At 75.7% G+C, this 56,760-nt stretch carries 51 protein-coding genes, 1 tRNA gene and 3 pseudogenes (1 of these 55 only partly in view); 33 read left to right on the top strand and 22 right to left on the bottom strand.

All coding sequences use genetic code 11. The features are described from left to right. Positions 1-471, top strand: the 3' portion of a protein-coding gene (locus H7K62_RS14125) for a hypothetical protein (protein WP_186719339.1). 81 nt of this gene lie to the left of the window's left edge; only the last 471 of its 552 coding nucleotides appear in the window; its start codon lies beyond the left edge, outside the window; the stop codon is at positions 469-471. Positions 472-490: 19 nt separating this feature from the next. On the opposite strand, the gene H7K62_RS14120 is transcribed toward H7K62_RS14125, so the two are convergent. Next, positions 491-766, bottom strand: coding sequence for a helix-turn-helix domain-containing protein (locus H7K62_RS14120; protein ID WP_186719338.1), 276 nt, complete (start codon positions 764-766; stop codon positions 491-493). Positions 767-1,023: 257 nt separating this feature from the next. On the opposite strand from H7K62_RS14120, the gene H7K62_RS14115 reads away from it, so the two are divergent. From H7K62_RS14115 to H7K62_RS14105, 3 genes are read left to right on the top strand one after another with little or no spacing between them, the layout of a single operon-like run. Further along, the gene (locus H7K62_RS14115; protein WP_186719335.1) at positions 1,024-1,758 is read left to right on the top strand and encodes an SAF domain-containing protein; all 735 of its coding nucleotides are present in this window, start codon (positions 1,024-1,026) and stop codon (positions 1,756-1,758) included. After that, entirely contained in the window at positions 1,759-3,315 is a 1,557-nt protein-coding gene (locus H7K62_RS24010; protein ID WP_186719333.1) for an AAA family ATPase, read from the top strand. It abuts the gene before it with no gap. After that, positions 3,312-3,896 carry a DUF6912 family protein gene (locus H7K62_RS14105; RefSeq protein WP_222437616.1) on the top strand — a complete coding sequence of 195 codons (585 nt, stop codon included), beginning with the start codon at positions 3,312-3,314 and terminating at the stop codon, positions 3,894-3,896. The genes H7K62_RS24010 and H7K62_RS14105 overlap by 4 nt, the downstream gene beginning before the upstream one ends. A 4-nt stretch (positions 3,897-3,900) precedes the next feature. On the opposite strand, the gene H7K62_RS14100 is transcribed toward H7K62_RS14105, so the two are convergent. After that, positions 3,901-4,416 (bottom strand): DUF2505 domain-containing protein, encoded by a 516-nt coding sequence (locus tag H7K62_RS14100; RefSeq protein WP_186719331.1) that lies wholly within the window; start codon positions 4,414-4,416, stop codon positions 3,901-3,903. Positions 4,417-4,487: 71 nt separating this feature from the next. Between H7K62_RS14100 and H7K62_RS14095 the strand changes: the two genes are divergently transcribed. Continuing rightward, positions 4,488-5,981 (top strand): sensor histidine kinase, encoded by a 1,494-nt coding sequence (locus tag H7K62_RS14095; protein ID WP_186719329.1) that lies wholly within the window; start codon positions 4,488-4,490, stop codon positions 5,979-5,981. 95 nt (positions 5,982-6,076) lie between these two features. Here H7K62_RS14095 and H7K62_RS14090 read toward each other — a convergent pair whose 3' ends face one another. Beyond that, positions 6,077-6,325 carry a WhiB family transcriptional regulator gene (locus H7K62_RS14090; RefSeq protein ID WP_109773353.1) on the bottom strand — a complete coding sequence of 83 codons (249 nt, stop codon included), beginning with the start codon at positions 6,323-6,325 and terminating at the stop codon, positions 6,077-6,079. 332 nt (positions 6,326-6,657) lie between these two features. On the opposite strand from H7K62_RS14090, the gene H7K62_RS14085 reads away from it, so the two are divergent. Then, the gene (locus tag H7K62_RS14085; RefSeq protein ID WP_186719327.1) at positions 6,658-7,092 is read left to right on the top strand and encodes a hypothetical protein; all 435 of its coding nucleotides are present in this window, start codon (positions 6,658-6,660) and stop codon (positions 7,090-7,092) included. A gap of 27 nt (positions 7,093-7,119) precedes the next feature. On the opposite strand, the gene H7K62_RS14080 is transcribed toward H7K62_RS14085, so the two are convergent. The 3 genes from H7K62_RS14080 to H7K62_RS14070 all read right to left on the bottom strand — a co-directional run bounded on the left by H7K62_RS14080 (position 7,120) and on the right by H7K62_RS14070 (position 9,202). Next, a complete protein-coding gene (locus tag H7K62_RS14080) occupies positions 7,120-7,938 on the bottom strand; it encodes a SigB/SigF/SigG family RNA polymerase sigma factor (protein WP_186719325.1) in 819 nt (272 codons plus the stop codon). Positions 7,939-7,950: 12 nt separating this feature from the next. Further along, entirely contained in the window at positions 7,951-8,403 is a 453-nt protein-coding gene (locus H7K62_RS14075) for an ATP-binding protein (RefSeq protein ID WP_370591788.1), read from the bottom strand. 274 nt (positions 8,404-8,677) lie between these two features. Then, positions 8,678-9,202: a GNAT family N-acetyltransferase gene (locus H7K62_RS14070; RefSeq protein ID WP_222437615.1), complete on the bottom strand. Its 525-nt coding sequence runs from the start codon at positions 9,200-9,202 to the stop codon at positions 8,678-8,680. Positions 9,203-9,350: 148 nt separating this feature from the next. Between H7K62_RS14070 and H7K62_RS14065 the strand changes: the two genes are divergently transcribed. Next, positions 9,351-10,496, top strand: a complete 1,146-nt coding sequence (locus H7K62_RS14065; protein ID WP_222437614.1) for an endonuclease/exonuclease/phosphatase family protein — start codon at positions 9,351-9,353, stop codon at positions 10,494-10,496. 15 nt (positions 10,497-10,511) lie between these two features. On the opposite strand, the gene H7K62_RS14060 is transcribed toward H7K62_RS14065, so the two are convergent. After that, positions 10,512-14,867, bottom strand: coding sequence for an FtsK/SpoIIIE domain-containing protein (locus tag H7K62_RS14060; protein WP_186719317.1), 4,356 nt, complete (start codon positions 14,865-14,867; stop codon positions 10,512-10,514). A 368-nt stretch (positions 14,868-15,235) separates the two neighbouring features. On the opposite strand from H7K62_RS14060, the gene H7K62_RS14055 reads away from it, so the two are divergent. From H7K62_RS14055 to H7K62_RS14025, 7 genes are all read left to right on the top strand, one after another. Further along, positions 15,236-16,474 carry a CpaF family protein gene (locus H7K62_RS14055; RefSeq protein WP_370591780.1) on the top strand — a complete coding sequence of 413 codons (1,239 nt, stop codon included), beginning with the start codon at positions 15,236-15,238 and terminating at the stop codon, positions 16,472-16,474. Next, positions 16,475-17,344, top strand: a complete 870-nt coding sequence (locus H7K62_RS14050) for a type II secretion system F family protein (RefSeq protein ID WP_186719307.1) — start codon at positions 16,475-16,477, stop codon at positions 17,342-17,344. Beyond that, positions 17,341-18,336 carry a type II secretion system F family protein gene (locus tag H7K62_RS14045; RefSeq protein WP_186719305.1) on the top strand — a complete coding sequence of 332 codons (996 nt, stop codon included), beginning with the start codon at positions 17,341-17,343 and terminating at the stop codon, positions 18,334-18,336. The genes H7K62_RS14050 and H7K62_RS14045 overlap by 4 nt, the downstream gene beginning before the upstream one ends. Positions 18,337-18,433: 97 nt before the next feature. Next, complete coding sequence (locus tag H7K62_RS14040; RefSeq protein ID WP_222437653.1) at positions 18,434-18,658, top strand: hypothetical protein; 225 nt, start codon at positions 18,434-18,436, stop codon at positions 18,656-18,658. Continuing rightward, positions 18,655-19,071, top strand: coding sequence for a hypothetical protein (locus H7K62_RS14035; protein ID WP_222437613.1), 417 nt, complete (start codon positions 18,655-18,657; stop codon positions 19,069-19,071). Before H7K62_RS14040 ends, H7K62_RS14035 begins: the two co-directional genes overlap by 4 nt. After that, complete coding sequence (locus H7K62_RS14030; RefSeq protein ID WP_370591779.1) at positions 19,068-19,577, top strand: pilus assembly protein; 510 nt, start codon at positions 19,068-19,070, stop codon at positions 19,575-19,577. Before H7K62_RS14035 ends, H7K62_RS14030 begins: the two co-directional genes overlap by 4 nt. 125 nt (positions 19,578-19,702) lie before the next feature. Further along, on the top strand, positions 19,703-20,086 hold the full coding sequence (locus tag H7K62_RS14025; RefSeq protein ID WP_186719303.1) for a hypothetical protein: 384 nt from the start codon (positions 19,703-19,705) through the stop codon (positions 20,084-20,086). A gap of 104 nt (positions 20,087-20,190) precedes the next feature. Here H7K62_RS14025 and H7K62_RS14020 read toward each other — a convergent pair whose 3' ends face one another. The 4 genes from H7K62_RS14020 to H7K62_RS24005 all read right to left on the bottom strand — a co-directional run bounded on the left by H7K62_RS14020 (position 20,191) and on the right by H7K62_RS24005 (position 23,409). Beyond that, on the bottom strand, positions 20,191-20,541 hold the full coding sequence (locus H7K62_RS14020; protein ID WP_186719301.1) for a histone-like nucleoid-structuring protein Lsr2: 351 nt from the start codon (positions 20,539-20,541) through the stop codon (positions 20,191-20,193). 159 nt (positions 20,542-20,700) lie between these two features. After that, positions 20,701-22,134, bottom strand: coding sequence for an ABC1 kinase family protein (locus tag H7K62_RS14015; RefSeq protein WP_222437612.1), 1,434 nt, complete (start codon positions 22,132-22,134; stop codon positions 20,701-20,703). Positions 22,135-22,180: 46 nt separating this feature from the next. Then, positions 22,181-23,155, bottom strand: coding sequence for a thiamine biosynthesis protein ThiF (locus H7K62_RS14010; RefSeq protein ID WP_186719299.1), 975 nt, complete (start codon positions 23,153-23,155; stop codon positions 22,181-22,183). Positions 23,156-23,253: 98 nt separating this feature from the next. After that, positions 23,254-23,409: a DUF5679 domain-containing protein gene (locus tag H7K62_RS24005; protein ID WP_109773365.1), complete on the bottom strand. Its 156-nt coding sequence runs from the start codon at positions 23,407-23,409 to the stop codon at positions 23,254-23,256. Positions 23,410-23,851: 442 nt separating this feature from the next. Between H7K62_RS24005 and H7K62_RS14000 the strand changes: the two genes are divergently transcribed. Beyond that, the gene (locus H7K62_RS14000; RefSeq protein WP_186719297.1) at positions 23,852-24,469 is read left to right on the top strand and encodes a M48 metallopeptidase family protein; all 618 of its coding nucleotides are present in this window, start codon (positions 23,852-23,854) and stop codon (positions 24,467-24,469) included. A 140-nt stretch (positions 24,470-24,609) separates the two neighbouring features. Here H7K62_RS14000 and H7K62_RS13995 read toward each other — a convergent pair whose 3' ends face one another. Next, positions 24,610-25,239 (bottom strand): NUDIX hydrolase, encoded by a 630-nt coding sequence (locus H7K62_RS13995; protein WP_186719295.1) that lies wholly within the window; start codon positions 25,237-25,239, stop codon positions 24,610-24,612. 7 nt (positions 25,240-25,246) lie between these two features. Further along, entirely contained in the window at positions 25,247-26,776 is a 1,530-nt protein-coding gene (locus H7K62_RS13990; protein WP_222437610.1) for a zinc-dependent metalloprotease, read from the bottom strand. 206 nt (positions 26,777-26,982) lie between these two features. Between H7K62_RS13990 and H7K62_RS13985 the strand changes: the two genes are divergently transcribed. The 8 genes and pseudogenes from H7K62_RS13985 to H7K62_RS13955 form a co-directional block, all read left to right on the top strand. After that, a complete protein-coding gene (locus H7K62_RS13985) occupies positions 26,983-28,188 on the top strand; it encodes an NAD-dependent epimerase/dehydratase family protein (RefSeq protein ID WP_186719293.1) in 1,206 nt (401 codons plus the stop codon). Beyond that, positions 28,185-29,369 carry a YlbL family protein gene (locus H7K62_RS13980; RefSeq protein WP_186719291.1) on the top strand — a complete coding sequence of 395 codons (1,185 nt, stop codon included), beginning with the start codon at positions 28,185-28,187 and terminating at the stop codon, positions 29,367-29,369. The genes H7K62_RS13985 and H7K62_RS13980 overlap by 4 nt, the downstream gene beginning before the upstream one ends. A 252-nt stretch (positions 29,370-29,621) precedes the next feature. Then, positions 29,622-32,588, top strand: a complete 2,967-nt coding sequence (locus H7K62_RS13975; RefSeq protein ID WP_370591778.1) for a UPF0182 family membrane protein — start codon at positions 29,622-29,624, stop codon at positions 32,586-32,588. Between the two features lie 93 nt (positions 32,589-32,681). Further along, positions 32,682-32,755 (top strand) — tRNA-Met (locus H7K62_RS13970). Positions 32,756-32,855: 100 nt separating this feature from the next. Then, positions 32,856-33,998 (top strand): MFS transporter, encoded by a 1,143-nt coding sequence (locus H7K62_RS13965; RefSeq protein ID WP_186719287.1) that lies wholly within the window; start codon positions 32,856-32,858, stop codon positions 33,996-33,998. Between the two features lie 62 nt (positions 33,999-34,060). After that, positions 34,061-34,863, top strand: a protein-coding gene (locus H7K62_RS13960) for an IS5 family transposase (RefSeq protein WP_370591777.1) whose coding sequence is annotated in 2 segments (ribosomal slippage) — positions 34,061-34,390 and positions 34,393-34,863 — 801 coding nt in all. Because the reading frame shifts where the segments join, the coding sequence is not laid out codon by codon here. Between the two features lie 1,020 nt (positions 34,864-35,883). Further along, positions 35,884-36,267, top strand: coding sequence for a DUF6444 domain-containing protein (locus tag H7K62_RS24000; protein ID WP_222437637.1), 384 nt, complete (start codon positions 35,884-35,886; stop codon positions 36,265-36,267). A gap of 174 nt (positions 36,268-36,441) precedes the next feature. Continuing rightward, positions 36,442-37,188, top strand: a pseudogene (locus tag H7K62_RS13955) (ISL3 family transposase); the annotation flags it as partial. Between the two features lie 519 nt (positions 37,189-37,707). Here H7K62_RS13955 and H7K62_RS22620 read toward each other — a convergent pair. After that, positions 37,708-38,586: a transposase family protein gene (locus tag H7K62_RS22620; RefSeq protein ID WP_370591787.1), complete on the bottom strand. Its 879-nt coding sequence runs from the start codon at positions 38,584-38,586 to the stop codon at positions 37,708-37,710. Positions 38,587-38,805: 219 nt separating this feature from the next. Continuing rightward, positions 38,806-39,090: a transposase gene (locus tag H7K62_RS13945; protein WP_186719276.1), complete on the bottom strand. Its 285-nt coding sequence runs from the start codon at positions 39,088-39,090 to the stop codon at positions 38,806-38,808. A 305-nt stretch (positions 39,091-39,395) separates the two neighbouring features. Between H7K62_RS13945 and H7K62_RS13940 the strand changes: the two are divergent. Then, positions 39,396-39,707 (top strand): annotated as a pseudogene (locus H7K62_RS13940) (acyl-CoA dehydrogenase family protein); the annotation flags it as partial. 60 nt (positions 39,708-39,767) lie between these two features. On the opposite strand, the gene hisN reads toward H7K62_RS13940, so the two are convergent. Next, positions 39,768-40,556, bottom strand: coding sequence for a histidinol-phosphatase (gene hisN, locus H7K62_RS13935; protein ID WP_186719275.1), 789 nt, complete (start codon positions 40,554-40,556; stop codon positions 39,768-39,770). Between the two features lie 37 nt (positions 40,557-40,593). On the opposite strand from hisN, the gene H7K62_RS13930 reads away from it, so the two are divergent. After that, complete coding sequence (locus H7K62_RS13930) at positions 40,594-40,926, top strand: DUF2087 domain-containing protein (protein ID WP_222437609.1); 333 nt, start codon at positions 40,594-40,596, stop codon at positions 40,924-40,926. An 80-nt stretch (positions 40,927-41,006) separates the two neighbouring features. Further along, positions 41,007-41,657 carry a hypothetical protein gene (locus tag H7K62_RS13925; RefSeq protein ID WP_186719274.1) on the top strand — a complete coding sequence of 217 codons (651 nt, stop codon included), beginning with the start codon at positions 41,007-41,009 and terminating at the stop codon, positions 41,655-41,657. 78 nt (positions 41,658-41,735) lie between these two features. On the opposite strand, the gene rsgA is transcribed toward H7K62_RS13925, so the two are convergent. The 3 genes from rsgA to H7K62_RS13910 form a co-directional block, all read right to left on the bottom strand. After that, positions 41,736-42,824: a ribosome small subunit-dependent GTPase A gene (rsgA, locus tag H7K62_RS13920; protein ID WP_186719273.1), complete on the bottom strand. Its 1,089-nt coding sequence runs from the start codon at positions 42,822-42,824 to the stop codon at positions 41,736-41,738. After that, positions 42,824-44,185 (bottom strand): 3-phosphoshikimate 1-carboxyvinyltransferase, encoded by a 1,362-nt coding sequence (gene aroA / locus H7K62_RS13915; RefSeq protein ID WP_186719270.1) that lies wholly within the window; start codon positions 44,183-44,185, stop codon positions 42,824-42,826. Before aroA ends, rsgA begins: the two co-directional genes overlap by 1 nt. Before the next feature lie 102 nt (positions 44,186-44,287). Further along, complete coding sequence (locus H7K62_RS13910) at positions 44,288-44,854, bottom strand: DoxX family membrane protein (protein WP_186719268.1); 567 nt, start codon at positions 44,852-44,854, stop codon at positions 44,288-44,290. A 251-nt stretch (positions 44,855-45,105) separates the two neighbouring features. Here H7K62_RS13910 and H7K62_RS13905 point away from each other — a divergent pair, with 251 nt between their 5' ends. Continuing rightward, positions 45,106-45,804, top strand: a complete 699-nt coding sequence (locus H7K62_RS13905) for a sigma-70 family RNA polymerase sigma factor (protein WP_186719266.1) — start codon at positions 45,106-45,108, stop codon at positions 45,802-45,804. Next, positions 45,801-46,115 carry a mycothiol system anti-sigma-R factor gene (gene rsrA / locus H7K62_RS13900; RefSeq protein ID WP_186719264.1) on the top strand — a complete coding sequence of 105 codons (315 nt, stop codon included), beginning with the start codon at positions 45,801-45,803 and terminating at the stop codon, positions 46,113-46,115. The genes H7K62_RS13905 and rsrA overlap by 4 nt, the downstream gene beginning before the upstream one ends. A 91-nt stretch (positions 46,116-46,206) precedes the next feature. Here rsrA and H7K62_RS23995 read toward each other — a convergent pair whose 3' ends face one another. Then, positions 46,207-46,281, bottom strand: a complete 75-nt coding sequence (locus tag H7K62_RS23995) for a 50S ribosomal protein bL37 (protein WP_370591786.1) — start codon at positions 46,279-46,281, stop codon at positions 46,207-46,209. Positions 46,282-46,473: 192 nt separating this feature from the next. On the opposite strand from H7K62_RS23995, the gene H7K62_RS13895 reads away from it, so the two are divergent. The 3 genes from H7K62_RS13895 (at position 46,474) to H7K62_RS13885 (ending at position 49,559) form a co-directional block, all read left to right on the top strand. Further along, entirely contained in the window at positions 46,474-47,529 is a 1,056-nt protein-coding gene (locus H7K62_RS13895; RefSeq protein WP_186719566.1) for a type IV pilus twitching motility protein PilT, read from the top strand. Between the two features lie 103 nt (positions 47,530-47,632). Next, the gene (locus H7K62_RS13890; RefSeq protein WP_222437607.1) at positions 47,633-48,556 is read left to right on the top strand and encodes a YhjD/YihY/BrkB family envelope integrity protein; all 924 of its coding nucleotides are present in this window, start codon (positions 47,633-47,635) and stop codon (positions 48,554-48,556) included. A 16-nt stretch (positions 48,557-48,572) separates the two neighbouring features. Further along, positions 48,573-49,559 carry a zinc-binding dehydrogenase gene (locus H7K62_RS13885; RefSeq protein WP_186719262.1) on the top strand — a complete coding sequence of 329 codons (987 nt, stop codon included), beginning with the start codon at positions 48,573-48,575 and terminating at the stop codon, positions 49,557-49,559. Positions 49,560-49,605: 46 nt separating this feature from the next. Here H7K62_RS13885 and H7K62_RS13880 read toward each other — a convergent pair whose 3' ends face one another. Both H7K62_RS13880 and H7K62_RS13875 read right to left on the bottom strand, forming a co-directional pair. Further along, positions 49,606-50,211, bottom strand: a complete 606-nt coding sequence (locus H7K62_RS13880) for a GDSL-type esterase/lipase family protein (protein ID WP_186719260.1) — start codon at positions 50,209-50,211, stop codon at positions 49,606-49,608. A 7-nt stretch (positions 50,212-50,218) separates the two neighbouring features. Continuing rightward, positions 50,219-54,112: a multifunctional oxoglutarate decarboxylase/oxoglutarate dehydrogenase thiamine pyrophosphate-binding subunit/dihydrolipoyllysine-residue succinyltransferase subunit gene (locus H7K62_RS13875; protein WP_186719559.1), complete on the bottom strand. Its 3,894-nt coding sequence runs from the start codon at positions 54,110-54,112 to the stop codon at positions 50,219-50,221. Between the two features lie 186 nt (positions 54,113-54,298). Between H7K62_RS13875 and H7K62_RS13870 the strand changes: the two genes are divergently transcribed. Beyond that, positions 54,299-55,762 carry a GuaB1 family IMP dehydrogenase-related protein gene (locus H7K62_RS13870; RefSeq protein WP_186719258.1) on the top strand — a complete coding sequence of 488 codons (1,464 nt, stop codon included), beginning with the start codon at positions 54,299-54,301 and terminating at the stop codon, positions 55,760-55,762. 277 nt (positions 55,763-56,039) lie between these two features. Then, positions 56,040-56,760 (top strand): annotated as a pseudogene (locus tag H7K62_RS13865) (hypothetical protein); the annotation flags it as partial.

The raw sequence follows: 56,760 nt of genomic DNA, 5'->3' as shown, positions 1-56,760 counted from the left end.
CGCGTGCGCGCTGAGGTCGCGAGCGTGGAGCTGCGCGACCGGCTGCGAGCCGCCCTGGGTCAGCGCGTCGCGCTGCGCCTGGCGGGTGGCGAGGCGGTGGACGGCGTCCTGCGGGGCGCCGGGCCCGACTGGCTGCTCGTGGAGGATCCGGCGGGGGAGGCGCTGGTGCCGACGGCCGCCGTGCTCCTGCTCGACGGTCTGACCCGCTCGCTGGCGGCGCCCCCCGGTGCCGTCGAGCGGCGACTGGGCCTGGCCTCCGTCCTGCGGGGTGTGGCGCGCGACCGCTCAGCGGTGCGCATCTGGCTGCGAGGGGATGCCGGCGGGGTGCTCACGGGAACCGTGGACCGCGTGGGGGCCGACCACCTCGACCTGGCCCGTCACGCGGTCGACGAGGCCCGCCGCCCGGGGTCGGTGCGGGGCGTGGTCACCGTGCCGCTGCCGGCCCTGACGTGCCTGCGCCGCTCGGGCTGACGGTGGCGCGGCTGCGGCGTCAGCCGCGCGGGAGGCTCCCGGTGCCGTCGAGCTCGGCGAGCTCTCCGAGGTCGCCCAGGTCGCCCAGGTCGGAGTGCGTGGCCACCAGGGCGCGGGTCTCGGCGTACTTGCCCTGGATGTAGTCCTCGAGGACCGAGATCTCCACGCGCCACTGCCCGCGGCCGCCGACCTTGATGGCGGGCAGCTCCCCGCTGCGCACCAGCGCGTACGCCTGCGCGGCCGAGACCTGGAGGGTCTCGGCCACGTCGGCGAGGGTCATGAAGCGCGCGGCCACCCCCGGATGCTCCCATGCAGAGGGCGAGGGGTGGGGCTCCTTCCCCAGGCGATCACCCGCAGTGACCAGGTGCTGCGGACAGTGCCGTCTCCCGCCCGGGAGACCCAGGGAAGATCATCCGACCAGGGGCGTCCGCCACCCGGTCGGACGGATCGGGCCTCCACGGACTCGGACCGGGCCCCCTCCGGCTGCCACGCTCCGTGACGCCCCACCCGCCCGCCCCCCCCGCCCGCCCCCCCGCACCGCCAGGAGCCGCCATGGCCGCCGTCCGACCGACAGCGCTGCTCGTCCCGACCCCACCGCCCGCGGCGCGCCTGCGCGCACCGTCGTGGCGGGACCCGCGCCTCGTCGTCGGCCTGGTGCTGGTGCTCGCCTCGGTGCTGGCGGGCGCCAGGGTGGTCTCCGCCGCGGACTCGACGGTCCCGGTGTGGGTCGCGGCGCACACGCTGGTGCCCGGTCAGGCGATCACCGCCGCGGACGTGCGGGCGGTCCGGGTGCACCTGGCGGACGGCGTGGGCGGGTACCTCAGCGCCGACCAGCCGCCGGCCCAGGGCGCGGTGGCCCTGCGCGAGGTGACCTCAGGCGACCTGCTGCCGCGGACCGCGGTCGGCAGCGCGTCGGCCCTGACCACGCGCCCGGTCGGCCTGCCCGTGAGCGGGGCGCTGCCCTCGGGCCTGGTGGCCGGGTCGCTCGTGGACGTGTGGGTGACCCCGGCGCCGACCCGCGGCGCGGTGGTCCCCGTCACGCCCGTCACGACCGGCGCGACGGCCGGTGACGGCACCGGTGGCGCGGCCAGCGGGCCGCGCCAGCTGGCCGCCAGCGCGGTCGTGCAGGAGGTCGTCACCGACAGCGGTTCCTTCGCCACCGGCCGCGGGGGCCAGGTGCAGGTACAGCTGCCGCCGGCGCAGCTGCAGCAGGCGCTGCAGGCCCTCGCCGACGGCGCCACCGTGTCGCTGGTGCTGGTGCCCGGCTCGTCCCCGGCGGGACGCTGAGTGTCCGGGGTCCCGCGCCGCGGCGCGTCGCCGCTCCCGCTGCTCACCGCCGTCCCGGGGCCCGAGGAGGCGCAGCTGGTCGCGGCCCTGGAGCGCACCTCCGCCGTCGCCGTGGTGCGCCGGTGCGCTGACCTCGGCGAGCTCCTGTCGGCCAGCGCCGCCGGTCACGGCCGCGCCGCCCTGGTCTCCGCGGACCTGCACCGCCTCGACCGGGAGGCGCTCGCGCGCCTGGACGCCCAGGCCACCGCGGTGGTCGGGGTGCTGCCCGCCACCGGAGCCACCGCCGCGGCGGCACGGCTCGTGGCGCTCGGGGTGGTGCGGCACGTGGCGGCCGGCGCGTCCGGGGAGGAGGTGGCCGCGGTCGTCACGGCTGCCGTCGCGGGCCTGGCGGACCCGGCGGGCCAGGCGGGCCAGGCGGGCCAGACGGACCAGGCGGGGAGTGGGCCGCGCGTACGAGCAGTGCTGCCGGCCCCCGCGCCCGTCCCTGCCGTGGAGCGGGTGGACGCGACCGGCGTCAGCTCCGGACCCGGCGGTCCCGCCCCCGCGTCCTGGGAGGACGACGACGGGCCCCGCGCAGCGGGGCTGCCGGGCCGGCCGGGCCGGCTCCTCGCCGTGTGGGGCGCCCCGGGGGCACCCGGTCGCACCACGGTCGCGGTGTCGGTGGCCGCGGAGCTGGCGGCGCTCGGCGAGCAGGTGCTGCTGGTGGACGCCGACACGTGGGCCGCCAGCGCCGCGCAGGTGCTCGGCCTGCTCGACGAGACCGCCGGGGTGGCCGCCGCCTGCCGCGCCGCCGCCGCGGGCACGCTCACCCCGGGCAGGCTCCTGCAGCTGGCCCCCGCCGCGCTGCCGCGGATGTCCGTGCTCACCGGCCTGCCCCGCGCTGAGCGCTGGCACGAGCTGGGCGCCGCCGCGCTCGAGGAGCTGTGGGCCACGTGCCGCTCGGCGGCCGCCTGGACGGTCGTCGACTGCGCAGCGCCCCTGGAGCAGGACGAGGAGCTGGTGCTCGACACCGCGGCGCCCCGCCGCAACGCGGCCACCACCACGGCGCTGGCCGCGGCCGACGAGGTGCTCGTGGTGGGCCAGGCGGACCCGGTGGGCCTGCAGCGGCTGGTCCGCTCCCTGGCCGACCTCGCCGAGGCGCAGCCGGACGCCGTGGAGCGGCGCCGCACCGTGGTGACCAAGGTCAGGTCCGCAGCGGTCGGGCACGGGCCCGCCGCTCGCGTGACCGAGGCGCTGGCCCGCTACGCCGGCGTCCGTGACGCGGTGCTGGTCCCCGACGACCGCGCCGCGTGCGACACCGCGCTGCTCACGGGCCGCACCCTGCGCGAGTCGGCTCCCGGCTCGCCCGCGCGAGCGGCGCTGGCGGCCCTCGCCGCCGACCTCGTGGCCTCGGCGCGCCGGGCCCGCGCCGAGGAGGACGGCGAGGACGGCGCGGGAGCCGAGGGGGGCGCAGGCGGTGGCGCGGGACGCCCGCGCGGTGCGCGCCGCGGCCCCCGGGACGACCGCACGGCCCCTGCGCGCAGCCGCCGCCCCGCGTGGGCCAGGATGCGCGGGTGAGTCCCTCCGCCAGCAGCCCGTCCGAGCGCGTGTACGCCGCCCTGCGGCCGGAGCAGCTCGGGGACTGCCTGCGCAGCGGGCAGCTGCCGCAGGGGACCCCGGTGCACGCCGTCACCCCGGCGCTGCGCGAGCACTACACCGAGGGCGACGCCGAGGAGCTGGAGCTCGCGGCGATGCTGGACGCCGCCGACTCCTCCCTGCGCCTCATCGCCGGGCGCACCTCCGCAGCAGCGGCGGGGGCGGACGGCGATGAGGGCGCCCCGGCCCGGCGGCTGGTGCTCGCAGCCGACGTCCCCGGCTCCCAGGTGACCGTCCGCGCGGTGGGGGAGGACGACCCCGCCGAGGCCCTCTCCCGCGTCGAGCTGGCCCGGCCGCTGGCGCTGACCGCCGTGGTCAGCGCCCACGTGGACGAGGCGGAGGCGGCCGCCGACGTGGCCGCCGCGGCGGCGGCCCTGCCGGCCGCGGACGCCGGTGACGAGGACGCCGCGTTCGCCGTGGACGGGGCGCAGGGCCACGACCTGCTCTGGTACGACGCTTCCGAGCTCGAGGCGCTCGCCGCCGAGCTGACCCGACCGGCCTGACCGTTCAGCCGAGCAGCTGGGCGATCTCGCGCTCCTGGTCGCGCAGCGCCCGCACGAGGGGCTCCTCGGCCGCCCTCTCGATCTTCCCGCCCAGCAGCGGCACCGACGCGGTCAGCGTGCCGCTCACGGAGTGCTCGGTGTGCACGCCGCGGCCGGGCACCACGCCCGTCCGCACGGGCCGCAGCGCCGTGGTGGCGCGGGCGCGCACGGGCGCGCCCGGCACCTCCAGCTCCGTGGTCCCGCTCCGGGAGCCGTCCGCCTCCGGCACCTCCCAGGTGTCCACCTGCCGCAGCCGCATCGACGCGCCCACGAACCGGCGCGCGACGTCGGGCAGCTCGTCGGTGGGCAGGACCCGCTCCACCACCACCACGAACCGGCCCTCGGGACCGCCGGTCACGTCCACCTCGTGGGAGAGGGCGTCGCTGGCGGTGAGCAGCCGGTCCAGCACCGCCGGGTCGGAGAGCAGCTGCGCCACGCGCCGCGGGTCGCCGGGGTAGCGGAGCAGGACGTCGAGGCGCACCGTCCCACCGTAGGCCCGGTGTCGCGGACGGCCCCCCCTGAGTCGCCGCGTGCTGCCTCTAGGGTTGGCGCGTGCCGACCCTGAGCTCGCTCGTGCGCAGGCTGGGAGTGCTCGACGCCGCCGACGAGGAGTGGCTGCACCTGCTCGTCGGTGACTGGCAGATGCTCTCCGACCTGTCCTTCGCCGACCTGCTGCTGTGGGTGCCGGACCGCGAGGGCGGCTTCGTCGTCGTCGCCCACTGCCGTCCCAGCACCGGTGTCACCGTCCACGACGAGGACGTCGTGGGCACGCACATCGCCCCCGGCCAGCGCGAGCAGGTGGACAGGGCGTTCGCCGAGGCGCGCATCTGCCGCGACCACGACCCGGAGTGGCTGGACGGCTCCCCGGTGCGCGAGGAGACCGTGCCCGTGGTGCGGCAGGGCCGCGTCATCGCGGTCATGTCGCGCGACACGAGCCTGTCCGTGCCGCGCGCGCCCTCCCGGCTGGAGCGCAACTACCTGCAGTGCGCGGACGCGCTGGCCAGGATGGTGTCCGAGGGGACCTTCCCGCACCAGGGCGCGCCGACGGGCACCCGTCGCGGCGCACCGCGCGTCGGGGACGGGCTGGTCCGCCTCGACGTGGAGGGCGTGGTGGTCTACGCCAGCCCGAACGCCCGCTCCGACTACCGCCGCCTGGGGTTCACCGGGGACCTCGTGGGCCGCTCCCTGGCCGAGGTCACCGCCAGCTGCCTGGACAGCACCCACCAGGTGGACGAGACCCTGCCGCTGGTGGTCACCGGGCGGGCGCCGTGGCGCTGCGACGTCGAGTCGCGCCAGGCGGCGCTGTCGCTGCGCGCGGTGCCGCTGCTGGAGGAGGGCGTCCGCACCGGCGCGCTGGTGCTGTGCCGCGACGTCACCGAGCTGCGCCGCCGCGAGCAGGAGCTGCTCACCAAGGACGCCACCATCCGGGAGATCCACCACCGGGTGAAGAACAACCTGCAGACCGTCTCGGCGCTGCTGCGGCTGCAGACGCGCCGCATCGAGTCCGACGCCGGCCGGGCGGCGCTGGAGGAGGCGATGCGCCGGGTCAGCACCATCGCCCTCGTGCACGAGACCCTGTCGGCGGGGTTCGAGGAGGTCGTCGAGTTCGACGACGTCATGGACCGCGGCCTGCAGCTCATCGGCAGCCTCGCCGCCAGCCACGGCGCCGCCAGCGTCCGGCGCATCGGCACCTTCGGCCAGGTGGGCGCGGAGGACGCGACGGCGCTGGCGCTCGTGCTCACCGAGCTCGTCACCAACGCCGTGGAGCACGGGCTGCGCGGCGGCGACGGCCGCGTGGAGGTGCGCGCCGAGCGCGACGGGACGGCGCTGGTGGCCACCGTCGCCGACGACGGCGCGGGCCTGCCCGCCGACTTCTCCCCGCACGCCGGTGGTCTGGGCTCGCAGATCGTGCAGGCGCTGGTGCAGGGGGAGCTGCGCGGCAGCATCGTGTGGCGCAACCGTCCCGAGGGCGGTGCGGAGGTCGTGGTCAACGCCGAGCTGCACGAGCCCCGCGGGGACCGGGCCCCGGCCGCCGCCACCGCGTGAGCAGCGCCTGCGGTCACCGGGGACGGCGAAGGGCCGCCCCCGGTGGGGACGGCCCTTCGCGCGAGCGGAGCGCTCGAGGTGCTGGTGCGGCTCGTTCAGCCGGCGCGGCGGGCGCGCGCGGTGCGGCGCTTGAGCGCGCGGCGCTCGTCCTCGGAGAGCCCGCCCCAGACGCCGGAGTCCTGTCCGTTCTCCAGCGCCCACTTCAGGCAGGTCTCCACGACGTCGCAGCGCCGGCAGATGGCCTTCGCCTCCTCGATCTGCAGCAGGGCCGGGCCCGTGTTGCCGATCGGGAAGAACAGCTCGGGGTCTTCCTCGAGGCACGCTGAGCGGTGCCGCCAGTCCATCAGTGAGCTCCTCAGTGGATCGGGGTGTCGTCCGGTCGCGCCGCTCTTGTGAAGCGGTTCACGAGTCCGAACACGTATATGGGGCGCTCAGTGGCGCCCCGTCCGCAGGTATCGTCACAGAGTCCGCTGCGTTGCACAAGGGTCATCTGCGGCGAGTCACCCACGGGGTGTCGGGTGCGGTTCTGCGTGGTGCTATGACGCTGCCGGAGCCCCGTCGCGACACCACGTGCTCTGATCAGTCCAACGGTGGAGCACCGCGCAGTGTTCCGCCAACCGGGAACGGATGTCGGCAGTGCGGCGCTAGCAGGCGGTGACCGGATCATCAGCGGAGCGTGGTCGAGGACGTGGAGGGCAGTCGCGTGACGGGCGTGGGGCGGCCGACGGCGCTGCTGGTGGCGGTCGGGGTCGTCGCCGTGGAGGTGCTGGCGCTGGCCGCCGTGGTCGTCTTCTACGGCGTCGAGCTGGGCAGGGGCGCGGCTGCGCTCCCCACCGGCGCCGTGGCCACCGCCGTCGTGGCCACGGCGCTCGCTGTCGGGCTGGCGCTGTGCGCCCGGGCGCTGCTGGCCGGGCGCCGCTGGGGTCGGGCGCCCCTGCTGACCTGGCAGCTGTTCCAGGTGGTGCTCACCGCCCCGCTGGTCACCGGACCGCTGTGGCCGGTGGCGGTGGCGTTCGTGCTGCTGGCGGTCGCCGCGGGCGTGTGCCTCGCCTCGCGCCCGGTGTCGGTGTGGGTCGGCGACGACGAGTCACCGGGACCGCCGGTCCACTGACCGGCTCGCGCAGGACCGTCCAGGCGGTCAGGCCTCGGAGCCGTCGCCGCCCAGCTCGGCGCGCATGGTCGCCAGCGTCCGGGAGAGCAGCCGGGACACGTGCATCTGGGAGATGCCGACCTCCTCGGCGATCTGCGACTGCGACATCCCCCGCACGAAGCGCAGCGCGATGATCCGCCGCTCCCGGGCGGGCAGCCGCGCCAGCAGGGGACGCAGCGCCTCCCGGTCCTCGACCACCTTGAGCGCCTCGTCGTCCGTGGCCAGCCAGGCGCCGGGGGCGTCGACCTCGCCGGTGTCCAGCGGCACCGTGGTGTACGCCCCGGCCGACTCCATGCCCTCCAGCACGGCGTCCTCGTCCACCTGGGCGCGCTCGGCCAGCTCGGCGACGGTGGGCGCGCGGCCCAGCTCCTGCGTGAGGTCCGTACGCGCGTCGGCGAGGGCGCGCGAGAGCTCCTGCAGCCGGCGCGGCACGCGCACCGCCCACCCGCGGTCGCGGAAGTGGCGCCGGATCTCCCCGAGCACGGTCGGCACCGCGAACGCCGAGAAGGGCACGCCGCGCTCGGGGTCGTAGCGGTCCACGGCCTTGAGCAGGCCGATGGTGCCCACCTGCACCAGGTCGTCCATGGGCTCGCCGCGGTCGGCGTAGCGCCGGGCGAGGTGGCGCACCAGCGGCAGGTGGGACTCCACCACCTGGTGGCGCAGCGCGGTGCGCCGCGGGTCGTCCTCGGGCAGGCGCGACAGCTCCAGCAGCGCGGGCGGCAGGTCCGGGTGGGGGCCCGGGTTCTGCTCGGGCACGGTGGCCTGCGCCAGCGAGGAGGGGGAGCCCTCAGGGCCCTGCGCGCTCACAGCGGGTCCGCGCTACCCGCGCCCGGGCCCGTCGTGGCGCAGGCGGATCCAGTGGCGCCCCGCCTCGTCGCGGCCGGTCTCCAGCCCGTGGACCAGCGCCTCCAGCACCGCCCAGGCGAAGCTGTCGCGGGTCGGCAGGGTCTGAGCGGGGCCGCTGACCTCGACCTGCATCCCCGGGGCCACGAGGTCGAAGCGGGCGGTGAGGACGGGGGCACCGGCGTCGCGTGCCGCACCCGGCTCCACGGCGTGCAGGTCGGGGGAGCCGTCCAGCGCCTGCGGGCCCAGCACCAGCGCGCAGGCCTCGTCGACGGCGATGCGGAGGTCCTCGATCTCGTCGATCGTGAGGTCCAGGCGCGCGGCCAGCCCCGCCGTCGCCGTGCGCAGCACGGACAGGTACTCCGGGGCCGCGGGCACCACCAGCTCGACGCGGTCACCCGTCGGTGCCGCGTCCGCTGGCCCGGGCACCGGGCCGCCGCCGGCGGCCGTGCGCCGGTCTGCTGGAGCTGTCACGTCGTCGCCTCCTCGGGTCGGCTCGCGCAGCCCGTGGCGGCACCGCGTCGTGGTCGGTCGTGGTCGTTGCAGGTCGGTCGTGCTCGGTGGTGTCGTCGTCGCGCAGCCGTCAGACGGCCGTCACGTCGTCGAGGCGGTCATCGTCGCACCCGCCCGCGGGCGCGCGCAGGTGGGCCGCACCACCCGGCGCAGCCCCCGCTGCGACGGTCCGGCGCGGCGGTCCGGCGCATCAGCGCGCCGGACCCTCCGGCACGGTGCCGGCCGCGGCGAGCGCCTCCAGCTCCGGGCCCGCCAGGCGCCAGCGCGTCCACTCCTCCAGCGGCTGGGCGCCGATGGCGGTGTAGACGGCCTGCGCGGGGGTGTTCCAGTCCAGCACCGACCACTCCAGGCGCCGGTGGCCGCTGGCCACGGCCTCGGCGGCGAGCGCGGACAGCAGGGCCCGCCCCAGCCCCAGACCGCGGTGCTGCGGCTTGACGAAGAGGTCCTCCAGCCAGGTGCCGTGGCGGCCGGTCCAGGTGGAGTACGTGGTGAAGGAGATGGCGGTGCCCGCGACCACCCACGCCTCGCCCTCGTAGACCTCCGCCACCAGGGCCCGCACCCGCGGGTCGGGGCCGAAGAGGGCGGCGCGCAGGTCCTCCGGGGTGGCCTCCACGGCGTCGGGCTCGCGCTCGTAGAGCGCCAGCTGCCGGATCAGCGCGTCGATGGCCTCGACGTCCGCCGGTCCCGCCCAGCGGACCCTGGTCCTCGGTGCCACGTGCTCGTCCCTCCGTGCTGGTGCTGTCGTGCTGGTCATCTGCCACTGGTCTTCTCGTGCCGCAGCCGTGATCGTCTCGCACCGCGGCGGACGGCCGTGCGGGTGGTCTGCCCCCGGTGAGCCGCCCGTGGGTGGCACCGTAGAGGTCGTGCAGCAGCCGGGTGGCGCCCCCACCGACGCTCCCACCGACGCCCCCGCCGAGAGCCCCGCAGAGCGCCCTGGCGCCGCTGCTCCGCGGCAGACCGGGAGCCGCCCGCGAGCCACCGCCCCGCGCGCGCTGGCGCTGGTGGTGGTAACCGCCCTGGTGGTGACCGCGCTGGCCACCGCGCTGCCGGGGGCCGCGGGCCTGGCGGGGACCGTGCCGCTGGCTCAGCTGCTGCCGTTCCGCGGCGTCCTCGCGGTCGGCCTGCTCGTCTCGGCCGGCCTCGTGCTCGCGCTGCGCGCCCTCGCCCGGCTCGTGCTCCGGCATCGCGGTCCGCGCCGCGGTCGGCGCCGCGGTCCGCGCCGTCGTCCAAGCGCCACCGCGGTGCTGGCCGCCGGGCTGGTGCTGGCCGCCGCTGTCCACGCGGGCGTGCTCGTGGCCCGCGGGGTGCTGCCTGAGGCGCCGCCCGCGGGCGGTGCGGACCTCGTGGTCCTCAGCCTCAACACCGAGCACGGGGGAGCGGACGCCCAGCAGGTGGCGGTGGCGGTGGCGGCTGCGGGGGCGGACGTCGTGGTGCTCCCGGAGACACCCGCCACCACCGCGCAGCAGGTGGTGTCCTTGCTGGGCGAGCAGGGGCGCGGGTACAGCGCCTCCACGGCCACCACCTCGCCGGACCCGACGCACGCGACCAGCCTGCTCGTGGCCGACCGGCTCGGGACGCCGGCTGCCGCGCCGGCCCCCGCCGTGGAGCTCGCCGCCGTGGCCGCGTCCGCGCCGACCCTGCCCGGCCCCGTGGTGGCCGTCCACCCGGTCGCTCCCGTCCCGCAGGACGGGATGGTCCAGCGGTGGCGCTCCGACGTCCCCCGCGCCGTCGCGGCCTGCACAGCGGCACCGGGTGCCGTGGTCGCCGGCGACTTCAACGCCACCCTGGACCACCCCGGTCTGCGCGACCTCGGGCCCTGCGTGGACGCGGCCGCTGCCGCCGGCGCCGGGGGCCTGGGCACGTGGCCCTCCACGGTGCCGCAGCTGCTGGCCGCCCCGATCGACCACGTGCTCGTCGACGGGCGCACCTGGCGGGTGCTGTCCGCGCAGGTGGTCACCGTGGGCGCCACGGACCACCGGGGCCTCGTGGTGCACCTGGCCCGTCGCTGAGCACCTGCTGAGGGCTCACGGCTGCGCGAGCTGGACGACGACGAGCGCGCCCGCCCTCACCAGGCCCGCCCGCCCCGCCGGCCCGCTGCGCACGACCGGCGGCCTAGCGCCGAGCAGCTCCGCGTCCCCCGGGACGAGCGGGTGCAGGAGCAGGCCGGTGCGGTGGCGCCGCAGGGCCGCCGCCACCCCGCGGTGCGACGGCAGCAGGCCGCTGGTCCCCGCCGCCACCAGCGCGCACGCGGGTCCGTCGCCGTCAGCGAGGTCGAGCAGCAGGGCCTCCAGGGGGCTGCCGAGCAGCACCTCGGCGTCGTCGACGAGCACCAGCGGGACCTGCTCGGGACCGGCGTCGTCAGCAGGGGTCGCCGCCGCCAGAGCCGCCAGGAGGGCCCGCCCGGCCGCTGCGTCCGACCCGCGCACCACGACGGAGCCGGGGAGGTCGTGAGCCACCTCCCCGGGCAGCGGCTGCCGGGGCCGCACGAGCACGCACGGGCGCCCGGTGGCGGCGGCCTGCACCGCCAGCAGGTGCAGCGCGCTCGACCGCCCCGACCCCGCGGGCCCGACCACCAGGGCCCCGGCTCCGGAGGGCAGCGGCAGGTGCACCGCGTCCGCGCGCAGACCGCCGACCCCCACGGTGAGCGACGACCGGTCCGCGCCCGACCCCGCGGCACCCGGTGAGGCGCCGCCGGTCTCGCCGGGCAGGGCGCGCAGCGCGGTGAGCGGCAGGTGGTCCGGCAGCGCGGGCACCCGGTCGACGGCACCGGGACCGCGGTCGCGCTCCCCGCTCGGTGCAGGCTGCGCCGTCTCGTCCGGCTGCGACCTCTCGTCCGTCGGTGACGCGTGCGCTGGGAGCGCCAGGTCCAGCAGCGGCAGCTGGCACTCCCGCAGGGGGCCGGGACGCAGCCGCAGCGCTCGCCCCGGCGGCCAGTGGACCGGGGTCGCGGACGAGGGGACACCGGCCAGCACCGCGGCGCTGCGGTCGGCGGGCGCCAGGAGCAGCACCTCGCGGACGGCCGCCAGCGCCCGGGAGGACAGCGCCGCCGCGTCGCACGCCAGCACCACGGGGGCACCCGCGGCGACCAGCCCGGCGAGCAGGTCGGCGGCGGCCTCGGCCTCGTGCCGCTGGCCGCGGGCGGCCCGCCCCGCCAGCACGCGGTCGGCGCCGTCCACCAGGAGCAGCGGCAGCCCGTCCCGGTGCGCGCCGGCCCGGTCGCGGACCACGTCGGTGAGGTGCTGCAGCACCCGGACGAGGTGCTCGCCGTCGTCGGGGTCCACGACGGCTGCCACCTGCGGCAGCGCCGCCAGCCCCGTCAGCCCGGGCAGCTCGGTCCGGTCGCCCACCAGGTGCACCGCGCGGGTGCTCGCGGCCGCCAGCCACCGCAGCAGGGAGGTGCGCCCCGAGCCCGGCCCGCCGCACACCGCCAGCGGAGCGGTCCCGCTCCAGCGCAGCACGCGCTGGGCGGGGAGCTCGGGCTCGTCGAGGAGCCCCAGCGGCAGTCCACCGCCCCCGCCGTCCTCACCGTCCTCACCGTCCTCGCAGCCTGGGACGTCGCGGGGGTGGCCCCAGGGCAGGAGGTCCGGCAGGGCCGGCATCCAGGGGGCACCGCTGCGCGGGACGTCCCGGCCGCGCGCGGCCTCGCGCAGCGCAGCCACCAGCAGCGGCACCTCGTCCACAGCGCCCGCGCCCGCTCCGGCGCCGTCCGCCGGACCACCCGCAGCCCCCACCAGCACCCGGACCGGCCGAGGCGGGTGGCGCACCAGCGAGGCCACCTGCACGCGCTCCAGGTCGCGGCCGCCGCAGCGCACCAGCGCCGCCCCCGGACGGTCCGGAGGCAGGTGGGCCGCGCCCGGGTCGTCCAGGACGTCGACCGAGTCCGGAGCGTCGCGCACCCGCAGCGCGACGCGCAGGTTGGTGTTGGCCCGCGCGTCCGCGCTGACCGCGCCCGCCGGGCGCTGCGTGGCCAGCACGAGGTGCACGCCGAGCGACCGACCGACCGCGGCCAGGCGCACCAGCCCCGGCACCAGGTCGGGCACCTCGTCCACGAGGACCCTCACCTCGTCAACCACCACCAGCAGCCGCGGCAGCAGGCGCGCACCGTTCGGCCGCAAACGCAGCAGCTCGGCGCGGTCCACCGCGCCGTGCTCGGCGAGCACGCGCTCGCGGCGGCGCACCTCCGCGGTGAGGGAGGTCAGCGCCCGCTGGGCCAGGTGCTCGTCGAGGTCGGTCACGGACCCGACGAGGTGGGGGAGCCCCCTCAGCCGACCGGCCGTGGCGCCGCCCTTGTAGTCCACGAGCACCACGGACAGCTCCTCCGGGGGCAGCACCACCGCCAGAGCGAGCAGCCACGCCACGAGCAGCGAGCTCTTGCCCGCGCCCGTCGTGCCCGCCACGAGGGCGTGCGGACCGTCCCGGTCGAGATCGAGCATCCAGGGGACGCCCCCGGGCAGCGCTCCCACCGGCACGGCCGCGGCCGCGCCGCGGCGGGCGTCCCAGTGGCGGGTGAGCGAGCGCGGGTCCAGCGGGTCAGCGCCCGTGGCCGCGGCGAGCAGGGCGGTCAGCGGCGGCGCCGCCACCTCACCGCCCCGGTCGGCGTCGTGGGTGCGCAGCGGGGCGAGGGCGCGGGCGACCCGCTCGGCGCGCTCGGGCGTGAGGAGGTCGACCACGAGGGGCCTGGCGGCGCCCGCGGCCGACCAGACGGCACGTCCGCCCGCGTCCACCCGCAGGACGGCGTCCGCGCCGTCGAGCGCTCGCTCGTCGGCGCCGTCGGTGAGGACGACGACGGTGGTGCCCGCACCGTCGTCGGGAGCGGTCGCCGGCGGGACCGCGCCGGCGTCGCCGAGGCCGTCCACGACGCGCACGTGCACCCGGGACGGCGGGGACGGCGACGGGACCGCGGGCGCAGGGCCGGAGCAGGTCACGTGGGGCAGCCACCGCCCCCACCCCCACGCGCGGGAGACGCCGCCGGTGGTGGCGGTCTCCAGGCGCAGGGCCAGACGGTGGGGCGGGTGCAGCACGGCGAGCTGGCACACGAGGGCCCGCGCGGCGGAGCGCGCCGCCTCCGCGTCTCCGAGGACGACCACGCGCCGCAGCCCCGCGAGGTCCACGACCACCGGTCCGGCGGCGTGCTCGAGCCGTTCCCCGTCGGCGTCCTCCGCCACCGCCGACCCGCTCGCACCGCCCGCACCGCCACCGGACCGGTCGTCGGCGGCGGGCTGGCGCACCACCACCCGGCTCGGGACGGGACCGGTGCCCAGGCGGACCCGGAGACCGGCCTCGGCACCCACCGACTCGGACACCGACTCGGACACCGACGGGGACACCGACGGGGACACCTCCCCGGACGGCCCCGACCAGAGCGGCCAGAGCCGCCCCTCGGCCAGGTCGGGCAGCGCACCGGCGGCGGGGTGCAGGCGCTCCAGGGTGGCCCGCTCCACGGCCAGCGCCCGGTCCGCGCGGGCGGCCGCGCGGTGGAGGCCGTGGCGGTGGTCCTCCAGGGCGCGCCGGTGCTCGCGACGCCGGCGCCGCCGGTCGACGGCCGCGGTGACCAGGGCGACCAGCGGTCCCGTCCCGGCCAGCAGCAGTGCGATCGGTGACCACAGGACCGCCAGGGGCACCGCCACCAGCGCGGGCACCAGCACCGCGGCCCAGGCCACCGGGGTCGCGGGGCGCGGGACCGGCGGCGCCGGGAGCTCGACCTCCACCGGCTCCGGGGGCTGGGGGACCGCCGCGGCCGCGGCGGACGTCCTCACGTCCAGGCCGCCGGTCCCGTCCGGGACGACGGGGGCGGGGCGCCTCCCCTCATCGGCGCGCGGGGGAGCCAGCTCCAGCACGCCGGACCCCACCTGCAGCAGCGCTCCGAATGGCAGGGCGGTCCACGCGTCGGTCAGCGACCGGCCGTCGAGCACTGCTCCGCCGCCCGGTGCGGCGGCTCGCACCCGGGTCCCCGCCGGGGTGCGGTCCAGCTCGACGTGGCGCCGCGAGGTGGCGGGGTCGGTCAGCGGGACCAGCGATCCCGGTCCGCGGCCGAGGAAGGAGCGCCCGAGCGGCACGGGGGCAGCGGCGCCCGCGTCCGGGCCTGAGAGCACCCGCAGCGCGCCCGACGGCGTCGCGCGCACCCCGGGCCGGATCCCGGCCCCCGCGGCGTCCAGCACCAGCTGCGCGCCGCGCAGCAGCGGTGGTGCCCCCAGCGGAGCGTCCTCGTCCACGGGGGTCAGCCCGACCAGGGCGCTGGCCGTGGCTCGGGGCGGCAGCCCCGCCGTGGCCGCGAGGTCGAGGAGCACCCGGCCCAGCCGGGTGCCGGGGGGTGCCTCCACCACGACGTCGGTGCCGGGAGCGGCGCACCCGGCACCGCGGACGGTCATCTCCAGGCGCACCCGATGACCCTGCCGCGCCGGGGCGGGTCCGCGCTGGCGCCGGGTCCCGCCCTGTGGACGACCGGACCGCGGGGCGCTCAGCGGCCGGTCCGCTTCGCGGGGTGCCTCCCGTTTCGCGCCGCCCTGTCCCGGTCGCGACCGGTTCGACCGGGTACGTGGTGATCATGTGACTACTCTCTGTGATCAACAGTCGTCTCTCGGTCGGGGGACGCCCAGACCGGATCATGGTCGTCACCCAGACGCCAGCACCGCCCGCGCGGCCCCGCCTAGCGTCGGCAGCACGCCGTCCTCGAGAGCCGTGGGCTCCCCTGGGCGGCGCCGTGCTGCCGACGGCGGCGACGGGTCGTCGAGCGGGAGGAGGGACGGGCGTGGAGGCCACCGCGATCGTCGAAGACGAGGTCCGCGAGCTGGTGCGCCGGCGCGCGCTGGACCCCACGGCCGACGCCGAGGTGGTGCGCCGCCTCGTGGAGGAGGTCGTCGCCGACTACGACGAGCGCTCCCTGCAGGGCGTGCTGCCCGGCCTGACCGACCGCAGCGGCACCGTGCGCGCCGTCGTCGACGCCGTCGCCGGGTTCGGTCCGCTGCAGGCGCACCTCGACGACCCCGAGGTCGAGGAGATCTGGATCAACGAGCCCGGGAAGGTGTTCGTGGCTCGCGGCGGCCGTTCCGAGCTCACCACGACGATCCTCACCGAGAGCGCAGTCCACGACCTCGTCGAGCGGATGCTGCGCACCACCGGCCGCCGCCTCGACCTCAGCTCCCCGTTCGTCGACGCCGCCCTGCCGTCGGGGGCCCGCCTGCACGTGGCCATCCCCGACGTCACCCGCCGCCACTGGGCGGTGAACATCCGCAAGTTCGTGGTGAAGGCCTCCCGCACCGAGCACCTCGTCCAGCTGGGCACCCTCACCGCCAGCTGCGCCGCCTTCCTGGACGCCGCCGTCGCCTCCGGGCTGAACGTGCTCGTCGCGGGAGGCACCCAGGCCGGCAAGACCACGATGCTCAACTGCCTCTCGGCAGCCATCCCCTCCCGCGAGCGCGTCATCACGGTGGAGGAGGTCTTCGAGCTGGCCTTCGCCGGCCGGGACGTGGTGGGTCTGCAGTGCCGCCAGCCCAGCCTGGAGGGCACCGGGGAGATCACGCTGCGGCGGCTGGTCAAGGAGGCGCTGCGGATGCGCCCCGACCGGCTCGTGGTCGGCGAGGTGCGCCAGGCGGAGAGCCTGGACCTGCTCATCGCGCTCAACTCGGGGCTTCCCGGCATGGCCACCGTGCACGCCAACAGCGCCCGCGAGGCCGTGACCAAGCTCTGCACGCTGCCGCTGCTGGCGGGTCCCAACGTCACCGCGGACTTCGTCGTCCCCACGGTCGCCTCCGCGGTGGACCTCGTGGTGCACGTGGCGCTGGAGGCCGACGGCCGCCGCCGCGTCCGCGAGGTGCTCGCCGTGCCCGGGCGCGTCGAGGGCGGCGTCATCGAGACCGGCACCGTCTTCGGCACCGTGCTCGACGGCGGGAGCCCGCGCCTCGTGCGCGGCACCGGGACCGCCCCGCACGAGGAGCGCTTCGCCCGCGCCGGCTTCGACCTCGCGGCGCTGCTGCGCACGGAGGCCTGAGTGGGCGCCCTGACCGGCCTGCTGCTGGGCGCAGGCCTCTTCTGCGCCTGGTGGGCCTGCTGGGTGGAGGACACCGCCGACGACGACGCGGTCGGCGCCCGTCCCGGGCTGCGCGCCCGCGGCGAGGACCTGCTGGCGGCGGCTGGCCTGGCCGGGCTGCCGCTGGCGTCGCTGGTGGCCGCCTGCGTCGCGACCGCGCTGGCCGTGGCGGTGGCCGCCCTGCTGGTGTCCGGCTCCTCAGTGCTGGCGCTGGCGCTCGGGGCCGGGGCCTCCTGGGGGCCGGTGGCCTTCCTGCGCGGCCGCGCCCGCAGCCGCGCCGCCGCCGTGCGGGAGCTGTGGCCCGACGCCGTCGACCACCTCGCCTCCGGCGTGCGCGCCGGCCTGTCCCTGCCCGAGGCCCTCGCCGCGCTCGCGGTGCACGGCCCGGAGCCGCTGCGGCCGGCGTTCGCCGACTTCGCCGACGACCACCGCGCCACCGGCCGCTTCCTGCCCGCCCTGGACCGGCTCAAGGACGCCCTGGCCGACCCGGTGGCCGACCGCGTGGTGGAGGCGCTGCGCCTGACCCGCGAGGTGGGCGGCAGCGACCTCGGCCGCGTGCTGCGCTCCCTGTCCGCGTTCCTGCGCGACGACGCCCGCACCCGCGGTGAGCTGCTCGCGCGGCAGAGCTGGACCGTGGCCACCGCCCGCCTCGCCGTCGCCGCGCCGTGGGTGGTGCTGGTCCTGCTGTGCACCCGGCCCGGCACGGTGGACGCCTTCCGCGAGCCGGCGGGAGCGCTGGTCATCGGCGCGGGGGCGGTGTGCTGCGTGCTGGCCTACGCCATCATGCGTCGCGTCAGCCGGCTGCCCGAGGACGAGCGGGTGCTCCGATGAGCGGGCTGACCGGGCTGGCCGGGCTGACCGGGCTGACCGGGCTGACCGGGCTGGCCGGGCTGAGTCCGCTGGGCGCCGGGCTGGGCCTGGTCGCCGGGGCCGGCCTGTGGCTGGCGCTCCTCGGCGTCCCGGCGTGGGCCCGTCCCTCGCTGGACGCGCGCCTGGCCCCCCACCTGGCGGACCGTCCGCGCGGCTCCCGGCTGCTCGCCCCCGGGCGGGCTCCCGCCGGTGCGCTGGCCCGCCTCCTGGGCACCTCACCCGGTGGGCTCCTGGCGCCGCTGGCCCGCGCCGCGGCACGCCGCTCGCCCAGCACCGCCGCCGTCTCCCGCCGCCTCCTGCAGGCCGGCAGCGCCACCACCGTGGAGCACTACCGCGCCGAGCAGGTCGTGTGGGGAGCGCTCGGCGCAGCGGCGGGACTGCTGGCGGCGCTCGCCGTCGTCGCCCGCGGTGGACCGCTGCTGGCCGCGGCGCTGCTCGTGCCGGTGGGCGCCGCGGGCGGGGTGCTGGGCCGCGACCAGGCGCTCGGCCGCGCCGTCCGCCAGCGCGAGGAGCGCCTCCTGTCCGAGCTGCCCACCGTCGCGGAGCTGCTGGCCCTCGCCGTCGGCGCCGGGGAGGGCGCCGTCGGCGCTCTCGACCGGGTCTCGCGCAGCTGCCGCGGCGAGCTGGCCGGAGAGCTGCGCACCACCCTCGCCGACGCCCGCGCCGGCACGCCCCTGGTGGCGGCGCTCGCGCGGATGGGGGAGCGCACCTCCGCGGCCCCGCTGACCCGCTTCGTGGACGGCATCGCCGTGGCCGTCGAGCGCGGCTCGCCGCTGGCCGACGTGCTCGCGGCGCAGGCCCAGGACGTGCGCCAGCTGGCCCGCCGCCGGCTCGTGGAGGCCGGCGGCCGCAAGGAGCTGTCGATGATCATCCCGGTGGTGTTCCTCGTGCTCCCGGTGACCGTCCTCTTCGCCGTCTACCCCGGTCTGGCCGTGCTGCGCCTGTCCCCGTGACCCCGCCCGCCCCGCAGCCGCCCGCCCCGCTCCAGCTGCTCCACCTGCTCCACGCGACCCGACAGCCCTGACCACCACCGAGAACCCGGAGGACCCGATGTCCCGTCTCACCGCCCTGCTCCTGACCGCCACCACCGCCCTGGGCGCGCTGCTCGTGCCGGCGAGCCTCGGCGACCGGACCGAGGCCGAGCGCGGTGACGTGCCCGGCTGGGTGCTCGTCACGGTCATGACCGCGGGCATCGTGGTGGGGCTCGCCGCGGTGGCCCAGCCGCTCCTGGTCCAGATGTTCCAGAGCGCCGTCTCCGCTGTGACGGTCAAGTGACGCTGGCCCCCGCTGCCCCGGCACGGGACCGCTGGGCCCCGCGCGGGGACGCCGGCGCGGCGGTCGCCGAGAGCGTCATGGTGATGGCGCTGGTCTCGGTGCTCTTCGCGAGCCTGCTGCAGCTGGGGCTGGCCCTGCACCTGCGGGGCACCCTCGTCGACTGCGTGGGGGAGGGCGCCCGGTTCGGGGCGCTGGCGGACAGGACCCCGGCCGACGGCGCGCAGCGCGCCCGCGAGCTCATCGGCGCGTCCCTGCCCGCCTCCTACGCCGACGACGTGACCGCCGCCGACGTCCACCAGGGCGGCCTCGACGTGGTCGAGGTCACCGCCACGGTCCCGCTGCCGCTGGTCGGCTGGTTCGGCGGCGGCACCATGACGGTGCGCGGACACGGCCTGGTGGAGGTGCTGCCGTGAGGCGGCTGCGCCGGAGCGCCGCGGCCCTGCGCAGCGCCGCAGCGCGCGGGCCCGGAGGTGACGCGGGCAGCGCGTCGGTGGAGTTCATCGTGCTGGCGCTGCTCCTGCTGGTCCCCGTCGCCTACCTGGTGGTCACCCTCGCCCGGCTGCAGGCCGGCGCGTACGCCGCCGCAGCCGGCTCCCGCGCCGCGGCGCGGGCCTACGTCACGTCCGCCGCGGCGGCCGCAGCGCCCGGGCGTGCCGAGGCGGCCCTCGACCTGGCCCTCACCGACCAGGGCTTCACCCCCGCCGACGCCACCGCCACCACCTCCTGCGAGGCGGCGGCGTGCTTCGCGCCCGACGCCGCCGTCGTCGTGACCGTCCGGGTGGACGTGCCGCTGCCGTTCGTCCCGCCGCTGCTGCGCTCCGCCGTGCCCACGAGGGTGCCCGTGGAGGCCACCGGCACAGCGGTGGTGGACAGGTTCTCCTCGCTGGGGGCGACGACGACGACGGCGGCCCGCCGATGAGGCGGCGCCTCGCGGCCCGGCGTCTCACGGTTCGGCGTCTGTCTGCTCGGCGTCTGTCTGCGCGGGGCGACGAGGGCTCGGTCGCTCCGCTGGTCGTCGTCGACGCGGTCGTCGTCGTCGCCCTGGTGCTCGTCGGGGCGGCCGCCACCGAGCTGCACCTGGCGCGCACCCACCTGCTGTCCGTGGCCGACTCCGCCGCGCTCGACGCCGCCGACTCCCTCGACGAGGCCGCCTACTACCGCGACGGCGTGCTGCCCGGCCAGGGCGTGCCCCTGGACGACGCGGGCGTGCGCGGCAGCGCCACGGCCCTGCTGGCCCGCACGCCGCAGCCGGCGGACCTGCTCGGGCTGGCCGTGGCGGCCCCCACCGGCACCCCTGACGGGCAGACCGCGGAGGTCACCCTCACCGCCAGCGTGCGTCCCGCGCTGCTGCCGGCGTGGGTGGGCGACGGCGTCACCGTGCCGCTGCAGGTGACCTCCCGCGCCCGCGAGGGCCTGGTCCTGCCGTGAGCTGAGCCCCGCGACGACGACGCAGCGCCCGCCCCCCGAGGGGAGCGGGCGCTGCGTCGTCGTGCCGGCCGGTCAGTCGGTCGGCCGGTCAGCCGGTCGGGCTGTCAGCTGGCGGCGGACTGGTACTGCTCGAGCACCGTCTTGGGGATGCGACCGCGCGCCGGCACCGAGACGCCGTTGGCGGCGGCCCAGGCGCGGACGGCCTTCGCGTCGTACTCGGCGCCGCCCGTGGACGAACCGCTGCTGCGCGAGGTGCTGGCGCGGCGGACGCCGGAGCCACCGGTCGCCTTGCGGGCCACCGCGAGGTAGGGCTCCAGGGCCGCCTCGAGCTTCTTCTGGTTGTCCTCGGAGAGGTCGATCTCGTAGGTGGCGCCCCACAGGCCGAACTTGACGGTCTCGGCCTCCGAGGTCCCGTCGATGTCGTCGGTGATGTGGGTGATGGTCTTGGTGGCCATGCCGTCTCTCTCACGATGAGCTGGGGAAAGTGCTGCGTCCACCGCGAGGTGGACGCGCACAGCATTTATCGCACACTTCCCACAGAATTCGCAATGCGGGGTCGGCGCGTCACCGCAATGGCAGCACTTTCCCAGCAAGAAGGGGTCGAAAGTCCCCGGTCACGAGACTTCGGAGTCCTCCAGCTCCTCCTCGGCGAACTCCGGAAGGAAGTCGGAGAGGACCTGCACCGCCGGGACCACGCCCCCCAGCTGGCACATGACGCCGATGCCCCCGAACCACACCCGGTGGATGAGCACGTACTCCGGCGGCAGGTTGACCTTGAGGTTGATCGTCCACTCGGGGCGCTCGCGGTCGTTCACGTGCTTGAAGAGCGACTGCAGCCACGCCCTGTCGAAGCGGAACTCCTCGTGGCGCAGCGGCTCCACGAAAGGGCTCAGGTAGTCGAGCAGCTGGTCGGGGTCGACCTGGATCCGCTCGCGGATGAACCCCTCTTCGCGCAGCCCGTCCGCCACGGTCTCGGAATCACCGTCCAGGGCCGCTCCGAGGAGCCGTCCGATGGCGGGGGGCATTCCGTTCGGGAGCCGGTTCACCGCGCCGAAGTCGAGGATGCCGAAGCGGCCGTCGGGCGTGAGCCGGAAGTTGCCGGGGTGGGGGTCGGCGTGCAGCAGCCCCGCCCGCGCCGGGCCCAGCAGCAGCACCTCCAGGTAGCGGCGCGCGGCGAGGTCGCGCTGCTCCTGCGTGCCCTCGGCGATGACCTTCGACAGGGGCACGCCGTCCAGCCACTCGCTGACCAGCACGCGCCCGGTGGCCAGGACGACGGCCGGGACCACCACCTCGTCGTCGTCCGCGAACGCGTCCGCGAACGCCTGCTGGTTGGCCCCCTCGGCGCGGTAGTCCAGCTCCTCCGCCACCCGCTCGCGCAGCTCGGCGATGATCGGGCCGACCTCCATGCCGGGGATCCACCCCGCCGCCACCCGCACCAGCCGGCCCACCTGGTCGAGGTCTCCCAGCAGCGCGTCCCCGGCGCCGGGGTACTGCACCTTGACCGCCACCTGCCGCCCGTCGGACCAGGTCGCCCGGTGCACCTGCCCCACCGACGCCGCGGCCGCCGGCTTCTCGTCGAACGCCATGAACATCGAGCGCCACCCCGGGCCGAGCTCGGCGGACATCACGGCGCGGACCGTCGCCGCCGGCATCGGGGGAGCGGCGTCCTGCAGCTTGGTGAGGGCGGCGCGGTACGGACCCGCCTGCTCCTCCGGCAGCGCCGCCTCCAGCACCGACAGCGCCTGGCCCACCTTCATGGCCCCGCCCTTGAGCTGGCCGAGCACCTTGAACACCTGCTCGGCCGTGGCCTGCTGCACCGAGGCCTGCACGTCGGCCTGGGAGCGACCGCCGAGGCGGCGGCCCAGCCCCACCGCCTGGCGCCCGGCGAAGGCGGCGGGCAGCTGGGCCAGGCGGAAGCCGCGGCTCAGGGAGCCGCGCGGGATCGCGCCGCCCCGCCGGCCGCCCCGCTCGTCGTCGTCGGTCTGGTCCTGCTGGTCCGGCAGGCCGTCCGGCTCGCGCTCCAGGGGGTCCTCGGCGGGTGCGTCCACCCCGCCATCCTGCGACGGCTTCCGCGCTCCCGCAGCGGGGGACCGATCACCGCGCCGCGGGCACCGCGTCCGCCCAGGTGCACCCGCAGGCGGGGTGCGCGGACCACGGCCGCACGCCCACCGCACCGGCGGCGTCGAGCTCCAGGGTGGCGTCGAGCGCGGCGGGCTCGTGGCCGCGCAGCTGGGCCAGCACCTGCTGGACCGCCACCGCCGCGGCCAGGGCGGCCAGCTCCGGCGGCTCCGGGCGCCGGGGCCCACCCGGTGGGGCGGCCAGCTGCGGCAGCAGCCGCGGCCACTCCGGGTCCCGGTCGGTGCGGTGCAGGTCCAGGCAGCGCAGGCACGCGCCGTCCCCGGGGTGCACCAGCGGCCCCACCACCGCCGCCCGCCCCAGCTGCAGCACCGCCAGGTGCGCCACGCCCTCGCGGACCAGCGGTTCCGCCGCGCGCGCGTCGTGAGCTCCCGAGGCCACCAGGACGACGACGTCGGGCCGCACCCGCTCCGCGACCCCCGGCTGCGCCCGCACGGCGGGGTGCTCGCGCAGCAGGGCCCGAGCGGTGGCCGCCCCGCGCGACAGGTCGAGGTCAGCCGGGCCGAACCCGCCGGGGCCCACGTCCGCGCTGGTCACGGGGGCCGCGTCCTCCACCAGCACGGTGCCCACCCCCGCGGCGGCGAGTCCCAGCGCCACGGCCCGGCCGGTGGGGGATGCGCCCACCACGGCCGCGCACGCCTCAGCGAGCGCCCCCGAGGGCCGCGGGCGGGGGGCGGGCTCCAGAGCGCCGGCGGAGGCCAGGGCGTCGAGCAGGGAGCGGACGCGCTCGGGCGTGCCGCCGTGCAGGGCCGCGAGCCGCTGCAGCGAGGACGGGTCGGCGCCGGTGGCGAGCGCGTCCACCACGAGCTCCTCCGCGGCGGTCAGGCCCTCGAGCACGTGGGCGCCGGCGCCCACGCCCAGCTGGAGCCTGCCGGGGGAGCGCCAGGCGGTCAGCAGACCGGGGCGCAGGCGCAGGGAGGTCGGGGCGGTCACCCCCCGAGCGTGGCACCGACGGGTGGTGCGCCGCTGGCGCCGTCCACAGGGGACGGCGCCAGCGGGGCGGTGCAGGTGGAGCGGGGTGGAGCGGGAGGTCAGGCCTTGCCGAGGATGCGGTTGAGGTTGGTGCCGCACACGGGGCACTTGGCCTTGGCCATGCGACGGCCGTTGGTCTCGACGACGCCGCCCTCGGCGTCGCGCTTCTCCTTGCACTTCACGCAGTAGAACGAACCCGAGTAGGTCTCGGCCACGGGGGCCTCCTCGTGTCTGGGCCCGGGCTGGGGCCCGGACGGTGTGGCGGTCCGCGCCACCGTAGCGGCTGGTCCGGACGGCGGTGGCCGGACAGCAGTCGTCCTCCGGTCGACGGACCATCCCGCCTTCCCCTGCGGTGGGCCCCTCGACCGGAGGACTGCTACGACGGTAGGGCCGCCGCTGGAGACCGTCAACGCGGAGACGCCCGTCCGGCCCTGTCCGCGCCCGGTCCTCGCCCGGTCCTCGTTCCCCCTGCGGCCCGGCTCGTCGCCGCGGTGCCCGACCGGCGCCCGGCGCCCGGTAGCTCTGCGTAGTGGGCAGTGGCACGCGGTGGTGCCCGGCGCCCCGGACGCACCACCGCGGGACCGGATGCGCTCCGGCGGGGCCCCCGTGAGGGTGTCGTGGCCGGTGGAGGGGCCCCCGGGGCAGTAGCGTTGGTGCATGGCGGCGCAGGGGGCGCGAGTGGCCGGGGCCGACCCGGTGCCCTCCCCCGCGCGCCCGCCGGCCCACGAGCTCCCTCCCGTGGAGGTGCGGCGCAGCGCCCGCCGCCGACGCACGGTGACCGCCTTCCGCGACGGCGGGACCGTGGTGGTCTGCATCCCGGCCGGCTTCACCCGCGCCCAGGAGCGGGCCTGGGTGGACCGCATGGTCACCAAGCTGGCCGCGCAGGACCAGCGCCGCCGCCCCAGCGACGAGGCGCTCGCCCGCCGGGCGGCGGAGCTGAGCGCCCGCTACCTCGGAGGCAGGGCCCGGCCCTCGAGCGTGCGGTGGGTGGCCAACCAGACCACCCGGTGGGGCTCCACCACCACCGCCGACGGCACCATCCGCCTGTCGGACCGGCTGCAGGGCATGCCCTCGTGGGTGGTCGACTACGTGCTCGTCCACGAGCTGGCGCACCTGCTGGAGCACGGCCACACCGACCGCTTCTGGGACCTCGTGGACGCCTACCCGCGCACCGAGCGCGCCCGCGGGTACCTCGAGGGCTTCGCCACGGCGCGGGACCTGCCGATCGCCGACGTCGACGACGGCGCCGACCCGGCCGCGCAGCTGCCGGGCTGAGCCGCCGTCCGCGCCGGCGCCGACGGTCATCCCCCCCCGGAGCGGGTCGCGACCGCACCTGACCGAGGTCACCCACGGAGATGACCGTGGTCACCTGCGGCGGACCGGTGCTGGGCCGACACCTCCGGACCTGACCCCGGTCAGTCCCGGAGGTGACCGAGGTCAGCCGCGGTGGGCGTCGAGTCCCGCTGGCCCGTGCCGCGCAGCAGCGCGGCGGCTCGCGCCAGGCGCGGCGGGACGTCGTCTGCGACGCCGTCGGGCAGCGCGTCCAGGGCGAACCACGCCACGTGCTCGCTCTCGGCGCTCACCACCGGCTCGGCGCCGTCCGGAGCGGTGAGCACGAAGGCCACGTCGAGGTGCTCCCGGCAGCGGCCGAACGCCGCGCCCAGACCGTGGTGGTGCAGGTCGACCAGGCCCGGGGCCGGGCGCAGCACCGGCCCGAGGCCGGTCTCCTCCGACGCCTCGCGCAGCGCCGCGGCCACGAGGGAGGTGTCATCGGCCTCCAGGTGCCCGCCCGGCTGCAGCCACGCACCCGCCTTGCGGTGCAGCAGGAGGAGGGCGCGGTCGCCGCTGGCGCTCAGCACGAGGGCAGAGGCCGTGAGGTGCGCCGCGGGGCCGTCCCGGTGCAGAGCGCTGCCCTCGAACGACCCGGCCGGGCCCGCGCCGGGGTGGGCGGCGAGCTGCTCGCGGTAGCTCGCGAGCAGCTCCGCCTGGCCCGGACCGGTCAGGTGCAGGGCGGCGAGCTCGGCGTCGGCCTCGGCCGGCGTCACGCCCCGGTCACCGGGGGCCGCTCCCCGAGCCGTCCTCGCCGTCAGGACGGTGCTCCTCGGGGCGGGGGTCGTCGTCGCGGGTCTCCTCCCCGCGCAGCAGCGCCTCGAGCGCGGCGTCGACGTCGGCCGAGGCGGCCTCCGCGTCGCTGCGCCGCGTGGCGAAGCCGTCGGGGTCGTCGAGGTCGGCCGGGGTGGGCAGCAGGTCGGGGTGGGCCCACACCGCGTCGCGGCCGTCGGCGCCGCGGGCGGCCGCCACGGCCTCCCACAGGCGCGAGGCCTCGCGCAGCCGCCGCGGGCGCAGCTCCAGGCCCACCAGACCGGCCATGACGTGCTCGGCCGGACCGCCGACCGCCCGGCGGCGCCGCACGGCCTCCCGCAGCGCGGCGCTGCTGGGCAGCGTGGAGCGGGTGGCGGTGTCGACCACGTGGTCGACCCAGCCCTCCACCAGCGCCAGCGCCGTCTCCAGCCGCTCCAGCGCGGCCTGCTGCGCGGGGGTCTTCTCCGGCTCGAGCATCCCCGAGCCCAGCGCCTCCTGCAGCGCCGTCGGGTCGGAGGGGTCGATGTTGCGGACCGCCTCCTCGATGCGGCTGGTGTCGAGGGTGATCCCGCGGGCGTAGGCCTCCACCGCGCCGAGCAGGTGCCCGCGCAGCCACGGCACCCCGGCGAACAGCCGGGCGTGCGCCGCCTCCCGCGCGGCGAGGAAGAGGCGCACCTCGCCGGCGGGCACGCCGAGGCCCTCGGCGAAGGCGGCCACGCCGCTGGGCAGCAGCGCCGTGGTGCTGCCGGCCACCAGCGGGATGCCGACGTCGGTGGCGGAGACCACCTCGCGGCTCAGGCCGCCGACGGCCTGGCCCAGCTGCGCGCCGAACACGGTGCCGCCGATCGAGCGCATCATCGAGCTGGCCCCCGCGACCATGCCGCGGGCCTCCTCCGGCACCTGCTCGGCCATGGCGGACGCCACCGCGTCGGCGACGTGGGTGGCCACGGGCTCCGCGAGGCGCTTCCAGGTGGGGAGGGTGGCCTCGACCCACTCCGAGCGCGACCACGCGCGCCCCGCCGCCGCGGCGGAGCTGAGGTCGGTGACCGGGTCGAGCCAGAGGTCGACCAGGCGCAGCGCCTCGGAGACCTCCCGCTCGTCGGAGGAGCTGGGCGCCGGGTCTCCCTGGGCCACCGCAGCCTGGCGGGCGACGTCGTGCGCGAGCTGCCAGTTGACCGGCTCGTCACCCGCCGAGGCCATGAGCTGCTGCACGGCCGCCATCGCCTGCGCCAGGGCCTGCGGGTCCTTCTGGAGCTGCTCGAACAGCTGGGCGGGGTCGATGCCCCCGGCGCCGCCGCCGAGGCCCCCCAGACCACCGAGGCCCCCCAGACCGCCGGGCAGGCCACCGGGCAGACCCCCGGGCGTTCCTCCGCCCAGGGCGGAGAACAGCTGCGACAGGGGGTCGTCCGGGGTGCCGGGGCCGCCGCTGCCGGGGCGCTCGCCGCCGGTGCCCTCCTCCGGGTCCTCGTCGGGGCGAGGGGGCTGCGGGGTGTCGGGCACCGGTCCTCCAGCCGCGCGTCGAGGGGGAGCGGAGGCGGTGCGGCGCCCGCCACCGGGGCGAGGCGGCAGGATGGACCCGCCGCCGTCTGGTTCCCACGGTACCCAGGGACGGCGGGCGGTGGCCGCCCGGAGCGACGCTCGCAGCGAACGCCCAGCGGCCGTGCAGCCCCGGGCGGCAGCCCGGGGACCCAGCGGGAGGAGCACGGGTGGCGGACCTGGTCGGCGACGGGGCAGCGGCTCCGCCGTCACTGGACGGCCACGTCGTGGTCACGGGCGCGCAGACCCCCGCGGGCCGCGCCCTCGCCCGCCGGCTCGCTGGCGCGGGCTCCGTCGTCGTCGCCCTGGAGGACGTCCCCGGGGCCGGCGCCGACCGGCTGGAGACCCCGCACGACGACGACGGGGCCACCGGCGGGCGGCTGCTGCGCGTCGGGGTGGACCTCACGAGCCCCGAGGTCCTGGCGGCCATGTCCGGCGGCGTCGACGGCGTCGACGGCGGCGCGGTGCTGGCGGGGGCGCCCGCGGCGGTGGTGCACGTGGCCCTCGACAGCGACCTGCGCGCCGCCCTGGCCGCGCCGCCCGCCCGCCGCCGCGAGCGCGCGGAGGCCTCGGTGCGGGCGGTGGTGACGGCGGCGGCCGCGGCGGGCGCCCGTCGGCTGGTGCTGGTGAGCAGCGCGATGGTGCACGGCGCGCTGCCGGACGCTCCGGTGCCGCTGCCGGACGACGCGCCGCTGCTGGCCGCTCCCGACGACGGCCTCGTGGGGGACCTGCTCGCGGTGGAGGACGTCTGGGAGGGCGCCGCGCGGGCGCTGCCCGGGGTGCCGACGGCGGTGCTGAGGCCCGCGGCGGTGGTCGGGCCCGGGGTGGACACCGTGGTGACGCGGTCCTTCGAGGTGCCCCGGCTGCTGGCGCTGCGCGAGCGGGCGCCCGTGTGGCAGTTCTGCCACGTCGACGACCTCGCCGACGCCGTCGCGGTGGTGCTGGCGCAGGGGCTGACCGGTGCGCTGGGGGCGGGCGCGGAGGGGGTGCTGCCGCACGAGGCGCTGGAGCGCTCCTCCGGGCTGCGGTCGGTGGAGCTGCCGGCGCGGCTGGCGCAGGCGACGGCGGAGCGCCTGGCGCGACTGGGCCTGCTGCCGACGCCGGCCGGGGACCTGGCGTACGTGGTGCACCCGTGGGCGGTCTCCTCCGAGCGCCTGCGCGCCGCCGGGTGGCGCCCGGCGCGCAGCAACGAGGAGTGCCTGGCGGTGCTGCTGGAGGGCGTGGCGGAGCGGCGGTCGGGGCGGCGCGGTCCCGCGGGCGGTCCGCGGTTGCCGCGGGAGGCGGCGCTGGGGGCCGCGGGGGCTGCGGGCGCGGCGGTGGCCGTGGTGGCCACCGCGGCGGTGCTGCGCCAGGCGCGGGCGCGGCGCGGCCGGTGAGCGTGCCGCAGGCGCCGCGGCCCGGTGGGCCCCCCGAGCAGCCCGACCAGCCCGACCAGCCCGACCAGCCGGACGTGCCCGACGTGCTCGAGGCTGCCGACCACGACGGGCCCCCGCCGTCGCCGGCGCAGGTCCGCGCCTCGGCGCGCGCCGTGGCCGCCCTGGTCTGCGGCGCGGTGTCCGTGGCGCTGGTGTCCGTGGTGGCGCTGCTGCCGGTGCCCTTCGCCGTCGAGAGCCCCGGCCCGGTGCGCGACGTGCTCTCCGGCGAGGGCGACCAGCGCCTCATCACCATCACGGGCGCCAGGACCTACCCGACCACCGGCTCGCTCGACCTCACCACCGTCAGCGTGCGCGGCGGCCCGGGACGCTCCCTCGACCTCGGGGGGCAGCTGGCCGCCTGGCTGGACGACGACAGCGCCGTCCTGCCCGAGGCCGCGATCTTCCCGCCCGGGGCCTCCGAGAAGCAGGTGGACGAGAGCAACGCCGCGGCGTTCACCGACTCCCAGCAGGCGGCCACCGTCGCCGCGCTCACCGAGCTCGGCTACGACGTGCCCGTGCAGGTGGTGGTGACCGACGTGGTGGCGGGCTCCGGGGCGTCCGGGAAGCTGCGCCAGGGAGACGTCGTCACCGGAGTGGGCGGGACCGCGGTCTCGAGCTCCACGGCGCTGCGCGACGCGGTGCGCGCGGTCGGGGCGGGCGCGGACGCCGAGGTCCGCGTCCAGCGCGACGGGAGGTCCCTGGACGTCGCGGTGCCGGTCAGGGCCGGGCAGGACGGCTCTCCCGTGCTCGGCGTGCTGGTGAGCGAGCGCGCCGAGCCTCCGGTGGACGTGAAGATCGCCGTCGACCAGATCGGCGGACCCAGCGCCGGCATGGTCTTCGCGCTCGGCGTCGTCGACCTCCTGACCCCGGGGGACATGACGGGCGGCAAGCGGTTCGCGGGCACCGGCACCATCGACTCGGCCGGGCAGGTCGGGGCCATCGGCGGGATCCGGCAGAAGCTGCTGGGCGCCCGGGCCGCGGGGGCCGAGGTCTTCCTCGCACCGCAGGCCAACTGCGGGGAGGTGGCCGGGCACGTCCCCGACGGGCTGCGCGTGGTGGCGGTGTCGACGCTCGGCCAGGCGCGCCAGGCGGTGGAGGAGCTCGGGAAGGGCCAGGGGCAGGAGCTGCCGGGCTGCTCCTGAGGAGCGCTCGCGGCGGGCGCCGACGGATCTCCCAGCCAGCCGTGACCGTCCTGTGATCGGTGGGGACCCCTCCGAGGCGGGGGTGCCCTGCGAGGCCGTGCGACGATCGGACCCCGCCCCGAGCCGCCCGTCGGACTCCGACGGGCTTGATGGAGGAAGAGCCCGGTGACGTCGCCACCGCCCCGCCCACCGCGCCCGGGTGCGCCCCGAGCGCCGCGAGGAGGTCCGCAGCGGCGCCGCCCGCTGGTGCCCGTGCTCGTCGGCGTCGCCGTCCTGGTGCTGCTCGTCAGCCTGGTCGCGTCGGTGGCCACCGAGGTGCTCTGGTTCCGCCAGCTGGGCTTCAGCCGGGTCTACCTGACCCAGCTGGCCCTGCGCGTGGGCCTGTTCCTCGTGGCCGGCGCCCTCATGGCCGCCGCCACCGCGGTGAGCATGACCACCGCCTACAAGAACCGGCCGGTCTACGCGCCGGTGCCGGGGCCCGCCGCGAGCCTGGACCGGTACCGCGAGGGCCTCGAGCCCCTGCGCCGGGTCCTCACCGTGGTGCTGCCGCTGCTGCTCGGCCTGTTCGCCGGGTCCGCCGCCTCCAGCCGGTGGGAGACCGTGCTGCTGTGGTGGAACCGCACCTCCTTCGGGCAGGTCGACCCGGTGTTCGGCCACGACATCGGCCTGTACGTCTTCACCATCCCGTTCGTGCGCTTCGCCGTCGGCCTGCTCACGGCCGTGGTGCTGCTGGCGGGCATCGCCGGGGCGGTGACGCTGTACCTGTACGGCGCGCTGCGCGTGTCCGGTCCGGGGGCGCGCACCACGGTGGCGGCGCGGGTGCAGCTGGCCTCGACCGCCGCGGTGCTCGTGGCCCTGCAGGCCGTCAGCTACTGGCTGGACCGGTACTCCACGCTGACCAACACGCACGTGAGGTTCGCGGGCGCCAGCTACACCGACGTCGCGGTGGTGGTGCCCGCCCGGGGCATCCTCGCCATCGCGGCGCTCATCTGCGCGGTGCTCTTCGTGGTCACCGCGGTCCGCGGCGGCTGGCGCTTCCCGGCGGCCGGCGTGGGCCTGCTCGTCGTGGTCGCGGTGGTCGCCGCCGGGATCGTGCCGGCCGTGGTCCAGCGCGTCCAGGTGGTGCCCAACGAGGCCCGCGTGGAGGCCCCCTACATCAAGGACAACATCGACGCCACGCGCGCGGCCTTCGGGATCGGCGGCACGCAGGTCATCCCCTACACGCCGTCGCAGAACGCGGCGCCGGGCGCCCTCTCGCAGGACGCGACCACCACGGCCAGCACCCGCATCCTCGACCCCGCCGTGGTGAGCCCCACCTTCGGGCAGAACCAGCAGGTCAGGAACTTCTACCAGTTCGGTGACCCGCTCGACGTGGACCGCTACACCCTCGGCGGGCGCGAGCAGGACGTCGTGGTGGCGCTGCGCGAGCTCAACCTCGGCGCCGTCGGCAACCAGTCGTGGGTCAACACCCGCACCCAGTACACGCACGGCTACGGCCTCGTGGCGGCCGCGGGCAACGAGCAGGGCACCAACGGCCTGCCGGCCTACCTCGAGGGCGGCATCCCCAGCACCGGCTCCCTGCCCGACTACGAGCCGCGGATCTACTTCGGGGAGAAGAGCCCGGAGTACTCCATCGTCGGCGGCCCGGCGGCAGCGCCCGGGCAGGGCAACGAGATCGACTACCCGACCGACAGCGGCGAAGCGCGCTACACCTTCCAGGGCAGCGGCGGCCCGAGCGTGGGCAACGTCGTGGAGCGGGCCCTGTACGCGATCAAGTTCCGCGACGCGAACATCCTGCTCTCGAGCGCGCTCAACGACCAGAGCCAGATCCTCTACGACCGCAACCCTCGCGAACGGGTGCAGAAGGTCGCGCCGTTCCTCACCCTCGACGGCGACCCGTACCCGACGATCGTCAACCGGCGCATCCAGTGGGTGGTGGACGGCTACACGACGTCGGAGGAGTACCCGTACTCCCAGCCGCAGGTGCTCCAGGACGTCACCGAGGACACCCTCACCACGCCCACCGGCACCATCGCAGCCCTGCCCCCGAACCAGGTGAACTACCTGCGCAACTCGGTCAAGGCCACCGTGGACGCCTACAGCGGCCAGGTCGAGCTCTACGCCTGGGACGAGTCCGACCCCGTGCTGCGCGCCTGGCGCAAGGCCTTCCCGGGCGCGGTGAAGCCGCTGGACCAGATGTCGGCCGACCTCATGTCCCACGTCCGCTACCCCGAGGACCTCTTCAAGGTCCAGCGCACGGTGCTGGCGAGCTACCACGTGACCGACCCGGGCTCGTTCTTCTCCCAGCAGGACTTCTGGCGGGTCCCGGACGACCCGACGCGCCAGGCCGCGGCCGCCGGGGGAGGCACGGAGGCCGCCGCGCAGCCGCCGTACTACCTGACGCTGCAGATGCCCAAGCAGGAGCAGGCGTCGTTCTCGCTCACCTCGACGTACATCCCCAAGAGCCAGCCGGGCGGACAGGGGCGCAACATCCTCACCGGCTTCCTCGCGGTGGACGCCGACGCCGGCTCTGCCGCGGGGCAGAAGAAGGCCGGGTACGGGCAGCTGCGGCTGCTGCAGCTGCCGACGGAGGGCACGGTCGAAGGACCGGGCCAGGTGCAGGCCGAGTTCAACTCGAACACGGAGATCTCCCAGGACCTCAACCTGCTGAGCCAGGGCGGGTCGGCCGTCATCAGGGGCAACCTGCTGACGCTGCCGGTGGGTGACGGTCTGCTCTACGTGCAGCCGGTGTACGTGCGGTCCACGGGCGAGACGTCCTACCCGGTGCTGCGCCGCGTGATCGCCTCGTTCGGCAACAACATCGGCTACGCCGACACGCTCGACCAGGCGCTGAACGAGGTCTTCGGGGGCAACTCCGGCGTGAAGACTGGTGACGCCGGCCAGGGCTCCGGCGACCAGCCCGCCCCGGGGTCCACGGGCACCCCGAGCAGCTCGTCCAGCACGGCACCCAGCCAAGGAGCCACCAGCTCGCCGTCCTCCGGTGCGACCGCGGCCCCGGTGCCGGAGAACGTGCGCCAGGCGCTGCAGGAGGCGGTCGCTGCCGAGACCGAGGCGCAGCAGGCGCTGAAGAACGGCGACTTCGCCGCCTACGGCCAGGCGCAGGCCAAGCTCAAGGCGGCGCTCGACAGGGCCGTGGCGGCCGAGGCGTCGTCCTCGGCGGCCCCGACGGCGTCATCCTCGGCTACGCCGTCCGGCTGACCGGTCTGCTCACCCGGACGGGCCCCCGCGGCAGCTGCCGCGGGGGCCCGTTTTGGCTCCTCGCCCGCGGTCGGGTAATGTTCTGTTCACCGGCGCGGGGTGGAGCAGCTCGGTAGCTCGCTGGGCTCATAACCCAGAGGCCGCAGGTTCAAATCCTGCCCCCGCTACTCCTGACGAAGGCCGTCGATCCTCTGGATCGGCGGCCTTCGTGCTGTCCGGGGGCGTGCTGAGCGCACCCCCGGACGCCGGTCGAGCCTGGGAGGTCCCGTGTCCCGCGAGCACGCCTGGCGGTGGCGGCTGGCCGCCGCGGCCTTCGCCTTCTGGGCCACCATGCTCGGCACCACGCTGCCGACGCCCCTGTACGGGCTCTACATGCAGCGCCTGGGGCTCAGCACCCTGCTGCAGACCACCGTCTTCGCCGCCTACGCCGTCGGCGTCATCGCGGCGCTCGTGGCGGCCGGGCAGGCCAGCGACAGGTTCGGCAGGCGCCCCGTGCTGGCCGTGGGCCTGGGCTTCGCCGCCGCGTCCGCCGTCGTCTTCCTCCTGCCGGTCTCCGTGCCGGGGCTGCTGGTCGGGCGCGTGCTGTCCGGGGTGTCGGCGGGCCTGTTCACCGGCGAGGCGACCGCGCTCGTGTCGGAGCTGGCGCCCCAGCGCTCCGCGCGCGCCGCGTCCCTCGTGGCCACCGCCGCCAACATCGGTGGCCTCGGGTCCGGGCCGCTGCTGGCCGGCGCCGTGGCGCAGCTGGGCTGGGCGCCGCTCGTGGTGCCGTACGCGGTGCACCTGGTGCTGCTCGCGGGGGCCGGGGCCGGGCTCGTCGTCGCCGGGGAGACCGTGAGCGGCGCGGTGGCCGAGAGGCCGCCGTGGCGCCCGCTGCGGCCCGCCGTGCCGACGCAGGCGCGGGCGGCGTTCGTGCCGGCCGCGGTGAGCGGCTTCGCGGGCTTCGCGTGCCTGGGGCTGTACTCCGCCGCGGAGCCGCGCGTGCTGCGTCAGCTGCTCGACGTCAGCGCCCCGCTGGCGGCCGGCGCCGTGGCGGCGCTCATCTTCGCGGCGTCGGTGGGAGGCCAGGCGGCCACGGCGCGCCTGGCGCCCGCCCGGGTGCTGCCCGCCGGGTGCGCCGCGCTGCTGGTCGGCACGGCCCTCCTGGCCGCGAGCCTGGAGCTGGCCTCCCTGCCGCTGCTGCTGCTCGCCACGGTGGTGCTGGGCGCCGCCCAGGGCGCCTGCTTCCGCGCCGGGGTCGCCGAGGTGGGCGCCGCCTCGCCGCCGCAGCGGCGCGCCGAGGTGGTCTCCACGCTCTTCGTGGTCTTCTGCGTGGCCATCTCCGTGCCCGTGGTCGGCGTGGGGGCATTGGCCGACTCGGTGGGTCTGCGGGTCGCCGTCTTAGCCTTCGAAGACGTTGCAGATGTCCGGTAGCGATCTTGTGCGGGTCGGAGAACGCATGCTGAGCCATGCCGTCCAAGGCGCCTTCCCCCGCCATGGACTCGATCAGCGACGAACTTTGGACGCTGGTCGAGCCGCTCCTCCCACCCCGCCGCCCGGCGGTGCACGGCCGCACCGGTAGGCCACGCCTGGATGACCGCGCAGCGCTGGAGGGCATCTTGTTCGTGCTGCGCACCGGTATCGGCTGGGCCAAGCTGCCGCCCGAGCTCGGCTACGGCTCGGGCTGGACCTGCTGGCGCCGGCTGCGCCAGTGGCAAGAGGTCGGAGTGTGGGAGGCGATCCACCGGGGGGTGCTGGACGAGCTGGCCCGCCGTGGGCAGTTGGACTGGTCGCGCTGCTCGATTGACTCGGTGTCCGTTCGGGCCAAAAGGGGGGCCAGCTGACGGGTCCGAGCCCCACTGACCGGGGCAAACGCGGCTCGAAGTACCACCTGCTCGTGGACCGGGCCGGCACCCCGCTGAACGTCATCGTCTCTGGCGCTAACCGCCACGACAGCATCTTCTTGGAGCCGATGCTGGACTCCATCCCCGCGATCAAGGTCGGCGGGCGGGGTCATCCGCGGCGCCGGCCGGTGAAGTTGCACGATGACAAGGGCTACGACAACCGCCGCTGCCGGACCTACCTGCGCCGGCGCGGGATCACCGCGCGCATCGCTCGCATCGGCATCGAGAGCAGTCAGCGCCTGGGCCGTCACCGCTGGGTGGTCGAGCGCACCGTGGGGTGGTTGCTGGCGTTCAAGCGGTTGGCCCTGCGCTACGACGGCACCAGCAAGACGATCACCGCGCTGGCGCGGCTCGCGGTCACGTTGATCGCCGCCCGGCTGTTCGTGAACGACTAATGCAACGTCTTCTAAATGCCGTCCTGCACCGCCTTCGTGGTGGGGTGATGCAGGACGGCGGGCCCGGCGACGTTATTAATGCCGGGGTTAGGGGCAGGGGGTAGAGGGTGGAGCAGGCGTAAGGAAGCGACCAGTTGGTAGTGGTTCACAGTTGATCGTTGATCTGGGCCTGCTCCGCTCGGCGAGGTCGGGGGCGACGCCAAATTTGCGAACTAGTTCTAGCAGCGGAAGACCTTGAGGTCTGAGAATACGGCCCTGCTTGTAAGGGGCGCCGTCTCCCAGCCGAGCGTCTGCCTGTACGCACTGGCCAGTCCCTTACCGTGCGTCCGCTCGCCCACCTTCTCAGGCTCGCCCCATGACGGTGTGATCATGTAAACTTGTTCCCAGACGCAGTAACCCGATCCAGCGTTGATGTAGCGGACCACAAGTGGATCGTTTTCATTGCCGTACCGCATTGAGTTGACGCTCATTTGGACGTACGAACCATTGCGAAGCCTCGCGCCGATGTTTCCTCCCAACCCTCCTTGCTCATGCTTTGCGTATAGCTCGTTGTTAGCCACGGCCTGCCCGGGCCCAACCGCTATTGCTGGCGTAGCGGGGAGTACGGCCAGCAGTCCAGCGGCAGCAGTAGCGGCCGCGATTGAAATTCTTCTCCTGAAGCGCATCGACGTCCCGACCTCTCCGGTTGCAGAAAGAATACTTGCCCCCAGCACTAATACTCCTTGTGCTTGGGAGGGTTATGGAATCACGCTTGCGGAAGGTGGGGCAAGGGGGGCGAGAAGTTGCCTTTTCAATAGACGTTCTGCTGCAGTGTCAGTCAGGCGAGGGGCGCCACGGGACGAGCCCAAGCCGGGTACGTCGCAATGGGAGCTCTTGGGGGTGCTCCCTCCTCCGCTGGTGGGCTGTGTCCTTCCCCGAACAAATCGGCTTCTTGTGCTGCCGGTGGAGCGTTCAACGCTCGCCTCAGCCTCCCGCGAGGAGCTGGTGGACCTGGTGGTGATGCTCTGCGAGTAGGTCGCCCTGCTGGCGGCGCGCATCGCCGAGCAGGACGCGAAGCTCGCTGAGCTGACCCACGAGTTGACCGCTGCGACATCGTCGTCGCAGACCTCGTCGGAGCCGCCGTCCTCGGATGAGAGCTCCAAGCCCACGACCCCGGCGCCGTCCTCAGCGCGCACCAAGACCGGCCGCAGGCCCGGTGGTCAGCCCGGCCACCAAGGCGCCACGTTGCATGAGGGGTCCAATGCGGACGTGGTCATCCACCACCGGCCCGGCACGTGCTCGGGTGTTAGGCACCGCCGACCGATGCGCCGGCGACCTCGATGGCGTGTCCGCAGGTCGGTGACCCGCCCAGAGCGGCTCTTCGCAGTTGAGAGTCCGGGCGCCGTCGCGCCGGTGACCAGGTAGAGGTCGAGGCCCTCAGAAGATGGCGGTTCTCACGCCAGACATCCAGAGGACCTCGACTTGCTCGACGCTACCTTCGACGACCCTGACCTGACCACGTTCACCGGCCTGAACGCCCTCGGCCTGCGCATCACCGGCCAGCGCCTCGACCCCGACCGCGCCGTCCTGGCATGCGCCGCGCCGACGATCAACATGGTCGAAGGGCGCTCAAAGTCGGCGTTCGCGACGTGGCTGGCCGCACGCCCCGCCGCCTGGCGTGACGGCATCGAGGTGGTCGCGATGGACGGGTTCGCCGGCTTCAGGACCGCCACCACCGCTGAGCTACCCGACACCGTCGCGGTGATGGACCCCTTCCGCGTCGTCCGCCTGGCCGGGGACGCCCTCGACCAGTGCCGCCGTCGGGTGCAGCAGCGTCTTCACGGTCACCGCGGCCGCACGGGGGATCCGCTGTACGCGGCCCGGCGGGTCCTGCACGCCGGGATCGAGCTGCTCACCGAGCGCCAGTGCACGAAGCTGGATGCGCTGTTCGACACCACCGCCCAGGGACAGGGTCACGGAGATGTCCACGCCGAGGTGGAGGTCACCTGGAGCGTGTACCAGCGGATGGTGGCGGCCTACCGCGACCCCGAGCGCGCTGCGGGCCGCCGGGCGCTGAGCACGCTGATCGAGACGCTGACGAAGGACGTGCCTGCGCAGCTGGTGGAGCTGACGCGGCTGGGGCGGACGCTGGCCCAGCGGGCGGTGGACGTGCTGGCCTACTTCGACCGCCCCGGTACGTCCAACGGGCCGACCGAGGCGATCAACGGCCGCCTAGAGCACCTACGCGGCTCAGCCCTCGGCTTCCGGAACCTGACCAACTACATCGCCCGGTCCCTGCTGGAGACCGGCGGGTTCCGACCGCTGCTGCACCCTCAGATGCGATGAGTCGGAATGCTATCGAGAGTTGCCGGGCATGTTTGTAATAAAACCAGTAGCGTGCGGCTTCCTTTTGCGCTTGCTGCAGGCAGTTCGCGAACATTTCTCGTGGAGCTTGCACTCGTGTTAAGATGGAACGACGCTGAAAATAATGCAGGGGCCTTGGGTGGGGTCAGGGCGAGAATTTTTTCCATTCGGCTTCATCCTTGGGTAATGCATTGAGGCGCAACCTGGGACCCGCAGGAGTGACGAGTCGCCTAGCTTAGGATGAACATATGGCTGATCGAACACTAGAGGCTCGAATCTTCGAAGCATTATCTAGCCGCGTCAAAAATATCGCTTCTGAAGAAAGCGTGATGAGCCAACTTGCTCGCTTGCAAGGTACTGCCTCGCGGGAGCAAGATGATGAGGCGCCAGACCACGATGACGCGAAGTTGTCATGATGCTGACTAGTCGGGCTGCCGTCTGCCTGCCGGTCGGAGGTCGGCAATGAGGTGATCCGAGTAGCCGCCTGACGGTCACAGTGGGTCACGTGATGCGGTCGTAGATGAGATGCAGCAGCACCAGGGCGGCGGCGGTCATCGACCCGATGCGCCAAGGGTCGACGCGAACGTGTCGCAACGCCTTGAATGTCTGCTTCAGCAGCGCGTTGCCGGCCTCGGCGCGGGCTCGGGTCGCCGAGTGCAGCGCGTTGCGGGTCTGCTGGTCGGGGCTCAGCGGCACCGGCTCACCGGCCCGGTCGGTGCCGTTCGCGTCGGCCTTGACCGGGGTCAGCATCCGCGCGGCTTCACCTTCGTAGCCCAGGTCCGCCAGCACGGTGCGTCCGTCTTGGCGCCAGCGGTCCACCTGGTCCAGCAGCTCGGGGTCGGTGCGGGCGGCGGTGACGTCGTGCTCACGTCCGGGACGGACATCGCTGACCCACAGGGGCCAGCCGTCCGGGGCGGTCACGACCTGGACGTTGCCGCCGTGGCGCTTGTGCTTACCTGACCACCACAGGTCGACCTTGAGCCGCTTCGGGCCGCTGCGCGTGGTGTTCTTCCTGGTCGTGGGTCCGGGGATGGACACGCGGTCGATTTCGATGAGGGTGCCGTCGAGGTTGACGTGGCGGTAACCGCGCTGCGCGGCGCCCACCATCGCCTCCTTCAGCGAGGGTGCCTGGGCGGCGAGGAGCTGTTCGGACTCCCGCATCCGCAGGTGGGCGGTGGAGCGGGCGATGCCGGTGTCGCGGGCGCTCTGGTCTGGTTCGACGTCTTGGAGCATCACCCGGCAGAAGGCCAGCGACTGGTCCCAGGCGCTCAAGGCTCGACGTCCTGGGCGGGTATGCAGCGCGGCGAAGTGCTTCTCGTGCAGGTTGGCGACGAAGGCGACCACGCGGCGCGGCACCGGCAGCACGGCGGTGTAGGTCACGAGCTGTTCGGCGAGGGCAGTGGCGACCTCATCGGAGAGCCCGGCGATGTCGAGGTGAGCAGGTGCGGGGACGGTGGCAGCATCGAGCACGGCGGGACTCCGGGGGAAGAAGTCGACTTGTGAGAGGGCCGACCCATCCTGCGGGGTCCCGTCCCTTCACCGCCAAGCCAGTTGACGCTGCGTCACCGCCGAGCCGCTACTCGGATCACCACAATGTCTTCACGTCAGCTCTAAGGCGAACAGTATCAGTTTAGATCTAGGGCATGTCGACTGCCGGCGGCGATTTCGCCCCGTTCCGGACTGTCGCAAGGTGCTGATCGTGAAATTCGCCATCGCCGACAGCTTCTGCGGACCAGACCCAAAGCGGACCTGGCTGGCGTCCTCGCCGAAGGCGACGTCGAGCACCCAGTGGAGGGAGTTTTTGGTCCGCCAGGGCCTACGGATCGAAGCCGTCAACAGGCTCGGATGCGCGCCGCGATAGTCCAGCGAGCTGATCGCGTTCATCGTCTTGGTGTGCTAGCGCCCGTCGCCGCGGCGGACCGGCCGGATCAGTTTGATCGCCTGGGATGCGTGGGCGAGCAAATTAGCGACGCCGTAGCGGGTGCGGTCGGGGATGTTCTCGATGTCACTCGTTTAGGCCGTTCGCCAACAGGCGCTGCGGCCTGTGAGCAGCGCAGGGCCTGGAACTGACACGGGGTAGTCACCGACGATGGGGCTGCTGACACTCCGTCACCGGAGGGGTTCCCCGTACCTACCTAGCATCTTCGGTCCTGCCACACCTGCGCGCCCAGTTCCCCGCGCTGATCGAAATCGCTGAACCCGTCGGCGCCGACACTCAACGCCTGTACGCCTCGCGCGAGGAGCTCAACGAGCGGCGCCGCAAGGAGCTCGCCGTGCGCATCGCCGCCGCCAAGGTCCGCGCCGTCGACGACGGCCTCGAGGTGGCCTCGAAGGTGTACGAGCTCACCGGCGCCCGGGCCAGCGCCAACGCCGTCGGGCTGGACGTGCACTGGCGCAACCTGCGCACGCACTCGCTGCACGACCCGCTGCCCTACAAGAAGCGCGAGGTGGGCAGCTACGTGCTGCTCGACGAGGTCCCCGAGCCCACCTGGTACACGTGACCGGCTGACCGCGCTCGTCGTCGTCCTGGGCCGTCCGGCGACCCAGGACGACGACGGGCGTCAGCGGCGGGCCAGCAGCCCGAGCACCTCGTCGTGCAGCAGCCCGTTGGTGGCCACCGCGTTGCCGCCGTGCGGGCCGTCCTCACCGGCCAGCGACGTGAACCGGCCTCCCGCCTCGGTGACCACCGGGACGAGCGCGGCCATGTCGTACAGCTCCAGCTCGGGCTCGCAGGCGATGTCCGCGGCGCCCTCGGCCACGAGGGTGTAGCTCCAGAAGTCGCCGTACCCGCGGGTGCGCCACACCTTCTTCGTGAGGTCGAGGAAGCCCTCCAGGCGCCCTGCCTCCTCCCACTCCCAGATCTCGGAGTGGCTCAGGCTGGCGTCCCCCAGGGCTGCGACCTGCGAGACCTGGAGGCGCTTCGCGGCCGACAGGCGCGGCCCGGTGTACGCGCCAGTGCCCTGCGCCGCCCACCAGCGCCGGTTCAGCGCCGGGGCGGAGACCACGCCGAGCACGGGCACGCCGTCGTCGAGGAGGGCGATGAGCGTGGCCCACACGGGCACGCCGCGCACGAAGTTCTTGGTGCCGTCGATCGGGTCGACCACCCACTGGCGACCCGAGGAGCCCTTCGAGACCCCGCTCTCCTCGCCCACGAAGCCGTCGCGGCTGCGGGTTCGGCTCAGCTGCGACCTGACGATCTCCTCCGCCGCCCTGTCGGCGTCGGTGACGGGTGTCAGGTCTGGCTTGGTGTCCACCACGAGGTCGCGGGCCTTGAAGCGGGTGGTGGTGAGGTTGTCCACGGCGTCGGCGATGACGTGCGCGAGCCTCAGGTCGTCGTCATAACCGGGCACACGTGGCACCGTAGCGGTCGCTCCTACCCTGGGTGGTGTGGTCCCCGCACCTCACGAGAGCGCCGACGGTGCCATCGGCGAGCCCCTGCAGCAGGCGCTCGCCTCCCGCGAGAAGGTGCTGCGGGCCTTCCTCGACGCCGACGGCCGCCTGACCAGCATCCCCGCCAAGCGCGCCAAGCGCCTCGTGGTGCTCGACCTCATCGCCAGGGTCTTCGAACCGGGGGAGCGCTACCCCGAGCTGGAGGTCAACGCGCTGCTGCGGGCCTTCCACGACGACGTCGCCGCGCTGCGCCGCTACCTCGTGGACGAGGGGTTCCTCGACCGGGCCGACGCCGTCTACTGGCGCACCGGCGGCTCGGTGGACCTCTGACCCCGCCCCACCCCTCGTGATCATGGACTTCCGGAGCGCTTTCCGGTCGTGATCATGGGCTTCCCGCACAGGATCGGGGTGTGCCGCTGCAGCCCTACGCCGCCAGCCCCGCCCGTCGCGCCCGCCAGCTGGCCGCGGACCTCGCCGTCGCCGTGTGGGCGGTGGTGTGCGTGGTCACCGGCGTGGTGGTGCACGGCGCCGTCGCGGCGCTCGCCGATCCGGCGCGGTCCCTGGCGCGCGGCGCCGGCGGCCTGCGCGACCAGCTGGGCGGTGCTGCCGCCGCAGCCGGCCGCGTTCCGCTGGTGGGGGACCGGCTCTCGGCGCCGCTCGACGGCGCCAGCGGTTCAGCGGGAGACCTCTCCGCCGCCGGCACCGACCTCGCCTCGACGATCGAGCACCTCGCAACCGTGCTCGGCCTCACCGTCGCGGTGCTGCCCGTGCTGCTGGTGGTGGCGCTCTGGCTGCCGGTGCGCCTGCGGTTCGCCCGGCGTGCGGGCGCCGCGCGGGCCTGGCTGGACGACGCCGAGGCGCCCGGGCCGGCGGTGCGCAGCCGCACCGAGCTCCTCGCCTGGCGGGCGCTGGCGCACCAGCCCCTGGCCGCGCTGGCCGCCGTCAGCCCCGACCCGCTCGCCGACGTGCGCGGCGGTGACCCGCGCGCCACGGCGGCGCTGGCCGCCCTGGAGCGCCGCTCGCTGGGCCTGCCGGAGGAACGCCCGCCCCAGCACCGCTGACGGCGGCGTGCGCGGGAAGTCCATGATCACGGCCGGAAAGTGCTTCGGAAGTCCATGATCACGGTGGGGGAGGGCGGGTCAGCGGGGGTCGGCCTCGCCGGAGCGGCTGCGCAGCAGGCGTCGCAGCGAGTCGAGCCGCGCAGGGCCGGCCTCCCCGGCGGCACCGGAGGCGACGTAGGCGTCCAGCGCGCACTCGGTGGTCTCGGCGTCGTCGTGGGTGCAGCCGCGCGGGCAATCCGCGGTGCCGGGCTCCAGGTCGCTGAAGGCGCGCAGCAGCCGCTCGGGCGTCAGGTGCGCCAGCCCGAAGCTGCGCACGCCCGGGGTGTCGATGACCCATCCGGTCCGCTCGCCGCCGGCGTCGCGCAGCGACAGCGCCACCGCCGAGCTGGAGGTGTGCCGGCCGCGTCCGGTGTTCTCGTTGACCGAGCCCGTCGCACGGCCCGCCCCGGGCACCAGGGCGTTGACCAGCGTCGACTTGCCCACGCCGGACGGGCCCACGAGCACGCTCTCGTGCCCCGCCAGACGCTCCCGGACGGCGTCGGCGCCGTCCAGCACGCGCGTGCCGTCCTCCAGCACGCGGCGGCGCACCACGAGCACCGGCACGTCGAGCGCCGCCCACGCGGCCAGGGCCTCGGCCGGGTCGCCGAGGTCGGCCTTGGTGAGCACCAGCACCGGCTGCAGCCCGCCGTCGTAGGCCGCGGCCAGGCACCGGTCCACCATGCGCTGCACGGGCGCCGGGTCGGCCACGGCCGTCACCACGAGCAGCTGGTCGGCGTTGCCCACGAGCACCCGCTCGACGGGGTCCGTGTCGTCGGCGGTGCGCCGCAGCACCGAGCTGCGCTCCTCGATCCGCACGATCCGGGCGAGGGTGTCCACCTCGCCGCTGGTGTTACCGACCACGCCCACGCGGTCACCCACGGCGATGCCCGCGCGCCCCAGCTCGCGGGCGCGCATCGCGACCACCTCGCGCTCGTCGTCCTGCCCCTCACCGACGAGGGTGGTGATGCGGCCCCTGTCGATGGTGAGCACGCGCGCCGGCACGGCGTCGGCGTGGTCGGGACGGTCCTTCGTGCGCGGCCGCGAGCCGCGGCGGTTGGGCCGGACCCGCACGTCGCGCTCGTCGTACCCGGAGGCGCGCCGGCGCTCCCCGTCGCTGGAGCCGGCCATCAGCGAGCGAGCATCCCCGTCCACAGGCCCGGGAAGTCGGGCAGCGTCTTGGCCGTGGTGCCCACGTCGAGGACGACGACGCCGGGCACCGCCAGCCCGAGCACCGCGGCCGCCGTCGCCATCCGGTGGTCGCCGTAGGTGGAGAACGTCCCGCCGTGCAGCGGGCGCGGCCGGATGAGCAGGCCGTCCTCGGTCTCGGAGACGTCCCCGCCGAGGGCGTTGAGCTCGGTGGCCAGCGCCGCGAGGCGGTCGGTCTCGTGGCCGCGCAGGTGGGCGATGCCGCGCAGGCGCGTGGGGGTGTCGGCGAGGGCCGCCACAGCGGCGAGGACGGGCGCCAGCTCGCCGACGTCGTGGAGGTCGGCGTCGATGCCGGACACGCCGTCACCGCCGCGCACGGTGAGGCCCTCGGGGGTGAGGTCGACGTCGGCGCCCATCTCGTCGAGCAGGTCGCGCAGGGCGTCACCGGCCTGCGTGGTGCGCTGCGGCCACCCGGGCACGGTGACGCGGCCACCGGTGACCAGCGCGGCCGCGAGGAACGGCGCGGCGTTGGACAGGTCGGGCTCGACGTCGACGTCGAGGGCCCCCACCCGGCCGGGCGCCACCCGCCAGTGCGTGCCGGAGGCGCCGCCGGTGGTGGCGAGGTCGGTCTCGACCTCCACGCCGGCGTCGCGCAGCACCTGCTGGGTCATCACCAGGTGCGGCGCGCTGGGGACGGGCTCGCCTTCGTGCACCACCTCGACGCCGCTGTCGCTGCGCGCCGCCGCCAGCAGCAGGGCGGAGACGAACTGGCTGGAGGCGCTGGCGTCCATGACCGTGCGACCGCCCGGCAGCCGGCCGGTGCCGCGCACGGTGAAGGGCATGAGGCCGCGCCCGTCGTCGTCGACTCGGGCCCCGAGGTCGCGCAGGGCGCCCAGCAGCGGGGCCATGGGGCGGGTGCGGGCGTGCGGGTCCCCGTCGAAGGTCGTGTCGCCCGAGGCCAGGGCGGCCACCGGCGGCAGGAAGCGCATGACGGTGCCGGCCAGGCCGCAGTCGAGCTGGCCCGCGCCGCGCAGGGCACCCGGCTCCACGCGCCAGGTCGCGACCTCGGTGGGGTTCGAGCCGTCGGAGCTGGCCGGCGCGTCGGTGACGCGCGCCCCCAGCGAGGCCACGGCAGCGGCCATGAGCAGGGTGTCGCGCGAGCGCAGCGGGGCCCTCAGCTCCGAGGGGCCCTCCGCCAGCGCCGCGAGCACCAGGTAGCGGTTGGTCAGCGACTTCGAGCCCGGCAGGCGGACCTCGGCGTCGACGGGGGCCTCGCTGAGGGGTGCCGCCCAGTCGAGGGGGGCGTTCACCGTGCTGGCAGACGTGCTGGTGGAGGGGCTCATCACTGCCGAGCGTACGGCGCCCCGCGCACCTGCGGCCACGACCGACGAGCCGGCCCGTGCGCCGCAGCGCACCGGCCGGCCCGCCGGGTTGGGGTCAGGAGCTCAGTCGAGCGCCTTCTCGAGCTTCTTCTGGGCGCGCTTGGCGCTCTTGCGCGCCTTCTTCTGGGCGCGCTTGGCCACCGCGGTGCCCGCGGCGGTGGCGACCTTGGCCGAGCGCTGCGTGGTCTTCGCGGCGTGCTGGGCGCGCCAGGCCAGACCCGGCTTGCCGTCGAGGTCCACCGCGGCGATGAGCAGGCCGCCGAACAGGGCGGCGTTCTTGAGCGCCTGCACCAGCTGCAGCTGGCGGGTCTTGGCGTCGGGCGCCTCCCAGAACCGGTGGCCGGTGAGGGTGGTGGGCACCAGCGACGCGGCGAGCACCGCCGAGGAGACCCGGGGGGCCTTGCCGACGGCGAGCGCGAGGCCGGCCGTGGTCATGAGGGCGCCGTTGAGGCGCACCAGGCCGGCGTCGTCGCTGGGCAGCGTGACCGGGCCGATGGCCAGGCCCTTGAGGGCCGGGATCACCGGGCCGCCGCCGTCGACCTTGGCGGCGGGCTTGCGGAGCTGGTCGATGCCGCCGTAGACGAACGGGGCCGCGAGCAGCGGTCGGGCGAGACGACGGACTAGGCTCATGCCACCCGTCCTACCGCACCGCTGGACCGCCCGCCACCACGGGTGGTCGTCCTGGTCGTCCTGGCCGCGGGGAGGGCCGGTCCGCCGGGCCCCGGGAGCGGCACCGGACCCGGGCGCCGGAACAACGACCGCGCAGGTGGCGTTGCACCGCCCGGCGGACACCCGACCCGCCGGAGCAGGAGGAGCGCGTGCTCGTCGCCGAACCGCTGGGAGAGGCCCTTGTGCCGCCCCCCCGACTACTGTGGGGGGCGATGAGCGACGACCCGGCCACCCGCGCTGACGCCGGCACCGACGACACGGTGCGGGCCCCCGAGGAGACCCCCGAGGAGCGCACGGCCCGGTTCGAGGCCGAGGCGCTGCAGCACCTCGACCAGCTGTACTCCGCCGCGCTGCGCATGACGCGCAACCCCGCGGACGCGGAGGACCTGGTGCAGGAGGCGTTCGCGAAGGCGTTCGCCAGCTTCCACCAGTACCGCCCGGGCACCAACCTCAAAGCCTGGCTGTACCGGATCCTCACCAACACCTACATCAACACCTACCGCAAGAAGCAGCGGCAGCCCCAGCAGGCGGCCACCGACGAGATCGAGGACTGGCAGCTGGCGCGCGCCGAGGCGCACAGCTCCACCGGTCTGCGCTCGGCGGAGACCGAGGCGCTGGACCACCTGCCTGACTCCGACGTCAAGCGGGCCCTGCAGGCCGTCCCGGAGGACTTCCGGATGGCGGTCTACTACGCGGACGTCGAGGGCTTCGCGTACAAGGAGATCGCCGAGATCATGGGAACGCCGATCGGCACCGTGATGTCGCGCCTGCACCGCGGGCGCCGCATCCTGCGCACGCAGCTGCAGGACTACGCCCGCGAGCGCGGGCTCATCCCCGCCGAGGCCGCGCCCGCGGGCGCCGCTGCGGCGGCCACCGCCGGGTCGTCCGCCGGGACGGGGGACGCGTCGTGAGCGCCGAGTGCGACGGGGTCCTCGAGCGCATCTACTCCGCGCTGGACGGGGAGGTCTCGGCCGAGGAGCTGGCCGACATCCACCAGCATCTCGAGGCGTGCCCGCCGTGCCTGGAGGAGTACGAGGTGGAGGCGGCGCTCAAGGCGCTGGTGCGCCGCTGCTGCGCCGAGCAGGCCCCGGCCGCCCTGCGGGCGAAGATCGTGGCCTCCATCACCCGCGTGCAGACGGTGCAGACCACGGTGACCGCGCACGCCGCAGACGGCTCCGCCGTCGTCACGCGCGTGACCCGCACGACCACCGTCGAGGGCTGAGGGCGCGAGCCACCGCCGGGACCACGAGAGGCCGGGACCCCGACGGGGTCCCGGCCTCTCGTGCTCCCAGCAGCGGTCGCTGCCAGCTCCCTCAGGAGTTGGGGCGCTTGCCGTGGTTGGCGCCACCCTTCTTGCGGTCGCGGCGCTTGCGTGCGCGCTTGCTCATGGCGGTCCTCCTCTCGATGAGACGTCAGGCTCACCCCGATGGTCCCACAGGCTCAGGTGAGCGCCGCCACGAGCCGATGGGCGTGGGGTGAGCCAGGTCAGCGACGCGCGCGTGCCCGCCCAGACGCCCCCGCCCGCCGCGGCGGCGTCAGGGGCGCACGCTCCGTCGTCGCCGTCGGACGTCCAGCAGTACCTGAGGGCCCTGGTGGACCTGTCCGGCTCGGACCTGCACTGCAAGGTGGGGTCGCCGCCGCGGGTGCGCATCGACGGGCGCCTGCGCAAGCTGCGCGCCCCCGAGCTGGTGCCCGCGGACACGCAGCGGATGGTGGCCGAGGTGCTGCGCCCCGACCTCGCGGAGGAGTTCGCGCGCACCAACGAGGCGGACTTCGCGTACTCGATCCCGGGCGTGGGCCGCTTCCGCGCCAACGCCTACCGGCAGCGGGGCACGGTCGGCCTGGTGTTCCGCCGGGTGTCCACCACGCCCGTGAGCCTCGAGGAGCTGGGCCTGCCGCCGGTGATCTCCTCCCTGGCGCTGGAGCCGCGGGGGCTGGTGCTGGTCACGGGCCCCACCGGCTCGGGCAAGACCACGACGCTGTCGAGCATGATCGACCACGTCAACAGCACCCGCGAGTGCCACATCATGACCCTGGAGGACCCGGTCGAGGTCCTCCACGCGGACAAGCTGGGCATGGTCAACCAGCGCGAGGTGCGGGTGGACACCCGCGACTTCGCCAGCGCCCTGCGCGCGGCGATGCGCCAGGACCCCGACGTCATCCTCGTGGGCGAGATGCGCGACGCCGAGACGGTGCGCGCCGCGCTGTCCGCCGCCGAGACCGGGCACCTCGTGCTGTCGACCCTGCACACCACCGACGCCACCGAGACCGTCTCGCGCATCGTCGACTTCTTCCCGCCCCACGAGCAGCAGCAGGTGCGGCTCGGCCTGGCGGGTTCGCTGCGGGGGATCATCTGCCAGCGCCTGGTGCAGCGGGCGGACGGGCAGGGCCGCGTCGTCGTCCTCGAGGTGGCGGTCGGCACCCCGCGCGTGGCCCAGGCCGTCGCCGACCCGTCACTGACCTCCGGCATCCACGACCTCGTGGCCGACGGCGGCTTCTACGGCATGCAGACCTTCGACCAGGCCCTGGTGGCCCTGGTGCGCGACGGCGTGGTCTCCGAGGAGGACGCCCTGGGCGTGGCCAGCCGCCCCCACGACCTGGCGGTGGAGCTGCGCCGCCTGGGCATCACCGGCTGAGGACCCGCCCCGCACCCCGCACGACGGCGACGACGACGGCGGCGCGGGCGCGTCCTGCGGCTCCGCCGCCGCACGAGCGCGCCGGACGGGGGAGCATGGGGGTGTGAGCACGGTGGCGGCGCGGCGGGACCGCGGGCAGCGCCCCACCGGACGCGGCCCCGGACGGGGCGCGTGGCGCCAGGTGCTCGGCGCCCTGCCCTGGGCCGTGCGCTCGCAGCTGAGCCGGCAGGACCTCCTGCTCCACGGGGCGGCCGTCACCTTCTACGCCGCCATCGCCGGCGTCCCCATGCTCATGCTGGCCGTCCGGCTGGCCACGCTGGTGGTGGGGGAGGACCACGTCCGCTACCTGTCGACGACGCTCGAGGCCGCGCTGCCGCGCGGCTCCGGGGCCGGGGCTGTGGCGCGCACGGTCATCGACCAGGCGGCCTCCACCAGCTGGTTCGTGGCGCTGTTCGCCGCGTTCGCCGCCAGCCTGTACGGGGAGGGGCTGCGGCGCGCCTACGGCTCGCTGGACCGCGTCACCGAGAGCCGCACCGGGTGGCGCGGGCGCATCGCCGTCCTCCCGGTCCTGGCGGCGGCGCCCCTGCTGCTGCTGGCCGTGCTGGGCATCACGCCCCTGCTGGCCACGCTGTTCTCCGAGGGGCGGCCGGCCGCCACCGCGCTGGGCGTCTACGTGGCGCTCAACGTGGACTGGATCGCCGTGTCCGTGCCGCTGGCGTGGTCGTTCCGGGTGGTCGCCCCCGACCCGCCGTCCTGGCGGCTCGCGCTGGTGGGCGGCTTCGCCACCGGCGCGTTCATCTCCGGGTTCCTGCAGGGCTTCACCCTGTTCCTGTGGCTGCCCATCGACCTGGGCGCTCCGTTCGGCGGCAACCAGGCCGTGGGCGGGTGGACCGCGGTGCTGCTGTGGGTCTGGCTGCTGCACCTCGTGGCGCTGCTCGGCTACGTGGCCACGCAGCAGGCCGGCAGGCTCCTCGCCACCCGCCGGGAGGTGGCCGCCCTCGAGCGGCGGGGCGAGCCAGCCGGCTGACGGCTAGCGTGGCCGGATGCTGGCAGCCCGCGCCGTGCGCCCGGCCGACGTCCCGCCGTCCACGGGACTCCAGGAGGACCCGCTGCAGTTCCTCGAGGTCGGCGAGCGGGAGCCCGCTCCCGTGCCGGAGGGGTGGGTGCCGGTGCGCGTGCGCGCCGCCGCGCTCAACCGCCACGACCTGTGGACCCTGCGCGGGGTGGGCGTGCACCCCGAGGCGCTGCCGGTGGTGCTCGGCTGCGACGCCGCCGGGACCACCGAGGACGGCCGCGAGGTGGTGGTCCACGCCGTGCTGTCCGACCCGGGCTGGGCGGGGGAGGAGACCCTCGACCCGCGCCGGACGCTGCTGTCCGAGCGCTGGCCCGGCACGCTCGCACCGGTGGTGCGGGTGCCCGCCCGCAACCTCGTCGACAAGCCCGCCGAGCTGAGCTTCGAGGAGGCCGCGTGCCTGCCCACGGCCTGGCTGACCGCCTACCGGATGCTCTTCACCAACTCCGGCACGTCACCGGGGGACACGGTGCTCGTGCAGGGCGCCGGTGGCGGGGTCTCGACGGCGCTGGTGGCGCTGGCCGCGTCGGCGGGGCTGCGGGTCTGGGTGACCAGCCGCTCCGAGGAGCGCCGAGCCCGCGCGCTGGAGCTCGGGGCCCACGCGGCGTTCGCCCCGGGGGAGCGGCTCCCGGAGCGCGTCGACGCGGTCATGGAGAGCGTGGGGAAGGCCACGTGGGGCCACTCGCTGCGCTCCCTCAAGCCCGGCGGGACCGTCGTGGTCTGCGGCGCCACCACCGGCGACGCCCCCGCCGAGCTGAACCGGGTCTTCTTCACCCAGCTCCGCGTGGTCGGCTCGACCATGGGCAGCCGCGAGGAGCTGCGGCGCCTCGCGCAGCTGTGCGCGACCACAGGGGTGCGGCCCCTCGTGGACGACGTGCTGCCCCTGGCCGAGGCCGGCGAGGGCCTGCGCCGGCTGGAGGCCGGCGAGGTCTTCGGCAAGGTCGTCATCCGCCCCTGACGCTTCCCCGTCGCACGTGCCGCGGAGAGCGCGGACGAAGCGGGGGTCAGGGGGTCAGGGGCAGGCCCAGCCAGGCGTGCCAGCCGCCGTGCAGCACCAGCCACGCCAGCAGGCCGTAGCCGACCTGGCCGGGGTGCACGCCGTCCCCGGCCTCGAGGTCGGCGATCCACTGGTCGTGGGCGAGCAGCGGGCCGAAGCAGTCGACGTAGGGCACGCCGCGGCGGCTCGCCACATCGGCCCAGCCGCCCGCCAGCTCGGCCACCGCCACACGCAGGGACGGGTCCAGCGGAGGCGGCGGGCCCACCACGAACGCCGGGACGTCGGCGGCCGCCGCCGTGTCGAGCACGTCCGCCAGGTTGAGGCGGCTGCGCGCCAGGGACGCGCCCGCGGCCGCGTCGGCGTGCCCGAGCGCCACCACGAGGCGGTCGTCGGTGCCGCCCCAGCGACGGGACGCCTCGGCGTACCACCGCTCGCGCAGGCCCGTGGTCGACTCCCCGGGGACGCCGAGGGCCATGACCGTGGCGGCGACCGCGTCGTGCTCGGTGCGGGTGCGGGCGGCGACCCGCCCTACCCACCCGAGCGCGCGCGGGTCGCCGACCCCGGCGACGAGGTCGTCACCGACCACGCAGACCCGCGTGGCCGGTGCCCTCACCTCCGGCTCAACGGTCGAGAGCTTCCGCGACCAGGTTCTTCTGCTCGACCGCGTGCGCCTTGGACCGGCCGGTGGCCGGCGAGGCCGACGCGGGCCGGCTCACCCGCCGCACCGACCTGTCGGCCAGCACCTCCGCCAGCGCGTACCCGAGGAAGGGCCACGCGCCCTGGTTGGCCGGCTCCTCCTGGACCCACACCAGCTCGGCCGAGGTCGGGAACGCCGACAGCACCTCGCCCAGGCCGCGCCCGTCGAGCGGGTACAGCTGCTCCAGGCGCACGACGGCGGTGCGGCGGTCACCGCGGCGCTCGCGCTCGGCGAGCAGGTCGTAGGCGACCTTGCCGGAGCAGAGCAGCACCCGGTCCACCGACGACGCGTCCACGGCGCGGGGGTCGTCCCCGAGCACGGTCTGGAAGCCGCCCTCGGTGAACGCCGACACCGGGGAGGCCGCGGCCTTGAGCCGCAGCATCGACTTGGGCGTGAAGACCACCAGCGGTCGGCGGGGGCGCGCGTACGCCTGGCGGCGCAGCAGGTGGAAGTGCGACGCCGGGGTGGAGGGCATCGCCACCGTCATGTTCTCCTCCGCGCACAGCTGGAGGAAGCGCTCGATGCGCGCCGAGGAGTGGTCCGGCCCCTGGCCCTCGTAGCCGTGGGGGAGCAGCAGCACCACCGAGGAGCGCTGCGCCCACTTCTGCTGGGAGGAGGAGATGAACTCGTCGATGATGGTCTGGGCGCCGCCGGCGAAGTCTCCGAACTGGGCCTCCCACATGACCAGCGCGTCGGGGCGCTCCACCGAGTAGCCGTACTCGAAGCCCATGGCGGCGTACTCGGACAGCAGCGAGTCGTACACCCAGAAGCGCGCGTCACCGGTGGCGAACTTCTGCAGCGGCGTCCACTCGTCGCCGGTGACCCGGTCGATGAGCACGGCGTGGCGCTGCGCGAAGGTGCCGCGCCGGCTGTCCTGGCCGGCCAGGCGCACGCCGGTGCCCTCGGACAGCAGCGAGCCGATGGCCATGAGCTCGCCCATGGCCCAGTCGACACCGCCCTCGCGGGTCATCTGCGCGCGCTTGTCGAGCATCGGCTTGAGCTTGGGGTGCACCGTGAAGCCGTCGGGCAGCTCGGTGTGGGCCTCCCCGATCGCCCGGACCAGCTGCTCCTCGACGGCGGTCCGCGCGGGGTCGGCCACCGAGTCGTCGCGCTGGGAGGCGGGCCGGTCCAGCCCGGCCGTGGTCGACCCGTCGCTGGACGAGGCCGCCCGGGACGGCTCCGCGCCGTCCTTCGTCTCCTCGAAGGCCCGCTCGAGCTGCTGGCGGTACTCGTCGAGGACCTTCTCGGCCTCCTCGGGCGTGATGTCGCCGCGGCCGATGAGCGCCTCGGTGTAGAGCTTGCGGGTGCTGCGCTTGGCCTCGATGAGGCCGTACATGAGGGGCTGCGTCATCGAGGGGTCGTCGCCCTCGTTGTGGCCGCGGCGGCGGTAGCAGACCATGTCGATGACGACGTCCTTGGCGAACTCCTCGCGGAACGCGAAGGCCAGCTTGGCCACGCGCACGCAGGCCTCGGGGTCGTCGCCGTTCACGTGGAAGATCGGCGCCTGCACCATCCGCGCGACGTCGGTGCAGTAGAACGACGAGCGCGAGCTCGCGGGCGCCGTGGTGAAGCCGACCTGGTTGTTGATGACCACGTGCACCGTGCCGCCGGTGCGGTAGCCCCGCAGCTGCGAGAGGTTCAGCGTCTCGGCCACCACGCCCTGGCCCGCGAAGGCGGCGTCGCCGTGGACCAGCACCGGCAGCACCGGGAAGCGGGAGCCGCCCAGGTTGATGCGGTCCTGCTTGGCGCGCACGATGCCCTCGAGCACCGGGTCGACGGCCTCCAGGTGGGAGGGGTTCGCCGCCAGGTAGACCTTCGTCTCGGCGCCGTCCTGGGCCGTGAAGACGCCCTCGGTGCCGAGGTGGTACTTGACGTCGCCGGAGCCCTGCACGGACTTCGGGTCCTGCACGCCCTCGAACTCGCGGAAGATCTGCGCGTAGCTCTTGCCGGCGATGTTGGCCAGGACGTTGAGGCGGCCGCGGTGGGCCATCCCGATCCCGACCTCCTCGATGCCGGCGTGCGCCGCCTCGGACAGCACCGCGTCCAGCAGCGGGATGACGGACTCCGCGCCCTCGAGGCTGAAGCGCTTCTGCCCGACGTACTTGGTCTGCAGGAAGGTCTCGAACGCCTCGGCGTCGTTGAGGCGCTCGAGCACCCGCAGGTGGCCCTCGCGGCTCAGCGGCGTGTAGGGCCGCTCCACGCGGTCCTGGATCCAGCGGCGCTGGGCCGGGTCCTGGATGTGCATGTACTCCAGGCCGGTGGTGCGGCAGTAGGAGTCGCGCAGGACGCCGAGGATGTCCCGCAGCTTCATGAGCGGCTTGCCGCCGAACCCGCCGGTGGGGAACTCGCGGTCGAGGTCCCACAGCGTCAGGCCGTGGTTGCGGATGTCCAGGTCGTAGTGGCGGCGCTGGCGGTACTCCAGCGGGTCGGTGTCGGCCATGAGGTGGCCGCGGACCCGGTAGGCGTGCACCAGCTCGACCACGCGCGCGGTCTTGCCGATCTCGTCGTCGTGGGAGACGGAGATGTCCTGCACCCAGCGGACCGGCTCGTAGGGGATCCGCAGGGCGGTGAAGATGCCGTCCCAGAAGTCGTCCCCGAGCAGCTTGCCGTGCACCAGGCGCAGGAACTCCCCGGACTGGGCGCCCTGGATGATCCGGTGGTCGTAGGTGCTGGTCAGCGTCAGCGTCTTGCTGACCGCCAGCCGGGCGAGGGTCTCCGCGGAGGCGCCGGAGTACTCGGCCGGGTAGTCCATGGCGCCGACGCCGACGATCGTCCCCTGGCCCTGCACCAGGCGCGGCACCGAGTGGACGGTGCCGATGGTGCCCGGGTTGGTGAGGCTGATGGTCGTCCCGGCGAAGTCCGGCACCCCGAGCGCGCCCGAGCGCGCCCGGCGCACCAGGTCCTCGTAGGCGGCCCAGAAGTGGGCGAAGTCGAGCGTCTCCGCGTTCTTGATGGAGGGCACCAGCAGCTGGCGCGACCCGTCCTTGGCGGGCAGGTCGATGGCCAGGCCGAAGTTGACGTGCGCCGGCTGGGAGATGCCGGGCTTGCCGTCCACCTCGGTGTAGGCCCAGTTCATCTCGGGCATCTCGCGCAGCGCCTCGACCACCGCGTAGCCGATGAGGTGCGTGAAGGAGACCTTCCCGCCCCGGGCGCGCTTGAGGTGGTTGTTGATGACGATGCGGTTGTCGATGAGCAGCTTGGCCGGCACGGTCCGCACGCTCGTGGCGGTCGGGACGGCCAGCGAGGCCTCCATGTTGGTGACCACGCGCGCGGCGGGACCGCGCAGGCGCACCTGGGTCGGCGCCTCCGGGGCGTCCTTGGCCGCGGGGGCCGGCGCCGGGCGGCTCGGCTGCGCGGGCTGGGCGCCGCTGCTGCGGACCTCGGGGCGCTCGGCCGGGCGCGAGGGTCCGGGGGCGCCGGGGACGGCGGGAGCGTCGGTCGCGGAGGCGGGGGCCTTCGCGGGGGCCGTCCGCTCGGCGGCCGCGGGGGGCGGCGGCGCGACTGGGCGAGCCGGCGCCCGGGTCTCCGCCGCCACTGGCGGAGCGGACGACTGGGAGGACGACGGAGCGGAGCCGGCACCGCCGTGGTGCTGCCCGTTCCCGTTCCCGTTGCCGGACCCGCCGGCCGAGCCGTTCTGGGCGGAGCCCTTCGCGGCGTACCCCGCGAAGAAGTCCCACCAGGCCGGGTCGACCGAGGTGCGGTCGCGGAGGTACTGCTGGTAGAGGTCCTCGACCAGCCATTCGTTGGCGCCGAACGCGGCAGCGGGGTCGAACCCCGGCCCGTCCTGGCGTCCACCGGTCGTCGGTGTCTGCGTCACGGCGAGGATCGCCCACTTCCACGTGTTGGCGCTGGCGAAGTTCTTGGTGCCCAACCCTACCCGCCCTCCGCGAGCACCTCGGGGGCACCACGGAGAGCAGCGGGCGCCGCGCGCTCGGTGAGGGCGGGCGGAGGGCGGGCGCGAGGCGGCGGGGGAGGGCACCGGGCTCGGCTACCCTGGGTCCACGTGCGCTTCCTGCCCGGCCAGCGGCCCGCGACGGACCTGACCTACAACGACGTGTTCCTCGTCCCGTCGAGGTCGGCGGTGACCTCCCGGCTCGACGTCGACCTCTCCAGCGACGACGCCACCGGCACCACCGTGCCCGTCGTCGTCGCCAACATGACCGCGGTCTCGGGGCGGCGCATGGCCGAGACCGCCGCCCGGCGGGGCGCCGTGGCCGTGCTGCCGCAGGACCTGCCCCTCGACGTCGTCAGCGACGTGGTCGCGTGGGTCAAGGACCGCCACCCGGTGCTCGAGACCCCCGTCGAGCTGAGCCCCACCCACACCGTCACCGACGCGCTGCACCTGCTGCCCAAGCGGTCCCACGGCGCTGCCGTGGTGCTCGACGCCGAGCGCGTCACGGTGGGCGTGGTCACCGAGGCCGACTGCCGCGGCGTGGACCGGTTCACGCAGGTGGGCGAGGTCATGACGCGCGAGCCGTTCGTGCTGCGCGAGGACGACGTGCTCGGCGAGGGAGGCCTCGAGCGGGCCTTCACCGCCCTGGACTCCTCGCGCCGCACCTTCGCCCCGGTCGTCGACGGCGCCGGCCGCCTCCTGGGCGCGCTCACCCGCACCGGCTGCCTGCGCTCGAGGATCTACGCGCCCGCCCTCGACGCCTCCGGCCGCCTGCGGGTCGGCGTGGCCATCGGCCTGGGCGGTGACGTCGCGGCCACCGCCGCCGCCGTCCTCGAGGCCGGCGCCGACGTGCTGGTGGTGGACACCGCGCACGGGCACCAGGAGCGCATGCTCTCGGCGCTGCGCGCCGTGGCCACGGTGCGCGGCGCGTTCGGCCACGTCCCCGTGGTGGCCGGCAACGTCGTCACCGCCGACGGCGTGCGCGACCTGGTGGAGGCGGGCGCCGACGTCGTCAAGGTGGGCGTCGGCCCGGGTGCCATGTGCACCACCCGCATGATGACCGGGGTCGGCCGCCCGCAGTTCTCCGCGGTGCTGGAGTGCTCCGAGGCGGCGCGCGAGCTGGGGGCGCGGGTGTGGGCCGACGGCGGCGTCCGCCACCCCCGCGACGTGGCGCTCGCGCTGGCCGCCGGAGCCAGCCAGGTGATGGTCGGCTCCTGGTTCGCCGGCACGCACGAGAGCCCCGGCGACCTCATGGTGGGCGCCGACGGCCGGGCGTACAAGGAGAGCTTCGGGATGGCCTCGGCGCGGGCCGTCGCGGCGCGCACGCGCACCGACAGCCCGTTCGAGCGGGCGCGCAAGGCGCTCTTCGAGGAGGGCATCTCCTCCTCGCGCATGCACCTGGACCCGCGCCGCCCGGGCGTCGAGGACCTGCTGGACCAGATCACCTCCGGCGTGCGCAGCGCCTGCACCTACGCCGGTGCCAGCGACCTCGCCGAGCTGCGCGAGCGCGCTGTGGTGGGGCTGCAGTCCGACGCCGGGTACCAGGAGGGCCGCCCGCTCCCCGCGGGCTGGTGAGGCCGGACCGCCGGTCCGGGGGAGGTCGCTGACCCACCCCTGGACCGGCGCCGCGGCGCGTCGGCGTGGCGTGTCGCTGCGTTGCAGGTCTGTGACCTGCAGTGAACGACAGTGGTGCAACTCCTTTTCCACAGGAACTCCGGAAGTCCCCGACCGGCGGACCCCTTTCACCTAGTCTCGCAGTCGTCGAAGCCCCGGCCGAGACGCTCCGCTGCACGTCAGGGGCGGGGCGCGGCCGTGCGCCCACCGCTGTCCGAGCCCGTGTGGAGGTCCCGCTGTGCCGTCTCACCGCGGAGCCGAGGGAGGGCTCGTCGAGTCCCCCGGCGCTCCGGTGGACGTGCGCGAGCGCCCGTCCGGCACGCGGGTCCGCGGCAGCTGGCCCAACAGCCGGGCCGCCCGCGAGGACCTGGCCGACCGCGGCGGACGCCGTTCCTCGCTGACCGAGCTGAGCGCCCTCGCGCCGGCCGAGCGCCGCGGGCCGGGGCTCCCCAGCCAGCGCACCACCACCGCCCTGGCCACCCCGCCGGACGGCCTCTCCGAGCTCGCGGCGCTGCTGGGCCTGCCCGGCCAGCGCACGGCACCCCCGTCGTGGGCCGGGGACTGGTCGGACGGGATGCCCTCGGCGCACCCCTCGGCGCCCGTCCCGGTGCCGGTGGCCCCCACCGGCCGGTCTGAGGAGGCGCTGCCGGCCTCCCTCGCGGGCGGCTGGCCGACCACCGACGAGATCGCCGCCCTCGAGGCGCCGCTGCGCCGCCGTCGCCGCGCCGCCTCGCTGCCCTCTGACGGCACCCTCGCGGACCGCCCGGACCCCGCACCGGTCCGGGCCCGCAGCGCGGCGCCCGCCGCGCCGGTCGCCCCGGTCGCCCCGGTCCCCACGGCCCCCGTCGCCCCGCCCGCCGCCTGGTCGGCGCCGGCGCCCACCGAGCCGCCCAGCCGCCGCTCCCGGCGCGCCGCCCAGGGCCCGGCCGACCTCCAGCCGCGCGCCGCCGAGCCGGCTC

It is taken from the genome of Quadrisphaera sp. RL12-1S, assembly GCF_014270065.1.
In the GTDB taxonomy this organism is placed as follows: Bacteria; Actinomycetota; Actinomycetes; order Actinomycetales; family Quadrisphaeraceae; genus Quadrisphaera.
This window is presented reverse-complemented; position numbering and strand designations above follow the sequence as displayed.

What these genes read in the sequence shown, in the direction of transcription:
- H7K62_RS14115 (WP_186719335.1), top strand. Translation starts at nt 1,024, where the DNA reads ATGGCCGCCGTCCGACCGACAGCGCTGCTCGTCCCGACCCCACCGCCC.
- H7K62_RS14090 (WP_109773353.1), bottom strand. Translation starts at nt 6,325, where the DNA reads ATGGACTGGCGGCACCGCTCAGCGTGCCTCGAGGAAGACCCCGAGCTG.
- H7K62_RS14045 (WP_186719305.1), top strand. Translation starts at nt 17,341, where the DNA reads ATGAGCGGGCTGACCGGGCTGGCCGGGCTGACCGGGCTGACCGGGCTG.
- H7K62_RS14040 (WP_222437653.1), top strand. Translation starts at nt 18,434, where the DNA reads ATGTCCCGTCTCACCGCCCTGCTCCTGACCGCCACCACCGCCCTGGGC.
- H7K62_RS14020 (WP_186719301.1), bottom strand. Translation starts at nt 20,541, where the DNA reads ATGGCCACCAAGACCATCACCCACATCACCGACGACATCGACGGGACC.
- H7K62_RS14000 (WP_186719297.1), top strand. Translation starts at nt 23,852, where the DNA reads ATGGCGGCGCAGGGGGCGCGAGTGGCCGGGGCCGACCCGGTGCCCTCC.
- H7K62_RS13945 (WP_186719276.1), bottom strand. Translation starts at nt 39,090, where the DNA reads ATGAACGCGATCAGCTCGCTGGACTATCGCGGCGCGCATCCGAGCCTG.
- rsgA (WP_186719273.1), bottom strand. Translation starts at nt 42,824, where the DNA reads ATGGCCGGCTCCAGCGACGGGGAGCGCCGGCGCGCCTCCGGGTACGAC.
- aroA (WP_186719270.1), bottom strand. Translation starts at nt 44,185, where the DNA reads ATGAGCCCCTCCACCAGCACGTCTGCCAGCACGGTGAACGCCCCCCTC.
- H7K62_RS13910 (WP_186719268.1), bottom strand. Translation starts at nt 44,854, where the DNA reads ATGAGCCTAGTCCGTCGTCTCGCCCGACCGCTGCTCGCGGCCCCGTTC.
- H7K62_RS13905 (WP_186719266.1), top strand. Translation starts at nt 45,106, where the DNA reads ATGAGCGACGACCCGGCCACCCGCGCTGACGCCGGCACCGACGACACG.
- H7K62_RS13885 (WP_186719262.1), top strand. Translation starts at nt 48,573, where the DNA reads ATGCTGGCAGCCCGCGCCGTGCGCCCGGCCGACGTCCCGCCGTCCACG.